At 43.2% G+C, this 57,671-nt stretch carries 47 protein-coding genes (1 of these 47 only partly in view); 19 read left to right on the top strand and 28 right to left on the bottom strand.

From position 1 onward, the window contains the following. Positions 1-800, top strand: partial view of an alanine/glycine:cation symporter family protein gene (locus FKN05_RS10760; protein ID WP_161427431.1) — the 3' portion only. It extends 574 nt beyond the left edge of the window; 800 of the gene's 1,374 nt are visible here — the last part of the coding sequence; the start codon falls outside the window, past its left edge; it ends in the stop codon at positions 798-800. A 39-nt stretch (positions 801-839) separates the two neighbouring features. On the opposite strand, the gene FKN05_RS10755 is transcribed toward FKN05_RS10760, so the two are convergent. Then, positions 840-1,475 carry a LysE family translocator gene (locus FKN05_RS10755; protein WP_099611207.1) on the bottom strand — a complete coding sequence of 212 codons (636 nt, stop codon included), beginning with the start codon at positions 1,473-1,475 and terminating at the stop codon, positions 840-842. A gap of 205 nt (positions 1,476-1,680) precedes the next feature. Beyond that, on the bottom strand, positions 1,681-2,997 hold the full coding sequence (locus FKN05_RS10750) for a methyl-accepting chemotaxis protein (protein WP_099611206.1): 1,317 nt from the start codon (positions 2,995-2,997) through the stop codon (positions 1,681-1,683). Positions 2,998-3,566: 569 nt separating this feature from the next. Here FKN05_RS10750 and FKN05_RS10745 point away from each other — a divergent pair. Next, on the top strand, positions 3,567-4,256 hold the full coding sequence (locus FKN05_RS10745; protein WP_170887477.1) for a DedA family protein: 690 nt from the start codon (positions 3,567-3,569) through the stop codon (positions 4,254-4,256). 230 nt (positions 4,257-4,486) lie between these two features. Here the strand turns inward: FKN05_RS10745 and FKN05_RS10740 are convergent, their stop codons facing one another. The 6 genes from FKN05_RS10740 to FKN05_RS10715 form a co-directional block, all read right to left on the bottom strand. Next, complete coding sequence (locus tag FKN05_RS10740) at positions 4,487-6,364, bottom strand: propionyl-CoA synthetase (RefSeq protein ID WP_161428030.1); 1,878 nt, start codon at positions 6,362-6,364, stop codon at positions 4,487-4,489. Between the two features lie 11 nt (positions 6,365-6,375). Further along, positions 6,376-7,572 carry a 2-methylaconitate cis-trans isomerase PrpF gene (gene prpF / locus FKN05_RS10735; protein ID WP_170887476.1) on the bottom strand — a complete coding sequence of 399 codons (1,197 nt, stop codon included), beginning with the start codon at positions 7,570-7,572 and terminating at the stop codon, positions 6,376-6,378. Positions 7,573-7,583: 11 nt separating this feature from the next. Beyond that, positions 7,584-10,166 (bottom strand): Fe/S-dependent 2-methylisocitrate dehydratase AcnD, encoded by a 2,583-nt coding sequence (gene acnD, locus FKN05_RS10730; RefSeq protein ID WP_170887561.1) that lies wholly within the window; start codon positions 10,164-10,166, stop codon positions 7,584-7,586. A gap of 59 nt (positions 10,167-10,225) precedes the next feature. Continuing rightward, on the bottom strand, positions 10,226-11,356 hold the full coding sequence (gene prpC / locus FKN05_RS10725; RefSeq protein WP_170887475.1) for a bifunctional 2-methylcitrate synthase/citrate synthase: 1,131 nt from the start codon (positions 11,354-11,356) through the stop codon (positions 10,226-10,228). 140 nt (positions 11,357-11,496) lie between these two features. After that, positions 11,497-12,396: a methylisocitrate lyase gene (gene prpB, locus FKN05_RS10720; RefSeq protein ID WP_161428033.1), complete on the bottom strand. Its 900-nt coding sequence runs from the start codon at positions 12,394-12,396 to the stop codon at positions 11,497-11,499. Positions 12,397-12,412: 16 nt separating this feature from the next. Further along, positions 12,413-13,102 carry a GntR family transcriptional regulator gene (locus tag FKN05_RS10715; RefSeq protein ID WP_170887474.1) on the bottom strand — a complete coding sequence of 230 codons (690 nt, stop codon included), beginning with the start codon at positions 13,100-13,102 and terminating at the stop codon, positions 12,413-12,415. Between the two features lie 396 nt (positions 13,103-13,498). On the opposite strand from FKN05_RS10715, the gene FKN05_RS10710 reads away from it, so the two are divergent. Both FKN05_RS10710 and nqrM read left to right on the top strand, forming a co-directional pair. After that, positions 13,499-13,966 (top strand): NifB/NifX family molybdenum-iron cluster-binding protein, encoded by a 468-nt coding sequence (locus tag FKN05_RS10710; protein ID WP_099611201.1) that lies wholly within the window; start codon positions 13,499-13,501, stop codon positions 13,964-13,966. A 14-nt stretch (positions 13,967-13,980) separates the two neighbouring features. Further along, positions 13,981-14,193, top strand: coding sequence for a (Na+)-NQR maturation NqrM (gene nqrM, locus FKN05_RS10705; RefSeq protein ID WP_099611200.1), 213 nt, complete (start codon positions 13,981-13,983; stop codon positions 14,191-14,193). Between the two features lie 51 nt (positions 14,194-14,244). Here the strand turns inward: nqrM and FKN05_RS10700 are convergent, their stop codons facing one another. The 3 genes from FKN05_RS10700 to FKN05_RS10690 are packed head-to-tail and all read right to left on the bottom strand — an operon-like array spanning position 14,245 to position 17,488. Next, complete coding sequence (locus FKN05_RS10700) at positions 14,245-14,721, bottom strand: response regulator (RefSeq protein WP_170887473.1); 477 nt, start codon at positions 14,719-14,721, stop codon at positions 14,245-14,247. Beyond that, on the bottom strand, positions 14,708-16,042 hold the full coding sequence (locus FKN05_RS10695) for an ATP-binding protein (protein ID WP_170887472.1): 1,335 nt from the start codon (positions 16,040-16,042) through the stop codon (positions 14,708-14,710). The genes FKN05_RS10700 and FKN05_RS10695 overlap by 14 nt, the downstream gene beginning before the upstream one ends. 24 nt (positions 16,043-16,066) lie before the next feature. Then, positions 16,067-17,488 carry an SLC13 family permease gene (locus FKN05_RS10690; RefSeq protein ID WP_099611199.1) on the bottom strand — a complete coding sequence of 474 codons (1,422 nt, stop codon included), beginning with the start codon at positions 17,486-17,488 and terminating at the stop codon, positions 16,067-16,069. A 452-nt stretch (positions 17,489-17,940) separates the two neighbouring features. On the opposite strand from FKN05_RS10690, the gene FKN05_RS10685 reads away from it, so the two are divergent. From FKN05_RS10685 to FKN05_RS10675, 3 genes are all read left to right on the top strand, one after another. Then, complete coding sequence (locus FKN05_RS10685; protein ID WP_099611198.1) at positions 17,941-19,572, top strand: methyl-accepting chemotaxis protein; 1,632 nt, start codon at positions 17,941-17,943, stop codon at positions 19,570-19,572. 168 nt (positions 19,573-19,740) lie between these two features. Beyond that, the gene (gene alr, locus FKN05_RS10680) at positions 19,741-20,964 is read left to right on the top strand and encodes an alanine racemase (protein WP_170887471.1); all 1,224 of its coding nucleotides are present in this window, start codon (positions 19,741-19,743) and stop codon (positions 20,962-20,964) included. Between the two features lie 437 nt (positions 20,965-21,401). Then, the gene (locus tag FKN05_RS10675; protein ID WP_099611196.1) at positions 21,402-22,268 is read left to right on the top strand and encodes an EamA family transporter; all 867 of its coding nucleotides are present in this window, start codon (positions 21,402-21,404) and stop codon (positions 22,266-22,268) included. Positions 22,269-22,365: 97 nt separating this feature from the next. Here the strand turns inward: FKN05_RS10675 and FKN05_RS10670 are convergent, their stop codons facing one another. The 7 genes from FKN05_RS10670 to FKN05_RS10640 form a co-directional block, all read right to left on the bottom strand. After that, positions 22,366-22,839: a DUF2947 domain-containing protein gene (locus tag FKN05_RS10670; RefSeq protein ID WP_161427813.1), complete on the bottom strand. Its 474-nt coding sequence runs from the start codon at positions 22,837-22,839 to the stop codon at positions 22,366-22,368. A 54-nt stretch (positions 22,840-22,893) separates the two neighbouring features. Further along, positions 22,894-23,475 (bottom strand): ribosomal protein S5-alanine N-acetyltransferase, encoded by a 582-nt coding sequence (gene rimJ / locus FKN05_RS10665; RefSeq protein WP_099611195.1) that lies wholly within the window; start codon positions 23,473-23,475, stop codon positions 22,894-22,896. Beyond that, the gene (tyrR, locus tag FKN05_RS10660) at positions 23,475-25,019 is read right to left on the bottom strand and encodes a transcriptional regulator TyrR (RefSeq protein WP_099611194.1); all 1,545 of its coding nucleotides are present in this window, start codon (positions 25,017-25,019) and stop codon (positions 23,475-23,477) included. Before tyrR ends, rimJ begins: the two co-directional genes overlap by 1 nt. Before the next feature lie 321 nt (positions 25,020-25,340). Continuing rightward, entirely contained in the window at positions 25,341-26,363 is a 1,023-nt protein-coding gene (locus FKN05_RS10655; RefSeq protein WP_170887470.1) for a YcjF family protein, read from the bottom strand. Next, positions 26,360-27,739: a YcjX family GTP-binding protein gene (locus FKN05_RS10650; protein WP_161427810.1), complete on the bottom strand. Its 1,380-nt coding sequence runs from the start codon at positions 27,737-27,739 to the stop codon at positions 26,360-26,362. The genes FKN05_RS10655 and FKN05_RS10650 overlap by 4 nt, the downstream gene beginning before the upstream one ends. A gap of 214 nt (positions 27,740-27,953) precedes the next feature. Next, positions 27,954-28,139 (bottom strand): hypothetical protein, encoded by a 186-nt coding sequence (locus tag FKN05_RS10645; RefSeq protein ID WP_099611191.1) that lies wholly within the window; start codon positions 28,137-28,139, stop codon positions 27,954-27,956. Positions 28,140-28,274: 135 nt separating this feature from the next. After that, positions 28,275-29,792 carry a fumarate hydratase gene (locus tag FKN05_RS10640; protein WP_170887469.1) on the bottom strand — a complete coding sequence of 506 codons (1,518 nt, stop codon included), beginning with the start codon at positions 29,790-29,792 and terminating at the stop codon, positions 28,275-28,277. Between the two features lie 237 nt (positions 29,793-30,029). Here FKN05_RS10640 and pabB point away from each other — a divergent pair, with 237 nt between their 5' ends. From pabB to FKN05_RS10620, 4 genes are all read left to right on the top strand, one after another. Beyond that, positions 30,030-31,439 (top strand): aminodeoxychorismate synthase component 1, encoded by a 1,410-nt coding sequence (gene pabB, locus FKN05_RS10635; protein WP_249339305.1) that lies wholly within the window; start codon positions 30,030-30,032, stop codon positions 31,437-31,439. A gap of 23 nt (positions 31,440-31,462) precedes the next feature. Beyond that, complete coding sequence (locus FKN05_RS10630) at positions 31,463-32,074, top strand: CoA pyrophosphatase (protein WP_170887468.1); 612 nt, start codon at positions 31,463-31,465, stop codon at positions 32,072-32,074. A 295-nt stretch (positions 32,075-32,369) separates the two neighbouring features. Then, the gene (locus FKN05_RS10625) at positions 32,370-33,623 is read left to right on the top strand and encodes an aromatic amino acid transport family protein (RefSeq protein WP_161428510.1); all 1,254 of its coding nucleotides are present in this window, start codon (positions 32,370-32,372) and stop codon (positions 33,621-33,623) included. A 216-nt stretch (positions 33,624-33,839) separates the two neighbouring features. Further along, positions 33,840-35,201 (top strand): L-serine ammonia-lyase, encoded by a 1,362-nt coding sequence (locus FKN05_RS10620; RefSeq protein ID WP_099611189.1) that lies wholly within the window; start codon positions 33,840-33,842, stop codon positions 35,199-35,201. Positions 35,202-35,264: 63 nt separating this feature from the next. Here the strand turns inward: FKN05_RS10620 and queD are convergent, their stop codons facing one another. Further along, positions 35,265-35,624 (bottom strand): 6-carboxytetrahydropterin synthase QueD, encoded by a 360-nt coding sequence (gene queD, locus FKN05_RS10615; protein WP_099611188.1) that lies wholly within the window; start codon positions 35,622-35,624, stop codon positions 35,265-35,267. A 207-nt stretch (positions 35,625-35,831) separates the two neighbouring features. Between queD and FKN05_RS10610 the strand changes: the two genes are divergently transcribed. From FKN05_RS10610 to FKN05_RS10590, 5 genes are all read left to right on the top strand, one after another. Continuing rightward, complete coding sequence (locus tag FKN05_RS10610) at positions 35,832-37,439, top strand: methyl-accepting chemotaxis protein (protein ID WP_099611187.1); 1,608 nt, start codon at positions 35,832-35,834, stop codon at positions 37,437-37,439. A gap of 163 nt (positions 37,440-37,602) precedes the next feature. Then, on the top strand, positions 37,603-39,003 hold the full coding sequence (gene asnS, locus FKN05_RS10605) for an asparagine--tRNA ligase (protein WP_099611186.1): 1,401 nt from the start codon (positions 37,603-37,605) through the stop codon (positions 39,001-39,003). Positions 39,004-39,144: 141 nt separating this feature from the next. Further along, entirely contained in the window at positions 39,145-40,335 is a 1,191-nt protein-coding gene (locus FKN05_RS10600) for an amino acid aminotransferase (RefSeq protein WP_170887467.1), read from the top strand. A gap of 231 nt (positions 40,336-40,566) precedes the next feature. After that, positions 40,567-42,456, top strand: a complete 1,890-nt coding sequence (locus FKN05_RS10595; RefSeq protein ID WP_099611184.1) for a DUF294 nucleotidyltransferase-like domain-containing protein — start codon at positions 40,567-40,569, stop codon at positions 42,454-42,456. Between the two features lie 8 nt (positions 42,457-42,464). After that, entirely contained in the window at positions 42,465-43,181 is a 717-nt protein-coding gene (locus FKN05_RS10590) for a 3'-5' exonuclease (RefSeq protein ID WP_099611183.1), read from the top strand. A gap of 42 nt (positions 43,182-43,223) precedes the next feature. Here FKN05_RS10590 and FKN05_RS10585 read toward each other — a convergent pair whose 3' ends face one another. Then, positions 43,224-45,107, bottom strand: coding sequence for a methyl-accepting chemotaxis protein (locus FKN05_RS10585; protein ID WP_161427456.1), 1,884 nt, complete (start codon positions 45,105-45,107; stop codon positions 43,224-43,226). A gap of 252 nt (positions 45,108-45,359) precedes the next feature. Beyond that, complete coding sequence (locus tag FKN05_RS10580) at positions 45,360-46,934, bottom strand: BCCT family transporter (protein ID WP_099611182.1); 1,575 nt, start codon at positions 46,932-46,934, stop codon at positions 45,360-45,362. Between the two features lie 388 nt (positions 46,935-47,322). Here FKN05_RS10580 and FKN05_RS10575 point away from each other — a divergent pair, with 388 nt between their 5' ends. Continuing rightward, on the top strand, positions 47,323-47,799 hold the full coding sequence (locus FKN05_RS10575; protein WP_170887466.1) for a MarR family transcriptional regulator: 477 nt from the start codon (positions 47,323-47,325) through the stop codon (positions 47,797-47,799). A gap of 82 nt (positions 47,800-47,881) precedes the next feature. Here the strand turns inward: FKN05_RS10575 and FKN05_RS10570 are convergent, their stop codons facing one another. Then, positions 47,882-48,271, bottom strand: a complete 390-nt coding sequence (locus FKN05_RS10570) for a MarR family transcriptional regulator (protein WP_099611180.1) — start codon at positions 48,269-48,271, stop codon at positions 47,882-47,884. Between the two features lie 212 nt (positions 48,272-48,483). Here FKN05_RS10570 and FKN05_RS10565 point away from each other — a divergent pair, with 212 nt between their 5' ends. Beyond that, entirely contained in the window at positions 48,484-49,149 is a 666-nt protein-coding gene (locus FKN05_RS10565; RefSeq protein ID WP_099611179.1) for a DUF2982 domain-containing protein, read from the top strand. Between the two features lie 7 nt (positions 49,150-49,156). Here FKN05_RS10565 and FKN05_RS10560 read toward each other — a convergent pair whose 3' ends face one another. The 6 genes from FKN05_RS10560 to gyrA all read right to left on the bottom strand — a co-directional run bounded on the left by FKN05_RS10560 (position 49,157) and on the right by gyrA (position 56,527). Further along, positions 49,157-49,813: an MBL fold metallo-hydrolase gene (locus FKN05_RS10560; RefSeq protein ID WP_099611178.1), complete on the bottom strand. Its 657-nt coding sequence runs from the start codon at positions 49,811-49,813 to the stop codon at positions 49,157-49,159. A 68-nt stretch (positions 49,814-49,881) separates the two neighbouring features. After that, entirely contained in the window at positions 49,882-50,433 is a 552-nt protein-coding gene (mepK, locus tag FKN05_RS10555; RefSeq protein WP_170887559.1) for a peptidoglycan L,D-endopeptidase MepK, read from the bottom strand. A 158-nt stretch (positions 50,434-50,591) separates the two neighbouring features. Further along, a complete protein-coding gene (locus tag FKN05_RS10550; protein ID WP_170887465.1) occupies positions 50,592-52,139 on the bottom strand; it encodes a L,D-transpeptidase family protein in 1,548 nt (515 codons plus the stop codon). A gap of 121 nt (positions 52,140-52,260) precedes the next feature. After that, positions 52,261-52,857 (bottom strand): GTP cyclohydrolase II, encoded by a 597-nt coding sequence (locus FKN05_RS10545; RefSeq protein ID WP_170887464.1) that lies wholly within the window; start codon positions 52,855-52,857, stop codon positions 52,261-52,263. A gap of 231 nt (positions 52,858-53,088) precedes the next feature. Then, entirely contained in the window at positions 53,089-53,268 is a 180-nt protein-coding gene (locus FKN05_RS10540; protein WP_099611175.1) for a hypothetical protein, read from the bottom strand. 562 nt (positions 53,269-53,830) lie between these two features. Further along, positions 53,831-56,527 (bottom strand): DNA topoisomerase (ATP-hydrolyzing) subunit A, encoded by a 2,697-nt coding sequence (gene gyrA / locus FKN05_RS10535; RefSeq protein WP_170887463.1) that lies wholly within the window; start codon positions 56,525-56,527, stop codon positions 53,831-53,833. A gap of 353 nt (positions 56,528-56,880) precedes the next feature. On the opposite strand from gyrA, the gene ubiG reads away from it, so the two are divergent. Continuing rightward, positions 56,881-57,591, top strand: a complete 711-nt coding sequence (gene ubiG, locus FKN05_RS10530) for a bifunctional 2-polyprenyl-6-hydroxyphenol methylase/3-demethylubiquinol 3-O-methyltransferase UbiG (RefSeq protein ID WP_099611173.1) — start codon at positions 56,881-56,883, stop codon at positions 57,589-57,591. Positions 57,592-57,671 lie beyond the last annotated feature (80 nt).

The following is a 57,671-nucleotide window of genomic DNA, read 5'->3' as shown; positions in this document are numbered from 1 at the left end:
TCCTAGTCACTTTTGTCACCATTGGTGGTATTCAATCGATCGCCAAAGTCGCTGGAAAAGTCGTTCCTGTGATGGCGCTTTTTTATATTGTGGCTTGTCTTAGTGTGATCATTAGTCATGCCGATCAACTCATTAGCGCTTTGCAATTAGTACTAGTGTCCGCCTTTACTCCAACCGCAGCAAGTGGTGGATTCTTAGGCGCAAGCATCATGCTTGCTATTCAATCTGGAATTGCTCGCGGGGTATTCTCTAACGAATCAGGGCTTGGTAGCGCTCCCATGGCCGCAGCTGCTGCCAAAACAGACTCTTGTGTTAGGCAGGGGCTCATTTCTATGACGGGAACCTTTTTCGATACCATCATTATTTGTACCATGACCGGCCTTGCTTTAATTTTAACCGGAGCATGGCAAAGCGACTTAGCCGGAGCTGCGATGACAACGAATGCGTTTGCTACTGGCCTTCAAGCACAAACCTTAGGGCCGCTATTAGTCTCTATTGGGTTAATCTTTTTTGCTTTTACCACTATTTTAGGTTGGAACTACTATGGCGAACGCTGTGTCGTATTTCTGTGGGGAACCAAAGCCATTTTGCCTTATAAGGTTATTTTTATTGCTTTGATCGCGTCAGGTGCTTTTTTACATTTAGACTTAATTTGGATTATCGCTGATATTGTCAATGGACTAATGGCGATTCCTAACCTAATTGGTTTGATCGCTCTACGCCAAGTTGTGCTCCAAGAAACCAAGCTTTATTTTGATGCTCAAATTCCGGCTATTAAACGAGTCAAGGCCAAAGCATAACGCTCAAAACCGCAGAGTAATCTGCGGTTTTTCAAATATCTATACGGATTCATCAGTGATTAGCTTAAGACCTAACCCCATTAACACCACTCCAGTGGTGCCTTCCATCCAGCGCATAAAAGTCCTATTTTTTAATAAATTTTTCGCTGAACTCAATGCCCCGGCCAACCCACATTGCCAACTCATTGCGATCATAAAGTGAATTCCAGCCATAAATAAAGATTGCAATAAAGGGGAGTGTTCTGGATTAATAAATTGTGGAAGAAAAGCAAGGTAAAATACGGCTGTTTTAGGGTTTAATACATTAGACAAAAACCCCTCCCGTAGTGAGCGGTTAATATTCAATTGGGTATGAGATAAACGGCTCACTTTTATCCCTTGTCCTGCAGTAGATAACGAACGCAAACTCACAAAACCTAACCAGATCAAATAACCCGCGCCCACCATTTTCATGATATGAAACAGTTCAGAGGATTGGGTTAAAATGGCTGAAATGCCAATGGCTGAGAAAGTTGCATGAACAAATAACCCAACACAAATACCGAGGCTTGTTACACAACCATCAGCCATTCCTGCACGAGAAGTATTACGGATCACTAAAGCGGTATCTAGCCCTGGGGTTAATGTGAGGATAGTAATAGCAATAAGAAAAGCTTCAAAATTTTGAATATACATCATGGCTCACCAAATAGTTTGGATGGGGCGAGCAAGCTCCTCACTCTGAAAAGAGCAAACACATTGACGTCCCTATCAATCATCTTTTCTTCTGTTGCACATAACAAAATTCAGTCGTCTCAAAATCAGTTTGGACGGCTGAATAGTTACAAGCACAGAAAGGTTATTTCAAGTTTATATAATCATAACTTGCTGTAACAAGCTATTAGAGTTTTTGACTAAATTGACTGATCGCACCCACAACTTTTTGTGCGCCATGTTGTACATCCTCCATCAATTGGCCTGCTTGAGTCGATAATGCCAAAGTATCACCCGCTTGTGCTTGACAAGCGACTATCAGTTCCACCGCTTTGGTTGTTTTCTGTAAGTTCTCTGCTACAACCGTCACGATTTCTTCCGTTGTACTGTTTGTTCTGGAGGCGAGTTGTCTGACTTCATCAGCCACCACCGCAAAACCACGCCCTTGTTCACCGGCTCTTGCGGCTTCAATCGCAGCATTAAGCGCCAACAAATTAGTTTGATCAGCAATCCCACTGATACTTTCAACCAGCTTACTTATTTCTTGAGAATGCTGATTAAGGGATTCAATATCGGCAGTCGCCTGCTTCATTTGCTTAACGAGATTATCCATTTTATCAATAATAGCGGTGACAACTTGTTGCCCCTCTAAGGTTTGTTGGCCGGTTTCTTCAGACACCGTATAGGCAATTTTTGCCGCTTCTGAAACCGCTAATTCTTGATTGACTTGATCCGTGATAACCGTGGCAAACTTCACGACTTTATATAGCTCACCGACATCGTTATGAATAGGATTGTAAGACGCTTCCAACCACACGACCTGACCGTAACTATCAACTCGTTTAAAACGCTCAGAAACATATTGCCCGCTGGCTAATTTTTTCCAAAAAGCGGAGTACGCTGAGGAGTTCGCTTCTTGTGCGTCACAAAAAATACGGTGATGTTTTCCCGCAATCTGCTCATTACTGCGGTATCCCATTGCACGGAGAAAGTTATCATTAGCACGAATGATATGTCCGTCCAAGGTAAATTCAATCACCGCCATTGAACGATTAAGTGCGTTCAACATATCTTCCTGTGCGCGAGATGTGGTAATGGTACGGGTAAGTTCTGTCGCCAAAACAATAAAATGTAACAACTGCCCTTGCGTATTAAGAATCGGCTGCAAAATAATGCGTAGCCAAGCTTCTTGTTCGTTTGGCTTTTCTATTTGAAATGCCCCATTCCAATGTTTTTTCTGTTCGAGGGCGACCTTCAAGTTGTTGAAGTGTGATGTATGTCTAGCCTTCCGAGGGACTAAATCAATAAGATTTATTCCTTCAATCGTCGAAAACACAATACCGAGTTCTTGTTCAAAATTTTCATTAACCGATATAATTTTACCTTGCGGGTTAAGCGTAATTCTCAGCATATCTCCATCAAGACTCTCTCGAACCTGTTCTAATGAATAGAGCTGATCCTTTAATTGCTGATTTTCTTTTTGGCATGATTTATTGAAAAACATACAGTCCCAACACATTCGATCCATTTAGAATGAATATTAGCATAAAATGATTGAATCACTATTGGTTATCAATGGTATCGATTAATTACTTTACAGCACAGGAAGGAGACCGCATACTTGCCGCGATATAACGTTCCTGATAATAACAAGTATGATTCAGCCACTTATTTTTACTGTATTGATATTGAGTACTTTATGTTCACTCGATATCACGATAACGCCGACGTCTATCGGTGCTGAGACGAAAATTCGTACCACTGTTTCACCCAAAACCGTTCATTCTTCCTATCACTCAATGTGATAAACTCCAGGCTCGAGCCACCTCATGCCACATGGGCCCAGTCGATATTTGATGATGATGTTACGATATTAAATCCAATAGCATCTGACTCAACGACGCTTATTCATCTGCTCATTACATTGGCTTATTTTTCAATACTCATCATTGGAACGCCACTATTTATCCGTAAATCTCTTCAGTTTTTAAACCTTTACTCTCGTTTTGCTCACACATAACCACTCAATCAACACCCTGAAAAATTTAATATTTACTGATTGAGGAACACAATATGAGTGCGTTATTGTCGATATTTTCTGCCTTATGGCATCAGGATCTGTTGGCGTTACAACAGGCCGATCTTTCTTTGCTTTACCTGTGTTTAGGACTACTAATTTTTGTCGAAAGTGCGTTTATTCCCGCCGCCGCTCTACCTTGTGATAGCGTGATGATTCTTTGTGGCAGCCTCGCCGCGTTAGGAATATTAAATCTCTATATGGTTATTGGTGTTCTTGTGCTGGCAGGTTGGTGGGGAAGTATCGCTGCTTTTTATCAAGGCTATCATCTTAAAGAATCGCGCATAGTCTCTGTTTGGCTCGAGAAAGTATCTGATAAGCAATGGCAAACCACCGATCGTCTTATCCAAAAATATGGTTTATTGGCGATGTTCTTTGCACGCTTTATTCCGGTGGTTCGTTCTTTATTACCGATGGTTATGGGATTGAGAAATACGATTCTTCCTACGCGTTTTTTACTCACTTCTCCATCAAGCGCATTGATATGGATCCTATGTCTGATTTTCTCGGGCTATGGTATTTCACTATTACCTGAGCATCTATCTAAAATCGTCAATCAGTTGTTAATGCTAGCTCCGCTGGCAACGCTATTTATTGCGCTATCAAGTATCGCGCTTGGGGGTTGGATACGGCGGCGAGCCAATCATAAACATAAAATAGCCAAGATAAAACGGATTAAAGAGTAGGCACTGTAAACGCGTTTTAATCGCAGCGAGAGGTTTGTAGCCTAGTGATTGTAAACAAAACACTGCTCAACAAAGAGTAAAACGCTGCTAGCCGCCCCCTTCGAGCAGCGTTTGTGGCTCTTTTCTACGGCGTTATCGGCTTCTCAAGTAGAGCCACTACATTTCAACCTTTGCCTTATATAAAGAAACCACAAACGGCTGCAAAAATCAGCTCGAAAGATCAACATCCCCTAATGATGAAGTATTTTTTCTAGTTCACTCAAACTGGTGGGATCATCAATGGTGGATGGAACGGTGTAACTTTCTCCATCAGCAATTTGCCGAATAATACGCCGTAAAATTTTACCGGAACGGGTTTTCGGTAAACGTTCCACCACTAAGGCATGTTTAAAGCAAGCCACTGCACCAATTTGACGACGAACCTGACGGATTAGCTCTTCCTCTAAGGTCGGCGCATCAATTTTAACACCATCTTTTAGCACAACGAAACCGAGTGGAAGCTGACCTTTTAATTCGTCATGCACTCCCACGACAGCACATTCCGCAATGGCGGGATGTGCGCCGAGAATTTCTTCCATTTCCCCGGTGGAAAGACGGTGCCCCGCTACATTAATCACGTCGTCAATGCGTCCCATAATAAACAGGTAACCGTCTTCATCCAGATATCCCCCATCACCTGAAACATAATAACCGGGAAATTGAGCTAAATAGCCGGATTCAAACCTATCATGATTTCGCCAAATCGTGGTTAAACAGCTTGGAGGTAGTGGACGCTTGAGGGCGACAAAACCTTGTTGATTAGCTGGCAATGACTCACCCAATTCATTCAGTATTTCTACCTGATATCCGGGAATCGCTTTCGTCGCAGATCCCGCTTTTACTGGTATGAATTCAAGCCCTAAGGTATTCCCCGCAATCGCCCAGCCCGTTTCCGTCTGCCACCAGTGATCAATCACAGGTTTATCGGTATGGCTTTCAACCCATTCAAGAGTCGGAGGATCTAATCGCTCGCCAGCCATAAAAATCGTACTTAGCTGTGATAAATCGTATTGCTTAAGCAGTTCGCCATTTGGATCTTCTTTTTTGATCGCCCGAAAAGCGGTTGGCGCAGAGAATAAGGTGTCAACTTTGTATTCTTGGCACACGCGCCAGAATGCGCCTGGGTCTGGTGTTCGTACCGGTTTCCCTTCATACAAAATCGTCGTGCATCCGTGAATAAGTGGTGCATAAATAATGTAAGAATGCCCAACCACCCATCCCACATCAGAGGCCGCCCAAAAGACCCCCTCTTGAGGTTGACGATAAATCGTATGCATCGAATATTTTAAAGCAACGGCATGTCCGCCATTATCCCGCACAACACCTTTCGGTTTTCCCGTCGTTCCCGAAGTATACAGAATGTAAAGCGGGTCGGTAGCCAACACCGGCACACACGCGCTAGGAATGGCATGTTGTAGCAAACTGCTCCAATCAACATCTCGCGCATGGTTAAGATCAGCAAGGCACTCTGGCCGTTGATAAACCACGACTTTTTCAGGTTTCCAGCGACTATCCATAATGGCTTTATCCACCATAGGCTTATAGGAAATCACTTTATTGACTTCGATGCCACAAGAAGCAGTGATGATCACTTTCGGTTCGGCATCTTCAATTCGAACGGCAAGCTCATTCGGCGCAAAACCGCCAAAAACGACAGAGTGGATAGCCCCTAGCCGAGCACAAGCCAACATAGCCATGGCGGCTTGAGGAATCATCGGCATATAGATGATCACTCGATCTCCTTTGGTTACTCCTTGATCGGCTAACATGCCAGCCACACGCGCGACACTGTCACGTAATGCATTATAGCTATAACGTTGCTTTTTCCCGGTAACGGGCGAGTCATAAATTAATGCCGTGTGATCACCACGCCCTTGCTGACAATGATAATCTAATGCAAGCCAACACGTATTCATCACTCCATCCGAAAACCAACGCTCAATCCCGTTGTCATCTATTGATAAGATTGTTTTCGGAAATTTGAACCAATCAATCTGCTGAGCTTGAGCTTTCCAGAACGTTTCCGGTTGCTCCTTTGCCGATAAATATTCCTTTAAATATGCCGACATCGTGCCTCTCCTTATTCGTTCTTTAGGCTTTCAGCTGGAACTCGAACCCACCCTTCCATCAAAATACGGGCACTGCGGCTCATGACCGCTTTTTCAACCCGCCATCCTTGTTCTGAATGGCAAGCCTTCGCTCCCACTTTTAATGTGCCCGATGGATGACCAAAAACCACTTGCGTTTTTTCTCCGCCGCCTGCAGCTTGATTGACAATGGTTCCCGGTACACAAGCAGCGGCAGCAATCGCAACCGCCGCCGTTCCCATCATGGCATGATGTAATTTCCCCATCGACAAGGCACGCACCAACACATCAACCTGCTGCGGAGTGACCGTTTTACCGCTAGCGGTGAGATAGTTTTTCGGTGGAGAAACAAAGGCAATTTTGGGCGTATGTTGCCGAACCTTTGCTTCCTCTAAGTCGGTGATTAATCCCATTTTTAGTGCACCGTAAGCTCGTAACGTTTCAAATCGAGCCAATGCGTGCGGATCGTTATTAATTTCATCTTGTAACTCACAACCGCGATAGCCGATAGCGCTCGCATCAACAAAGATGGTTGGAATACCGGCATTAATCAGCGTCACTTGCAAAGGCTCAAATCCCGGTATCACTAACGTATCGCGCAAGTTCCCTGTTGGAAACATCGATCCTTCACCTTCTGCGGGATCGAGAAAATCGACTTGGATCTCTGCCGCAGGAAACGTCACGCCATCAAGTTCAAACTCGCCGACTTCTTGTACTTCACCATTAATAATAGGAACGTGAACAACGATGCTCTTTTGAATATTAACTTGCCAAATGTTGACTTCAACAACCCCATGCTCAGGAATCCGTTGTGGATCAATCAATCCGACGTGAATGGCAAAGGGGCCAACCGCAGCAGAAAGGTTGCCGCAGTTACCACTCCAATCAACAAAAGGTTTGTCTATCGATACCTGACCAAAGAGGTAATCTACATCGTGCCCTTCTTTTTCGCTTTTGGAGACAATCACCGCTTTACTGGTACTGGACGTCGCCCCGCCCATTCCATCAATCTGTTTGCCATAGGCATCTGGGCTGCCGATGACTCTTAATAACAACTTATCGCGTGCCTCTCCGGGCACTTGTGCCGCAAGTGGGAGATCAGACAACTTAAAAAACACCCCTTTACTGGTTCCCCCTCGTAAGTAAGTGGCGGGAATTCTGAGCTGTGGCGCGATATTGACATCACTCATAACGGCACTCCTTATTGGGCCAGAAAATCTTGCGCAAAACGCTGTAAAACTCCACCGGCGTTATACACATGCACTTCATCAGCCGTGTCAAGGCGGCAGATGACCGGAACCAAGAACTGCTCACCAGTTTGACGAGTCACACGCAGCGTGAGATCTACGCCGGGTTGAATATCCCCTTCCACATCAAAAAGTTCACTCCCCTCAATGCCCAAGGTTAAACGGTTGGTTCCCTGCTTGAATTGCAAAGGTAACACACCCATGCCCACTAAATTGGTTCGATGAATTCGCTCAAAACCTTCGGCGACAATAGCTTCAACCCCCGCCAAACGAACCCCTTTGGCCGCCCAATCACGAGATGAACCTTGCCCATAATCCGCTCCTGCAATGATGATCAAAGGCTGTTTACGCTGCATATAGGTTTCAATGGCTTCCCACATTCGCATCACTTGACCTTCTGGTTCAAGGCGAGTGAGCGAACCTTGTACCACTTGTCCATTTTCCTTCACCATTTCATTTAATAGTTTTGGATTGGCAAACGTCGCCCGCTGGGCGGTTAAGTGGTCGCCACGATGGGTCGCATAAGAGTTAAAATCGTCTTCAGGAATTCCCATTTGAGTGAGATATTCCCCCGCTGCACTGGTGGCGAGAATGGCATTAGAAGGGGAAAGATGATCGGTGGTAATGTTGTCACCTAAAACGGCCAGTGGCCGCATGGCGTTGAGTGTTCGTTCTCCCGCGAGAGCGCCTTGCCAATAAGGCGGTCGACGAATGTATGTACTCATTGGCCGCCAGTCATACAGTGGACTGGTGTGATGTTCCGTGTCATCCAATTTAAACATCTGGATATACACTTGGTGAAATTGCTCGGGCTTAACGCAACTTTCCACAACCGTATCGATTTCTTCATCACTTGGCCAAATATCCTGCAAATAGATGGGGTTACCCTTGTTATCGAGACCCAATGCATCACGCTCAATATCAAACCGAATCGATCCTGCCAATGCATAAGCAACCACCAGCGGCGGTGAAGCAAGAAACGCCTGTTTCGCATAAGGATGAATACGGCCATCAAAATTGCGATTGCCTGATAACACCGCAGTAGCATAAAGATCGCGCTCGATAATTTCTTGTTGAATGTTGGGATCAAGCGCGCCACTCATACCATTGCAAGTAGTACACGCATAAGCAACAATGCCAAACCCCAGCTTTTCCAGCTCCGATAATAAATTGGCTTCTTCTAAATAAAGTTTGGCCACTTTTGAACCCGGGGCAAACGAACTTTTTACCCAAGGCTTACGCACCAGCCCCAGTTGGTTGGCTTTTTTTGCCAGAAGACCAGCGGCAACCACATTGCGAGGGTTGCTGGTATTCGTACAAGAGGTGATCGCAGCAATAATGACGGCACCGTCTGGCAGCTGACCCTCCTCTTGCGGTAAACCATGCTCAGCAATACCACGTTCGACCAACTGCGAGGTTGGTAAACGGCGATGAGGGTTAGAAGGGCCTGCCATATTACGTTCAACCAATGAAAGGTTAAATTCCAGTACTCGCTCATACTGCGCGGTTTCTAATGCATCAGCCCATAACCCTGTTTGTTTGGCATACCGCTCAACCAATGCCACTTGTTCAGGCTCTCGACCCGTTAGTTTCAAGTATTGAATCGTCTGATCATCAATGTAGAACATGCCCGCACTAGCGCCATATTCTGGTGTCATATTGGAAATCGTGGCACGATCACCAATCGTTAACGCTTTCGCACCTTCCCCAAAAAATTCAAGATAGCTCGACACCACTCGCTCATGGCGCAAAAATTCGGTGAGTGCCAACACAATATCTGTCGCAGTGATCCCCGGTTGACGTTTACCGGTTAATTTCACACCGACAATATCGGGTAAGCGCATCATAGAAGGGCGTCCAAGCATGACGGTTTCAGCCTCTAGCCCCCCCACGCCAATAGCAATCACGCCCAAAGCATCCACATGCGGTGTATGGCTATCGGTACCCACACACGTATCAGGATAAGCAACCCCCTCTTTGAGTTGAATCACTGGCGACATTTTTTCCAGATTGATCTGGTGCATAATGCCATTACCTGCCGGAATGACGTTGACATTCTTAAAGGCATTTTTACACCATTCGATAAAGTGGAAACGGTCTTCATTACGACGCTCTTCAATCGCTCGATTTTTCTCAAAAGCGTCAACCTCAAATCCGGCATGTTCGACCGCAAGTGAGTGGTCAACAATCAACTGCGTTTCTACTACAGGGTTCACATTGGCCGGATCGCCACCTTGATCTGCAATGGCGTCCCGTAGTCCGGCTAAATCCACCAAAGCGGTTTGCCCTAAAATGTCATGGCACACCACCCGAGCGGGATACCACGGAAAATCAAGATCACGCTTACGTTCGATCAACTGTTTGAGTGAATCAACCAAGATTTGTGGATCACAACGCCGCACCAAGTTTTCAGCAAGAACACGAGACGTATAAGGGAGCGTTTCATAGGCACCGGGAGTAATGGCATTAACGGCTTCACGGGCATCAAAATACTCAATTTGACTACCAGGTAATGTTTTTTTGTATTGATTATTCATCATCGTTATTTCCCAAAATCATCAAAGACGGGCTAGCAATAACCCGTCACTCCCGCACACTAACCACGCTGTTCAATAGGAATCCATTGCTGGTGATCTGGCCCGATATAATCGGCGCTCGGACGAATAATGCGGTTGTTAGCGCGCTGTTCATAGAGGTGTGCGGCCCATCCGGTTAAACGGCTCATAACAAAAATAGGCGTAAATAATTTGGTTGGGATTCCCATAAAATGGTAAGCCGAGGCATGAAAAAAATCGGCATTACAGAACAGCCCCTTCTCCCGCTTCATCACCGCTTCCACCCGCTCCGAAATAGCATAAAGATGCATATCTCCAACGTGTTCGGATAACGCTTTTGACCAGCGTTTAATCAACGCATTACGCGGGTCACTTTCTCGGTAAATTGCATGGCCAAAGCCCATGATCTTCTCTTTGTTTTCCAACATTTGTAGGAGCTCTTGCTCCGCTTCATCGGGTGTTGACCACGGCTCAATCATCGCCATGGCGGCTTCATTCGCCCCGCCATGGAGTGGCCCTCGCATGGTGCCTATCGCCCCAGTAATACAAGAGTGCAAATCTGATAACGTTGAAGCGCAAACACGAGCTGAAAAAGTCGAAGCATTAAACTCATGCTCAGCGTATAAGATCAGTGAGCAGTGCATAACTTGTTTGAATAAGTCACAGGGGGCCTCATCGGTCAGCATCTTTAAGAAATAGCCACCGAGGGAATCTTCACTCGTCTCTTCCGTATCAATGCGCACCCCATCATGACTGAATCGATACCAATAACAGATCATGGCAGGGAACAGTGCCAATAGGCGCTCTGTCGCCGCCAACTGTTGGGAAAAATCTTGTTCTGTCTCTAAATTGCCTAACATAGAGCATCCGGTACGCATCACATCCATGGGATGTGCTTGGGGCGGAATTTTCTCCAAAACGTCTTTTAACGCTTGGGGTAAGCCACGTAGACGAATAAGGCGTGTTTTATATTGATCCAATTCGCTTTGCGTGGGTAAATGCCCCACCAACAGCAAATGGGCAACTTCTTCAAATTGCGCATAATTAGCAAGATCCGTGATGTCATAACCACGGTAGGTTAAACCTGTTCCAGTCTTTCCGACCGTACATAGTGCCGTGCTTCCAGCGCTTTGACCACGCAGGCCCGCGCCACCTAATGAAGTAGAAGGCATGTTGAACTCCTTTTCTTGCTACACTTCAGATTCTTTGATGAACCAACCTCTTTGGGCTTCGCGTTTTGCTTGATAGTGCAGCGGTTTCACGTTATTGGATTAAGGGATTGAATGGTGAATCTCTTTTTAGAGCTTCTCGGTTAATGATTGTTGTCAGAAAACAGCTGATCGAGTTTTTCTTCATAACCGTGATAATTAAGATACTTATACAACTCACTGCGAGTTTGCATTGTCTCCAATAAAGCTTCTTGATTACCTTGCTCTAACAAATGCCGGTAGACCATCTCGGCTGCTTTATTCATGGCGCGAAACGCACTGAGTGGGTAGAGCACCATGTCCACATTCACCTTGGCCAGTTGCTCTGTGTTGTAAAGTGGCGTCTGACCAAACTCGGTAATATTGGCTAATATAGGCACACGCTTACCTGTCGCGGCATGTAGTGCAACAGAAAACTGATCATACTGTTTTAACTCGGTCATCGCTTCAGGGAAAATCATGTCAGCTCCTGCTTGTACATAAGCGATCGCTCGTTCAATTGCACTGTCCATCCCTTCGACTGCCAGAGCGTCAGTGCGTGCCATAATGACAAACTCTGGGTTATCACGCGCATCAACGGCAGTTTTGATTCGATCCACCATTTCTTGGACACTGACAATGGCTTTATTAGGGCGATGACCACAACGTTTTTGGGCGACTTGATCTTCGATATGTATCGCCGCAGCGCCAGCTTTTTCTATTAGCTTAATGGTGCGAGCAAGGTTAAAAGCTCCGCCAAAACCAGTATCAATGTCGACTAACAAAGGTAAGTCACACGCATTGGTAATGCGTTCAACATCGACTAACACATCATTGAGTGTAGTGATTCCAAGATCGGGTAAACCATATGAGGCATTAGCAACACCGCCACCTGATAGATAAATCGCTTGATGCCCTAATTTTTTTGCCATCATGGCGCAATATGGATTAATCGTACCAACAATTTGTAAAGGATGATGGGACTGAATAGCGAGCCTGAATTTGGCTCCCGGACTTAAGCTCATAAGATTCTCCTTAATTTTAGACTTCATGGTGGATTTGTTGTTCAATCAAACGACGACTGTAGGCAACGTGTCTACGCATCAGCATCTCGGCCAACTCTTCATCACGATTACGAATCGCCTGAAGAATAAATTTGTGTTCTTCTAATGCTTCCACTGGGCGAGAATGTGCTCGGGGCGATTGGTAACGATACATCCTTAACAGGTGATAAAGCTCATCACATAACAGTGCAATAAGCTGACTATTACGACTGGCTTGAATAATCCGATAATGGAAATCAAAATCCCCTTGCTGATGAAAATAAGAAGCGCCATCGACCTGATCAATATGTTTAGAATGTGTCGACAATAACGTTTCTAAACCTGCTAATTCCATATCGGTAATATGTCGCGCTGCTAAGCGAGCCGCCATGCCCTCCAATGCTTCACGTACTGCATAAAGATCAAGCAGCTTCTCACGAGAAAATTGAATCACCCGAGCGCCGACATGAGGGATCCGTTCAATAAGCCCTAACCCTTCTACCCGCATCAAAGCTTCACGTAATGGGCCTCTGCTAACTTGAAAATGCTTTGCTAACTCAGGCTCAGAGATTTTACTGCCCGGCACCATCTCGCCCGCCACAATCGCTTCAATTAGAAATTCAGTAAGGCTTTCTGATTTGGTGTACTCTTTATCACTCGTTAGGGAGCGGTTTAATTCACGATTCATCGTTGCTTTTCTTCTTTCTGACCAACAAGAACACACATACCATCCATTAACAACCATAACACCAACACAACATAAACAATCAAATTGTCGACAATCAAGCCAATTGTCGACAATTTAGACTAAGGTCGTATGATTGACAGCTCTCCGCGCGAGGGAAAAATCGCTCGAAGACATCATAGAACAGGGTAAATGATAAAAATAATACTTAAGATATGTGATATTGCTCATGATAAGAAAAATCTGAACACTCTCAAGATTGTTAACAAAATTGGTTATTTTCGTGTGACTCGCAAGTAAAAGAGAACGCCGTTCAGTATCAAAAAACAGAAACTTATTGGCATATGCCAATAATTAACGCACAATATTACTTATCGTATTTGATGAAGGAAATAAATCATGATTTATGCAATTCCCTGTCGAGATAATCAACTGAGTAACCATTTTTCTAAAGCACCTGCATTTATGCTGATAGACACTGAAAATCAGCAACGACAACTCGTCGAGATGCCCACGTTATTAGATGGTGGAGAAAAAAATTGCGGAAAAAAATCGGCACGGCTGAACCTATTACAGCAGCATAATGTTCAAGCTGTGGTTGTTAAAAATATCGGCCAAGCCATGTTGTCCACGCTATTTAGTAAAGGATTTAAAGTTTTTGCTTATCCGCCTCGCTGCCCAATTGAAGCGTTAGATTTTAGCCAACTACAAGAAATTACTGACATAAACTATGCACGTCCATCTCCCAATAAAGCATCGCATAGTTGCTGCCATGAAAAATCTACCTGTACCTCTTCCGCTTCAAGCACTAAACTAAACCCAAGAACGTTGGATAAATTACAACGTATTTTTAATATTCATCGATAGATGAGAGTGGCGTTATGATCTATTTAATCACTGTGGGATTTTTTTTACTGATGATAATCCTGATGAGCCTTGGTGTTATGGCTCGTCGTAAACCGATCCAAGGAAGTTGTGGTGGGCTGTCTAACGTTGGTGTGGATAAGGTCTGTAACTGCGAAACCACCTGCGCAGAACACCAAACAACCTTATATCAGATTCAAGAACCACAAGAAAAATCGCAACAAAAATAAACCAAACTATCAGCTCAGCGTGAGAGAGATATCCCACGCTGAAACCGCACCTTAAGAACGTAATCGATTTAAGACCACGGTTTGATCTAACTCTTGATGCCATTGGGTATAATCAAGCCCTTTGTCAAAAATAAACTCGGTCACTAATTGCTTCACATATGCGATCAACTCATCCCCATGCCAAGGTTTATCAAAATAACGCTGAATACCCGCCGTATTAATGGCATTGATGGTATCGCTATGTGTTGCTTGCCCGGTTAGCAATACTTTCTTAGTGTTAAGAAAGCGAGGATCTTGATGGATTTCCTTAAGTAACTCGACACCCGTTTTACCGGGCATCACATGGTCAGAAATCACCATTGCGATATATTCGCCTTCGGCATCTAGCTCATCCATCAACGCCAGCACTTCATCAGCCGATTCACAATCTTCAATCTGTAGCCAATGGGCTAATGGCTGTAAGTCTTGCAATACTGCGCTCAACACTTCTCTCTGGTCATCAACACAAATGATATTAAGCTTCTCCATATCCATCCTCGACTGGTAATTTGATCCTAAAAATCGTTTTCTCATGGTTGCTTTTAACAGCAATGCTTCCCCCATAGCTGGCGGTAATCCGCTTAACGATAGCTAAGCCTAAACCAAGGCCAAAGGATAACCCCTGCTTCTTGGTGGTAAAACTCGGTTGGAAAATTTTTCGCCGAGTGACTTCACTAATCTCTGGGCCATTATTCGCAATCGTAATGAGAATCCGTTGTTTGTTGTAACGTGTATGAATATCAATTTCAGGGTTTAGTGTCTCAGCCATTGCATCACAGGCATTTTTAATAATATTGACCCACACTTGTACCCATTCTGTCTGTGAACCTTTTAAAATAGGTAGTGTTCCTGGGCGCATCCGCACCGACACTCGGCGCAAATCACTTTGTAGTAAGGCCAACGCTCGATTGAGAGTTTCATTAAGATCCAAGGCTTCATCGAGATGGATCTCATTGCGTCCTAGCTGTTTGACTGATTTGACAATACCAACCACGTGTTTAGATGCGAGGCGTAAATCATGCAAATCACGCCCCATCTGCCAGTAACGTATCGCTAAATGCGGATTATTAAGCCAATGAGTTGATAGCGTTTCTTCTGGTACCGCTCGAGCAAGTTCTCTTGCTATATGAGGCGCGAGTTGATAACGACGCGCAAATTGAGCACCTCTTTTTCGAGCCTCAGCCGAAGATACTTTTTGCCCATAAAGCAAGCCAAAATCAAAAAACTGGCTGGCTTCAGGGTGCACTTCTTGCAATAACTCAATGAACAAAGATTCTAAACGTTCTGTTTTACTGCTCACCACCCCAATAGCATTATTGAGTTCATGAGAAATCCCTGCCGCTAATTGGCCTAATGTGGACATCTGCTCAGCGATATGCAACCGTTCCAGCGCTTTCTCCTTCGCAACCGCCTCTTGCATTGCCCGCCGCTGACGACGAGAAAGCTCAGCAACAATAACGGGCATAAACTGAGAGCTTAATGAGCCAAACAACGCTTCATCAACCACCGGTGTTTGCCTATCGATCCAGCCTAATTCGACCTCTGTTTGAGCGATCACCGTTGAAGACGCAATCCAATGTCCAGAGAAGAAACTATGTACACCAATAAAAGCTCCTGCAGAGGCCGAAAATACGGTGATGGGTTTCCCCTCTTTCTCACAAAACTGTCCGAGTAACTCGCCAGCTTTTACATAATAAAGTCGATCATTATAGCCATTTTGCTGCAGGACAATCGAACCACTTGGCAATATAACCCGACGCTGCTCACTGTCAAAATAGCGCTCGACCAAAATCTGTACTTGTGGATTCATACACCCTACCCGTGGCAAACGCCATTAACCAATATGACCTACCACATGCAATAACCAAATCATCACAAAGCTCATCAAAACCCCAACGACACCTAAAATAGCACCAGTACGAGCCATTTGGTGGCTTTGCACATTACCGGTAGCATGCGCCAAAGCATTCGGTGGCGTACTGATCGGTAGCGACATCCCCAGCGAAGCGGCAAAAGTCACAACCAGGATCAACGTTACTTCTCCCCCTAACGGTGCCAATGACGTCATTGATGCCCCTAATGCTGCCATAATTGGCATCAATAAGTTCGCGGTTGCCGTGTGTGACATAAAATTAGCCATCAGTAAACATAAGAATGCGGCCCCAAAGAGAACGATATAAGGTGAATATTGATCAAAGGGAATGCTATGTACCATTAAATGGGCTAATCCGGTTTTATCCAGTGCCAGACCTAAAGCAATACCACCAGATACCAACCACAAAACATCCCATGAAATCTTTTTCAGATCTTCTTTATTAATGATTCCGGTCACGGAGAAAATTGCGACTGGAATTAAAGCGACCGTATAGGAGTTCATGCCATGAACTGACCCCATCAACCACAGCAATATCGTCGCAGTAAAGGTAATATAAACAATGATAGCTCTTGGCGTTTTCAAGAACTTCCCTTTGATACTGAGTTCAATCGTTTTTTGCTCCGCTCGGTATAAAAAGCCAATTAGTAGCCAAGCTAACGCCATCAAAATAATGACAAACGGAACCCCAAAAACCATCCACTCACCAAACGTGATCAAGTTATCACCGACTAGATACTTCAACGCAATCGCATTTGGAGGGGTGCCAATCGGCGTTCCTATTCCACCAATATTCGCCGCAACAGGGATACATAAAGCAAATGCAACTCGACCAGGGTCTTTAGGGCCAAACACCGCAATGACCGGAGTGAGTATGGATAACATCATTGCTGTGGTCGCGGTATTGGACATAAACATTGAAAACACACCTGTGATCAACATCAGTCCTAACATAACAAATTTAGGATCCTGTCCAAATGGCTTAAGCAACACGCGCGCTAAATTGACATCCAAACGATATTTTGTTGCCGCCATAGCCAAGAAGAACCCTCCCAAGAACAGCATAATTATGGGGCTAGCAAAGGTAGCCATAATCTCATTATGTCGAAGTAAGCCGCCAAATTCTGGCTGTTCTTGCTGAAGTCTAAATAACCACAACCCCTTATCCGACAACATGAGAAGCTCTAACACAATGATAACGACCGATGTGGCGTAAATAGGAATCGGTTCAAACACCCATAACAGAGCCGCTAGTAAGAAAATCGCAATCACCCGTTGTTGAATGATGGTTAACCCCTCAAAGGGAAAAGCGGACAAAGGTAACCATAATATGAGTAGTGGAATGGCTATCGGGATTATAAATTTCAGATAAGGACGTATCATCTTCACTCTTCCTGAGAACGTTGCAAAGTACCAGTCGTGGTCGCTAGAATTCTTTTTTTATCGCCTGAAGATGTTTAGCATGCCATAAACTTGCACACCGGTTATCTCTTTCAAGCATAAGGTGATTATGCCAATGTGAAGAAAAAATACTTAGGTATAGATCAACGTATATCTATAACTTTCAATAACTAGTAACAAATTATCCCTTTAGATCTCAATTTTCTCGCATTTGTATACATTTTTTACGCTTAAATTTCGGGAAAAAATGAATTTATTGGCTACTCTTATATTTATCATCACTAATAATAAAATTCATGATAGCATGCGCGGTTTTCTAGGTAAGAATCAACACAAAGGATGCCCGATTGGTGTTTTACACCAAAATGGAAACGGTTCACGAAGGAGTTGTGTTTGGTATTAATCGAATCAACCCAAACTAAGGTAACTTATTCATGTTTCTAAAAAATCTATCCATCAGTAAAAAGCTAGCCAGTGGATTTGGCCTTATTGCACTGATTAACATTATTTTCGCTTGGTTCTTACATGTAGAACACAAAGAAATTCAAAATCAACTTGTTAATTTTACTGAAGATACCTTTCCTGCCTATGAATCCGTCGATGAGATAGAAGCAAACCTTTCTTATTGGCGTCGCACTCAATTTGCCTCGTTATTGACCGATGATAGCGCTGAAGTCACTCGACGCCTTAATCAAAGCCGCCAGCTACAACAAAAAATAGACATCGCCCTTAAAAAATATGGCGAAGATGTTTGGCCGGGTGAAGAAGAACGCCTTTTCAACCAGTTAATGACTCGATGGAACAACTATAGTCAAACCATGGTTAAGTTTAATCAGGCGTTAGCAGAAAAAAATTCATCGCAAGCACATCAATTACTCGATCAGTCTTTGGCTGAATTTCAAACCATAGAGTCACAGATCAAACAGTTATCTACCATACTGAAGCAGGCGATGGACGGAAATAAAGATTATATTATTTCCGCAGTAGCACGAATCAATACCAGCTCGAGTGTCATCAATGGGTTAATTATTGCTTTTATGGTGATAATTACTTACTTCCTCACGCGTATTATTTGCCAACCATTAAAACTCGTTGTCGATCAATCCAATGCCATTGCTAAGGGCGATCTATCAAAAACATTAAACCGCTCAGCGATCGGTAATGATGAGCTGGGAGAGCTGGCTGATGCGTCAATCGCTATGCAAAATAATTTACGTCAATTGATCGAAGAAACCATTTCAGCAGTGACACAATTAGGCAGTTCAGTCGAAGAAATGACCCAAATTTCGTCATTATCGGCTCAAGGTATGCAAGAGCAACAAGATCAAATTACCCAAGTTGCCACCGCAATGAGTGAAATGAAAGCCGCTGTGGCTGATGTTGCCGACAATACGGAAAATACCGCTCAAGAAATTGACATGACCAATCGAAGTGTCCAAGACGGGGCCAAAGATAACAAGCAGATGGTCAGCGCAATAGCTCAGGTGGCTGAGGTGATCACTCAAACCGGCCAAACTGTCGCAGAATTAGAACAGCAATCTAATCAAATTAATATGATCGTCGATGTGATTCGCGGCATTGCGGATCAAACCAATTTACTTGCCCTCAATGCCGCCATCGAAGCGGCCCGAGCTGGGGAATCTGGTCGCGGATTTGCCGTCGTGGCAGACGAAGTGCGCACATTAGCGGCCCGCACGCAAGATTCAACCGGTGAAATCACCTCTATCATTGAAAAACTACAAGCAATGGCTAAAGAAGCAAAAGAAGGAACGGATCGATCGTGTAACAGTATTGAACACTGTGTCGAACAGGGTAACCATTCACAGCAATTGATGCACTCTATTGAACAATCTATCGCTCAAGTCGCTGATATGGGGGCTCAAATTGCCAGCGCTTGTAGTCAACAAGATTCCGTTGCTGATGAACTCACCCGTAATATTGAAAATATTCACTTAGCGTCACAAGAAGTCGCTGAAGGGGCGAATCAGACCGCTCAAGCTTGTAACGAACTCGCTCAACTTTCTATTTCATTACAAAATGCAATGACTCGCTTCAAGCTACAATAGCCTATCCGCTTAAAATACTGAAATCGCCTAAATAAAAACCATATTTAGGCGATTGTATTTAAAAATAGATAAAGGACAGCATTAAATTTGCGTGAGCATAAAAAAACAAGCTATCATTTACGACACCCCGAAGTCATCTATCACCATTAATCATCGCTAGGAGACTCTATGCGTTTTAAAGCCACATTGCTTTCACTTGCTATCGCTACTTCTTTTACTCCAGTTATCGGGCATTCAGCACCACTCGCGTTAGCCGAATCTTTACCTTCTAAAGCTGAAATTGCTCAATCCAATGCTTGGTTGGAAATTAACCTCAGTCAATTTAAAGCAAATATTGAGCAATTTAAGTCGCATATTAAGCCCAGCAGTAAAATTTGCGCCGTAATGAAAGCAGATGCATATGGAAACGGGATTCGCGGTTTAATACCTACCATTATCGAACAAGAGATCCCTTGTGTCGCAATCACCAGTAATGCCGAAGCTCGTGCTGTGCGTGAAAGTGGTTTTACTGGGCAATTAATGCGCGTTCGCTCGGCGACTTTAGATGAAATCAAAGCCGTCGCAGACCTCAATGTTGAAGAGCTAATTGGAACAAAATCTCAAGCCGATGCCATCGCAACGTTAGGTCAACAATTATCTTCTCCAATCAAGGTTCACCTTGCTTTAAATGATGGAGGAATGGGGCGTAATGGGATCGACATGAGCAATGATATAGGCCGGAAAGAAGCTCGGGAGATTGTCAATGCAAAAGGACTAACAATTGTTGGTATAATGACGCACTTTCCTAACTATCACGCTGATGAAATTAAACAAAAATTGACGCGCTTTAATCAACATGCGAATTGGTTAGTTGAACAAAGCCCATTAACTCGTGAGCAGGTTGCATTTCATGTGGCCAATTCATACACCGCACTCAATGTTCCTGAAGCACAACTCGATATGGTTCGTCCCGGTGGCGTACTCTATGGGGATTTACCGACCAATCCAGAATATCCATCAATTATCTCATTTAAAACACGCATCGCCTCTCTTCACCATGTCCCTGCCGGTACAACCGTCGGTTATGATAGTACTCATACCACTCAAAGTGAGCGGATATTAGCAAACCTTCCTGTCGGTTATTCCGACGGTTATCCTCGAAAAATGGGTAACCAATCGCAAGTATTAGTCAATGGGCAGTGGGCAAATGTTGTTGGCGTGACTTCAATGAATACAACGATGATTGATGTGTCAGAGATCAAAGGTGTTCTACCCGGGCAAGAAGTTGTTTTATTCGGCGCACAAGGGAAAAAACGGATCACAGCAGATCAAATGGAAAAGAATAGTGATGTGATTTTTCCTGAACTATACACACTTTGGGGCACGTCGAATCCAAGACTTTATGTCAAGTAAGTCGATACTTGCTATACCCTCCCTTCCTACTTGAAGCTGCAGGGGGGGTGACTATGTTCGTTCACCCCAATCACATGACCCCTGTCTATGCCATGGGGATGATGAGAGCCATCCGTGGCTCTCATCAAAGGTTAGCCAGGCCAGTCGGTTAAGGCAGGTAACCGTATCGTGCTTAATCGAACCTAGCTAAATAAACAACTTGTTTTTAGCTAGGTTTTTTATTTTTAACTTAAAAACAACCGGGTCATTACATTGCGATTTATTTAAATTCATGCAGAATAGATCATCGTCTTATTTTTTCCCTAATTGTAGAAGTGATTCGATAAAATAAGATAAAAATTAAGATCATCCATTCGAACCGTTGTCAATTAAAGGAATAATATCTCGATACGGTTATCCCTTGTTTATGACACAATAATTTCAAATCAAAGAGACTTATGACTCAAAAATATCCAATACTCATCGCGGTGGGTTATCTCCTTATCGCTATGATGGCTATTCAATCTGGCTCATCGCTCGCGAAACAACTTTTTCCAATTGTTGGTCCGGGAGGCACAGTTGCTCTTAGAATTAGCCTTGCTGCACTGATCCTGCTTACTGTTTTTCGTCCTTGGCGAGTTTCACTGAGCCTCTCACAATGGCGATCCATGATCATTTATGGTGCGAGCTTAGGAGGAATGCAGATTTTATTCTATTTTGCGATTGAGCGTATTCCTCTCGGCATTGGGGTGGCACTGGAATTTTCTGGCCCCTTACTGCTCGCGCTCTTTTCTTCAAAACGTAAACTGGATATCGTTTGGGTTGCATTTGCGATTTGTGGCATGTTACTACTTTTACCAGACATGACCAGTTCAGACGCGTTAGATCCTATTGGTGTTTTACTCGCACTTAGTGCGGGCTGCTGTTGGGCTGGGTACATTTGGTTTGGTCAACGGGCGGGGCGAGTTGGATCAGGCGGTATGACCGTCGCCATTGGCATGACCGTCGCAGCGGTGATTATCTTCCCGATTGGGGTCATGACGGCAGAATCGAGTATTTTTACGTGGTCCATTTTACCCATGGCATTAACCATTGCCCTACTCTCTAGTGCACTCCCATACAGCCTAGAGATGCTAGCGTTAAAACGACTTTCTACCCAACATTTTAGTGTCATGATGAGTTTAGAGCCAGCCATTGCAGCTATGGCTGGGTTCCTTATTCTTCATGAACAGCTAGCTCTATCACAATGGTTAGCCATTAGCTTGATCATTAGCGCCTCTATGGGAAGTACATTAAGCGCTCAGCGGAAAAAGCACAGCACTTAAGGCGCAGACTTGCGCCTTAAGTCATGCAATAAATACCCGTGATGAGTCTTGCCGTAATGAGAATTGACAATGCAGCCATTTTATTGGCCCGAGTTATTTACGCTCTCTGGCCAAGTTTTGCGGTACCATCGGTGTGAAACCAAAGTGCTTCCGTACGACGACGCCCCAGTAATATTGGTCCATCATCGTAAAAAAGAAAGTTTTTCCAATGCCGTTTAAACAATGACCACTTCGTTTCAATGACATTATATTTCTCATAACAAAAGTAGACGGTGACATCATCTTGCCAATTTATATACGTTAAAATTGCTTGTGGCAGTGAGTCTTCATCACTTTCCCATTCACTGATCCAATCGACTTGCTCTATCCAATGGCCCGGTTTACTTGGCCAATCTTGAGAGCTAAACCGATCAGCATCAGGGCTTTGCGCACTGATATTTTCTTGCCAAAACTGGGCCGAACGCGTGGCAGTCATTGGCTTGATCTGAGCTAAGTCTTCCGCAGGTATCGGCATTGACTGATGAGTAAAAATCCATTTTCTTGGGTATTGTTCCAAAGGCAAATACGACATGAAATGTCCTTAGACGTTGGTCCAATCAACATTGATCGGAGAGTAAATAAAGAGTTATTTTGCTAAATTGGATGTCCAATGCGTATTAACTAATGAAGTGAGTACATGATCTTGCCATTGTCCATCAATCAACAGGTAATCTTTCGCCACGCCTTCACGAACAAACCCGAGTCGCTCCAAAACAGCGGCACTACGAACATTATGTGGCATATAGGCCGCCATAATTCGGTGCATATGTTGTTCTTCAAACAAATATTGGCATGCCATCGCCAATGCTCGAGTCATGATGTAACGCCCCTGAACATCTTCAGCTAATGAGTACCCAACATGACAGGCATAAAAAGGGAAACGGGTTAAATTACTAAATGAAATGGTCCCCAGCATGGTTTGATTTTTGGCATCCATAATCAGTAAATAATAACCCAACGCAAGCTTATGTAATTCATCCAACTTCATCAGCTTTTTCTGCCATCCACTGACCTGAAAAAACGCATCGTCTCGTTTGGGTTCCCATGGTTTGAGGTACTCACGGTTGACGGTAAAATATTGCACGATCATCAATGCATCTTCTCGTCTTGCGGTTCTTACAACAATTTCACCATCCGTTTGATAAACAGAATAAAATGGCACATTCATCAACGTTTCCTTATCCCATAATCACGTAATTTATTAGCAATTGAGGTATGAGAGACATTTAGCCGTTTAGCTAATTTCCGGCTAGAAGGAAAAGATTGGTATAGCTTGTCCAGTATTTGTGCTTCATACTCTTTCATGATTTCATCAAGTGAACCGTCTAGGTTGACACTAGCTAGGCCAGTTGCATTCGCTTCCCATGGGGGGAGATGAAAATAGTCAACCCGTAAAAGGTTATCGGGCATTTCGGTCAAAGCACGTAACACCATATTATCCAATTGACGCATATTCCCCGGCCAAGGATAATGGATCAGTTGCTCTAAAAGATCTTCAGCCAATTGAGGTTTAGCCATTGCTAATTTTTGCGTATGTTTGGCAATAAACAGCTCTAATAATGGCTGGATGTCACTCGGCCGCTCACGCAACGGAGGAATCCGCACGCTCAGCACGTTTAAGCGATAAAATAGGTCTTCTCGGAATTGTCCCGATTCGGCAAGCGTCGCAAGATGGTGACGAGTCGACGCAATAACGCGAACATCAACATGCATTTCATGCTCTTCACCAACCCGACGAAACGTGCCATCTTGTAAAAAACGCAGTAGTTTAATCTGCAGATGTGGGCTCATTTCACCAATTTCATCAAGAAATACAGTTCCACCGTTGGCTTGTTCAAAAATACCTTTGTGCCCCTGTTGATGGTTGAATGAACCGGGGGCATGCCCAAAAAGTTCTGTTTCAGCAGCATCATCTGGCATAGAAGCACAACTCAACACTAAGAAAGGCAAATTAGAACGATGTGAACGGTGATGACAAGCCCGGGCTAGCATCTCTTTCCCAGTTCCTGTTTCCCCTTCGATGAGAAGCGGCTGATCCAACATGGCTAATTTTTTCGCATGATTTATCAGTGATTTATGACGATTCGACACCCCTACAAAGTGTTCAAAACCTAAGTTATTATGCTCAGAAATGCTCATATCTTGTTGCAATGAAGCGAGCTGAGCACGTAAGATCATCATGCCGCTAGCCAATGTCGATTGCGCGGATTCATCACGAATATAAACTGGCATTAACTCCATCCGGTAGTCTAGACCGTCAATGACTAGCTCTTCTCGTATGCGAGCTTTGCTACCTTCGACCCAGCGCGAAAAGTTGAAGGCAGGCAGTAATTGGGTGATTGGTCGGCCAATCATTTCATGACGTTTTTTATTAAATAGAGTTAAAGCACTTTGATTCGCCATATCAATAGCGCCTTTTAAATCGATAGCTAATACCGCATCAGGGAGGTTATTAAGCAATGATATCAATTCCGTATTATGTCTCTCCATCGGCATAAACTGGATTTTACGGACATCTTTTACCCCTGCAATACGGCGAATTTCGGCCATAAGCTCACTAAAAGTATCAAAATCAATATCCGGGCAGTTCAGGTAAATAATGCCAACCACATCGATTTCGATCCCTCGAAGATCGATGTTTTTAGAGGCGAGAATATCAAGCAGCTCTCGGGTTAACCCAAGTCTGTCTTCACAAATGACTTCAAGGCGCACTGAATTGTATCCTAGTCAGAAAGTGTCACGAAAAGTTGACACTAGTGTCTATCAAGGCATAAAAAGGGTCAAGTAATTCTCAGTAAAATTATCAGAGAAGCCGATCTGAAAAATCGACGATACCCAAACAACTTGGCGTTGCTGGTAGGCAGCAAGTGAGTGACAAATTTATCTGGAACAAATTTGAACAGCCGTAGGCTGGCCTTTGGTGAGAGCCACAGATGGCTCTCATCATCTCCATGAGCATAGTTAGGCTATGTGATTGGGGTGAACGAACGTAGCCAACACCCCCTGCAGCTTCCAGTAGGAAGGGGATACTGGCTATTTAGTTACTAACTTCGTTATCTTTGCCATAATTTGTTGGCGAATTTCACGCAATTTTACCGCCCGCTCTGGTTGCCAAGGCAAAGGACGAAGCAAAGCCATGGCTTTTAACCCTAATCGAGCCGTCAATAACCCAACCCCAATCCCTTGTCCAATTCGCGCCGATATTTTTTTAGTTAAATCCATGGATAACATATCCATGCTGCTATCAATTGCCATTTCACTGGCTCCGGCTAACGCCATATTAATCAATACGGTTTTAAATAGCTGTAAGCGCGACCAGTAACCAAGCTCAATGCCATACACACTCGCGAGTTGCTCTATCATGGTCAAGTTACGCCAAGCAACAAACAACATATCAATTAACGCCAATGGACTGACGGCAACAAATACAGCCGCCTCGCTTGCATGGCGTGAAACAATCTGAGTAGCTTTTTTATCTTGCTCACTGATCACCATTGCATCGTAAAGCTGAATAATATCCGCATCACTATGGCTGCTATTGACGCTAGTTTGCCAGCGCTGATAAGCCACACTCTGCTGATTGATCTGTGCATGCTGAGCTAACATTTCACAAAATGGGCCCCCTTGACCAACAGCATCTTGCAAAATAAGATTTTCAGCCTGTTCTTGCACAGAAAAATGCTGACGAAGTTTACGTAGTTTCCAAAGTTCTTTCGCAATACTAGTTATGCCGAATCCTGCTAACCCAGTTAAAAAACCACTCCATGCTAAATTAAGCCAGTTAGCAGCTTGAAACGATGACCAGATAGAATCGATGGCTTGCCAGCCAATTAAACCCGAAAATAAAATAAACAAGCTAACGATCACCCTTTTTCTTCTGTGAGAAGGGCGAATGAGTTGTTCAAGTTTAACTTCTACCTCCCCTTCTTCTTCAACCATCACTTCAGGTATAAACCGCTCTTGCTCGGCAAAAGCAATTTTACGGGTTAGTGTTTCTGTCATTTCATCCTGTTTAAGGGACTGTTGAAAGACCTGCTTACTTTTTAAATCACTCATTTCAGCTTGTCTCCTAACAAAATTTCTAATGCTTTATCCATCCGGATATGCTGGCAAGGTTGATCGGCATCTGTCGACATGGGACGAAAATCAACAAAATCAAACTGATGTTGATGCCAATAATTCGGTTGAGGTAATTTTTTAGGCACTTCACCGGGGAAAAGTGTGATACTTTCTCCCGCCAAATTGGTACCTTGAATCGCCGCTGATTTTATCTGATTTGTTTCAATATAGCCGGAACAAGTCGCTCTAATTGAAGCCAGACTGATACAGCTCATAGTGATATTTTCATACGCAGCATACTGCCATGCCGGATGAATCATTTGTTGCAATAGTGAAACCATGTTGGGATGTTGATCTGGCGTAACATGATCTGCCTTAGTAGCCGCAAACAGAATTTTATCAATTTTAGGCGCAAATAAACGATGAAGCAGTCCGTTTCGACCATAACGAAAGCTGTGCATTATTTGCTCGATCGCTCCACGCATATCCATAAAAGATTCATACCCAGCATTCAACGGTGATAAGCAATCTACCAACACAATTTGTCGGTCAAAAGTAGAGAAATGATGCTTATAAAATGCCTTAACAACTTTATTTTTATACTCTTGGTAGCGGATATTAAGCAATTCTAACATGGAATTTTTAACCGGTATCTCTTCCTCTTCAGTGATCTGACAGGGAAAAAATTGCAAAACAGGAGCTCCAGCTAACTCTCCCGGTAAGACAAAACGCCCCGGCTGAACCCAATGTAACCCTTGCAGCTTACATTGATGGAGGTAATCGGTATATAACGAAGCAATATGCGCTAGCGTTTTTTCATCCGCTTCCTGATTCAGATCCAATGCCTCAAGTTCACGCAACCATGGTTTGGCTAATTCTGCTCGAATGCCGTGCAGCGCATTCATTTGCAGCTTAGACCATGTTATAAAATCCATATCTAATAACGGCAAGTCCAGTAACCATTCCCCCGGATAATCCACAATATCAAGATAGAGGGTACTAGTACCGCTTAATAATCGCTTGCTGCGTTTTTCTGAACGATATTTAATCGCTAAGCGTATTTCACTGACATCACGCGTCGGAACCGGCCACCTCGCAGGGGATTGCTGAAGTTGTTCCATCGCCTCATCATAACTAAAACGAGGAACCATTAAGTTACTTTGTGGTACACGCTTAGCACCAATAATACGTTTGTCTCTCACCGCTGAAAATAGAGGTAGTTGCTCATGGGTAGAAATGTGCAGTAATTGGTTAACTAACGAACTAATAAATGCCGTTTTACCCGCTCGAGACAGCCCCGTTACGGCCAAGCGCACATGGGAATCCAATCCTCGATGGATCAGATCACTGACTTCTTGAGCAATGTGCTTCATGAATAACTCCCACCTTGTTCCGATATTTGCTTGTTAGAAACGATCATTAGAGACGATAAAAAGATAACTAAACAAAGATAAGTAAACTTAGTAAAAAAACTACCGCACCTTAAGCCCAACAAGAGCGATATTGCGGGTAACAATCGCTCGAAAACGTTGAATACTCGAAAACGGTTACTACGAGATAAAAACGATGAAACTGTCACCAACAAAATTAATCGTCTTCAATTAATTTATAAATCACAAACAAGCTCACCTGTAATAAAACAAATAGCACACTAGAAATAATGACGTATTTATTATCAAACAGACCAACTCCGTGAAGAATGAGGTCATACATTAGAAAAACGCCAATGATAATCGCTATCAACATTTGCAAAAAACGGATAAATCGCGGCATGTTCTTCTCCTGAAAATTCAATGAGTTGTTTTAGGGTTAACAGCCCCTAGTATATACTCAACAGGCCTTAGTACACAAAAGGTGCAGCTATTGCTACACCTTTTGTTGTTCTTACGCTTTAAAAGTAACTAAACATTACTGAGCCGTTTGCGCAATTTTGACTCGCCAAGTATCTGGGCCAATCTGATGTGCATTTGCTCCTGTTGAATCGACGGCCACAGTGACAGGCATGTCTTCAACTTCAAATTCATAGATTGCTTCCATACCCAAATCTTCAAACGCAACGACACGGGCCTTCTTAATGGCTTTCGCTACTAAGTAAGCAGCCCCACCTACCGCCATCAGATATACGGCTTTATTTTTCTTAATAGACTCAACCGTTGCAGGCCCACGCTCTGCTTTACCAATCATGCCCATCACACCGACATCTTCTAACATCATGTCGGTAAACTTATCCATTCGAGTCGAGGTTGTCGGGCCTGCGGGTCCAACAACTTCATCACCGACGGCATCAACCGGGCCTACGTAGTAGATAAATTTCCCTTTTAGATCGACCCCTTCTGGTAAGCTCTCGCCATTTTGCAACATGGTTTGAATGCGCTTATGAGCCGCATCCCGGCCAGTAAGAATTTTACCTGACAGCAGCACGGTTTCTCCCGTTCTCCATGTTTCGATCTCTTGTTGTGTGACAGTATCCAAGTTCACTCGACGGGTATTTTCCCCCGCTTCCCAAGTAATTTCTGGCCAATCTTCTAACTTAGGAGGGGTTAATTCTGCCGGGCCTGAGCCATCTAGCGTAAAGTGTACATGGCGAGTCGCCGCACAGTTAGGGATCAAGCAAACGGGTTTTGAAGCCGCATGAGTTGGCGCGGTTTTAATTTTTACATCAACAACGGTTGTTAAACCACCTAGCCCTTGTGCACCAATGCCCAGCTTATTTACTCGGTTAAAGATGTCTAACCGAAGCTCTTCTTCAGCATTTTGTGGGCCACGCTTAATTAACTCTTGGATATCAATGTGTTCCATCAAAGATTCTTTGGCTAAAACGGCTGCTTTTTCTGCCGTTCCTCCAATACCAATCCCTAACATTCCGGGAGGGCACCAACCCGCCCCCATGGCAGGTAATGTTTTTTCTACCCATTCAGCAATATCATCCGACGGGTTTAGCATTGCCATTTTCGTTTTATTTTCACTACCGCCACCTTTCGCGGCGATTTGAATATCAACCTTGTTACCCGGCACCATATTAATGTGTACAACGGCTGGTGTATTATCTTTGGTATTGATTCGCTTACCCGCAGGATCCATCAATACCGATGCTCGTAGTGGATTTTCTGGATTAGTATAAGCCTGACGAACGCCTTCATCGATCATTTGTTGCACTGTCATATCGGTCGCGTCCCACTGAACGTCCATGCCAATATTGACAAAACAAGTAACAATGCCAGTATCCTGACAGATAGGGCGGTGTCCTTCTGCTGACATGCGTGAGTTAATCAAAATTTGGGCAATCGCATCTTTTGCCGCTTGGCTCTCTTCGCGATGGTAGGCTTGTTCTAATGCTTGAATAAAATCAAGGGGATGGTAATAAGAAATGTATTGAAGAGCATCAGCAACACTGCTGATCACATCTTGCTTGCGTATAACCGTCATTGCATGCCTCGTTATCATTATGCTTCCATGGGCCGACGCTTTGAGAATGTGTCTGAACGTCAGTAATGCCAAAGGCGAAAAACGACTGAATTAAACACATTGATCAAATAGCAGCTTTTAGCGTTTTATATTGATGCCTAACCTCAAGAGAAAAAACCTATGCGGTCAACTGCTTGAGGTTACGCTTTTATATGATACTCTTGCTTTCCTCAACACGCTATGCAGCGAAGCCTCCCTTTGTCACAAATTACACAAATGAACGCAGAAGAAGAAAAATCAATACAGATTCAATCCATCAACTATCAAAAAAACCTCGCCCATCAGCTTTTTTCTCAGATTGAGCATCTACCGTGGGCCATGCTGTTACGCTCACCATCAAAACAGCATACAGATAGCCGGTTTGATATTGTGGTGGCTAACCCGATTGTGACTTTAACAACCTTTGCCGATAAGACCGAAATCTGTGAACCACAAAGAGTGACAACGTCACTCAAAGACCCTTTTGAGCTTATAGCACAACTGCAAGCCACCTATTTGCCTCATGTTGATAACCAGCTTGATCTGCCCTTTATCGGGGGAGCGCTAGGCTACTTTAGTTATGATCTAGGGCGACAAATTGAACCATTACCCTCCCGTGCAATCCATGACTTATCGATGCCAGACATGGCGATTGGCCTGTATGAGTGGGCAATCGTCATCGATCATCAGCAAAAAATGGCTTACTGGGTGGGTCTTAACCTGACCAAAGCACAAACTTGGCTACAATCACAATCACAATCACAATCACAATCACAATCACAATCACAATCACGGCCATTTCAACTGACTACGGCTTGGCATTCAAACATGTCCGCAGAACACTACCAGCAAAAATTCGCCCAAGTACAACACTATTTACGATCGGGTGATTGTTATCAAATCAACCTTGCTCAACGTTTTAAAGCTGGTTACCAAGGTAGTGAATGGCTCGCTTACCAAAAATTAGAACAGAGCAATCAGGCTCCTTTTTCTGCCTTCATACGGCTAGAAGAAGGCGCGATTCTCAGCGTTTCACCGGAACGCTTTATACTCATTGATCAAGGTGAGATTGAAACCAAACCGATTAAGGGAACTCGCCCACGGAGTGATAACCCACAGCAAGATAGGATGAATGCGATAGAACTGGCTGAAGCAGAGAAAGATCAAGCCGAAAATTTAATGATCGTTGACCTACTACGTAATGATATTGGCCGTGTGGCCAAACCTGGTAGCGTTCATGTCCCTAAGCTCTTTGCCATCGAAAGTTTTCCGGCCGTTCACCATTTAGTCAGTACCATTCGCGCTCAGTTGGATACACATTATCAACAAACCGATTTGTTACGCGCCAGTTTTCCCGGCGGCTCAATTACAGGAGCCCCCAAGGTTCGAGCGATGCAGATTATTGAGGAGTTAGAACCACATCGCCGTAGTGCTTATTGCGGCTCCATTGGCTATATCAGCCGTCATGGACGCATGGATACCAGCATTAGTATTCGTACCTTGCTCGCGCATCAACAACAATTGTATGCGTGGGCTGGGGGCGGAATTGTCGCAGACAGTGACTGTGGCGCTGAATATCAGGAAACGTTAGATAAACTCTGTTGTATCCTGCCTATTCTTGCACAGTAAAATAGGATAAAAATCGACAACCGATGGACACCGCTAACTTGACTAGAGATCAACTATTACAACGTTTTCTTTTAACCATACCCAGTGACTATCATGCGCAATCACTCCACCGTGCCGCTCATTTATCGCCTGATTCATTACAAAAAGCGTCCGTCTTGGTTGGATTTGTTGAACGTAAGCACGGATTAAATGTTATTTTCACAAAACGAGCTGCTCACCTTAAACATCATCCGGGGCAGGTTAGCTTTCCTGGCGGAAAATATGAAGAAAGTGATGGATCGCTTTATCAAACCGCTAAGCGTGAAACTCAAGAAGAAATTGGTGTCTCAATGTGTGACATAGAAATCTTAGGTAAACTACCCGATTTAGTCACCGTCAGCCGTTTTGTGGTCACGCCTATTGTGGGATTGATTGATGCCAGTTATAACGCTCGCATCGATCCTAATGAAGTTGATGAAATTTTTGAAATTCCAGCCTGTTACTTACTTGATCAACGTAAACTCTATAGTGGTACTTTTCAAATACAAAATACCTGGCATAGAGTATTTGCGCTGCCATATAAACATCATTTTATATGGGGTATGACCGCTCAAATCATTCAAGCGCTACAAAAACACATTAATCTTCCCCATTAATCGCGATTTATCGGCTTTTATTGTATGGCTTTTTTATCTACTTTTATCTTGTCATCGCCACAAATAAACGCTCGTCATAAGATAAACTTAGTCAAATGCGACTTCGAATAAATCTATCTAATCAATTCATTAACATTTTTTACATGTAGCACAGTTTTTTCGTGATCGTGAGTTAGTTTTTGACATCTCATTCAATAACACAGGTAATACATGATTTAGATCTATTTTTTATTGTAAAAAAAAACGCAAAATTGCATCCGATTTATTTCCTGTTCCCAAAATGAGTAAATTACCCATGAACACAACCACAAAGGTTTTATCGACCACACAATCTTCTGGTAAATGGACCTATAAAGATTTTGTATGGTCACTGTCACTTTTTGGCACTGCCGTCGGCGCGGGTGTCCTTTTTTTACCAATTAAAGCTGGTGCGGGTGGATTTTGGCCATTAGTTATTTTAGCCCTACTCGCTGCTCCTATGACTTGGTTTGCCCATAAAGGATTAGCTCGTTTCGTCCTTTCTGCCAGCAAACCTGACTCTGATATTACAGATACCGTTGAAGAACACTTTGGTAAAACTGGCGCTAACCTTATCACTTTTGCTTACTTTTTTGCCATTTACCCTATTGTTCTCATCTATGGTGTCGGCATTACCAATACCGTAGACTCTTTTTTAGTCCATCAAATCGGTATGGCTTCAATTCCGCGTTGGCTACTCTCTGGTGCACTCATTGCAACCATGACTGCAGGAGTGGTATTTGGTAAAGAGCTGATGCTAAAAGCAACATCGGCCATGGTTTATCCGCTGGTTTTTATTTTACTCGCACTTTCCTTCTTTCTGATTCCAGACTGGAATACCTCTATGATGGAAACCTCACCAGATTGGTCGGCAATGCCGGTCATTGTGTGGCTTGCTATTCCTATCATCGTTTTTTCTTTTAACCATAGTCCGATCATTAGCCAATTCACTAAGGTACAACGTCTTGAGCATGGTGATAATGCTGTCGCAAAAACAGATATGATTACCGCCGGATCAGCTATGATGCTAATGGGCTTCGTGATGTTTTTTGTTTTCTCGGTAGTACTGTCTCTGACGCCCGAGCAACTTCATATGGCGCAAGAACAAAACATCAGTGTATTGTCTTATCTTGCTAATGTGCATGAATCACCATTGATTTCTTATCTAGGTCCAATTGTCGCCTTCGCTGCAATTACGTCGAGTTACTTTGGCCACTTCTTAGGCGCTCATGAAGGTTTAGTCGGATTAGTCAAATCACGTAGCCAACTCTCCATTAGCAAAATTGAAAAGATCTCATTAGTCTTTATCGTTCTCACAACTTGGATCATTGCTATTATTAACCCAAGTATTTTAGGCATGATCGAAACGATGGGCGCTCCAATGATCGCCGCAATTTTGTTTATACTGCCGGTTTTTGCCATGAAAAATGTTCCTGCAATGGCAAAATATAAGACATCGGCACCGGTACAAATTTTTACAGTTATTTGTGGTTTTGCTGCTATTAGTTCTGTAATCTACGGCGCTCTTTAATCTATGCATCAATGTATTCTTCTAGGTGACTTGGCGTTGCAGGTAGGCAGCAAGTGAGAAAAGCCCCATGAATAGCGTTCAACGATATGGCTGGGATAAGCAAACGTCATCGGCATAGCGACTTCAAGTAAGAAGGATATATGAGCTTAAAACATAAAATATAATTGATAAATAGGCCTCCCTTTATAAGGGGGGCCTGATTTTGAGGCAATCAATATGATTAGTGTATTTGATATCTATAAAATTGGTGTCGGTCCGTCAAGCTCACACACGGTCGGCCCAATGAAAGCGGGAAAACAATTTATTGATGACCTGCGCGCGATGGGAAAATTGCGCGACATCACTAAAATTACCGTTGATGTTTATGGATCATTATCACTGACAGGGAAAGGTCACCACACAGATATTGCTATTATTATGGGCTTGGCAGGAAACACTCCTGAAAAAGTCGATATTGATGCAATTCCCAGCTTCATTGCTCGTGTTGAAGAAACCGAACGCCTTCCAGTCGGCATGCACTGTCATACCGTCGCCTTCCCCCGTGACGGCGGAATGAATTTTCATAAAACCAATTTATCACTCCACGAAAATGGCATGCAAATCCATGCTTGGATCGACGAACAAGTCGTTTATACCAAAACTTACTATTCGATCGGTGGCGGCTTTATTGTCGATGAAGAAAACTTTGGTAAAACCATTGACTCGCCGATCCAAGTTCCCTACCCATTTAGCAGTGCCGAACAGTTGGTCAATCAATGTAGAGAGCATGGATTATCTATTAGCACCTTGGTGATGGCCAATGAGAAAGCTATTCATTCGGATGAAGAAGTTCGCCGCTATTTTGCCAATATCTGGCGCACGATGCGTGAATGTATGGAGCGAGGTATGAGTACCGAAGGTATTTTACCGGGTCCTTTACGTGTACCACGCCGTGCCGCAGCATTACGCCAACAATTATTAACCTCAGAAAAAACCACTAACGACCCGATGGCCGTAGTCGACTGGGTAAATATGTATGCCTTTGCCGTCAATGAAGAAAATGCCGCGGGTGGTCGTGTCGTAACAGCACCGACTAACGGAGCTTGTGGTATTATTCCGGCAGTACTCGCCTATTACGATAAGTTCATTCAAACCGTCACAGAAAAAGATTATATCCGCTATTTTGCTACCTCGGGTGCTATTGGTGGGCTCTATAAACAAAATGCCTCAATTTCTGGAGCAGAAGTAGGCTGTCAGGGCGAAGTCGGTGTCGCCTGTTCCATGGCGGCTGCGGGATTAGCCGAACTATTAGGTGGCAGTCCAGAACAGGTGTGTATGGCTGCAGAAATCGCAATGGAACACAACCTAGGCTTAACCTGTGATCCTGTCGCAGGTCAGGTACAAGTGCCTTGTATTGAACGAAACGGAATCGCGGCAGTTAAAGCCATTAACTCAACCCGTATGGCTATGCGTCGCTCTTCCGCACCGCGAGTTTCTTTAGATAAAGTGATCGAAACCATGTTTGAAACCGGAAAAGACATGAATGCGAAATATCGTGAAACCTCTCAAGGTGGGTTAGCCGTGAAAGTCATCTGCTAATTTCGACACAAAACTCTGAGTATACTAAGCCTGATGCTCTGACATCAGGCTTTTTATTTTGCCCTACCCGGTATACACACACCCAGCGGTGCAAGTCTCTTTAATTTCGACTTTACTGAGTAAAGGCAGGCTGGGTTTCAATTGTTGCCAAATCCACTTTGCTAACACTTCACTGGTTGGATTCTCTAACCCGTCAATATCATTTAAATAATAGTGATCTAGACGCTGGTAAATCGGTTTGAATGCCGCTTTGATTTCTGCAAAGTCAATTAACCACCCAGTGTGAGGATCAACCTCTCCCGCCACATAAAGTCGAACTAAGAAGGAGTGCCCATGCAAACGGCCACATTTATGCCCTTCAGGTACATACGGTAAACGGTGGGCCGCCTCAAACATAAACTCTTTATAAATTTCGGTTTTCATCTCACTACTCGGGATTTTTAAAAAGAGCCGCAATACTACGTAATCAACGGGAGTGAGACAAGAGCATATAGAATACGTTTACTACATCACATATCCAATCATCAGATGTCGCCTAGAGTCACAGTCCATCGAACCTCGCATTGGCGATACTTACCATTAACGATATAGTCACAATGTCAGTCTCATTTTAATAACAACACTATTCTTATGACAATAACAACAAAATTACTCCTGACCTTACTATCAGTTTTTGCACTGGTACTAACCGGCTCAACGCTCTACCAATACTTACAGCAACGCGATCTGATCCATTCAGTTCTTAGCGAACAACTGCACGATAAAGCCAGTAACTATTTTGATAGTCTCAACATGATGATGCTTACTGGCACAATGGCTCAGAAAGAAACACTACGACAAAAAGCATTAGCTCAAGAAGGTATTGAACAGGTGCGAATCCTACGCTCAGCATCAGTGGATCAATTCTATGGTCCAGGAGGTGAAGAGCAACAACCTGTCGATGATATTGATCAACGTGCTCTTAAGGGTGAAACCGTTATTGAACCCTTTCAAGCTGACTGGGGAACTGGACTGGTGGTGGCGTTGCCGATGAAATCGAGCGCTGATTATCGGGGAACAAACTGTATCGCCTGCCATATTGCACCAGAAGGCGAAGTCTTGGGTGTCATTCGTCTTGAATATAATCTTAACCATTTAAATAACATGGTCAGGCACCGGACTTGGATTGGGGTCGCTATCATGGCGAGTATCGCGTTACTCGGATTTCTCCTCACCTTGACGTTAATTCGAAACATCATCATCAGCCCGATTCAACAAACTTCACGCTTTATGCGCTTAGTCAGCGAAAGTAAAAACCTCTCTCAAAGACTCACCAATCAACGCAATGATGAACTAGGGTGGCTTGCAAACTCAATCAATTCGTTGCTGGAAACCGTATCAAACAGTTTGCAGCAAGTTCAACAAACCTCTCACTCTCTGGCTCATAGTGCCAAACAACTGACTCGCGTTGCCAAAACGACCGATCAAGCCGCAAACGATCAGCAGCAAGAAACCGCTGACGTACAGCTTAATATTGAACAGATGCAAACCAAGCAAACGGAAGTCGAAACAGCAACCTTAGATGCCTCTTCTCTGGTCACTCATACAACCGATGTTGCTCAACAAAGTGCCCAACAAGCTCATACCGCCAGTGAACAGCTCAAGCAATTAGTAGGCAACATCGAGTCAGTCAAAGAAAAAATATCACATCTAAATCAACAAACCCTACAAGTGTCAACCATATTAGATACGATACAAGCTATTGCCGATCAAACTAACTTACTCGCGCTGAATGCCGCCATCGAAGCAGCCCGAGCCGGTGAACAAGGACGAGGCTTTGCCGTTGTGGCCGATGAGGTTCGCCATCTTGCCTCACGAACCACTGAAGCAACGAGTAATATTGAAAACATTATTGACGAATTCAAACACGAAAGTCTCTCATCTTTACAATCCGTCGATTTAGTTTGTAGCGACGCGCATCAGCGTTCTAATGATGTGGAAACCCTTTCAATAGCAATGGGTCAAGTCGTAACAGAAATGCAGCAAGTATTAACTCACGCTAATCGTATTCAAGAACAAACACAGCAAACCACTGCGGTCAGTCATGAAGTACAAGGAAAAGTAGATACGATTACATCACATGCCAATGATACCTCTCAATCAGCAAGCCAAACGCGAGAAATAAGCGTGGATCTTGCTCAATTATCGCAGCAGTTAGAATTATTGCTCAACCAATTCACGCTTTCGAACAAGAATTGAGCAATGAAATGATATTAATGGTTGATGCAGAAAAATTGACAGGTAATATGTGCCATTGAATCTGTAAAATTTAATCCAACCCAATGTTTAGCCTATTTTTTAGTAAAAAGACTGTGAATGAACATTGGGTTGAATTTTTACCTCAATGGAGACTATATCAAACATGACTTACGCGCCTGTAAAAGACGTATTAAGCGGTAAGCTTGCAGTAGACAGTGAAGTCACTGTTCGCGGCTGGATCCGTACACGTCGCGATTCCAAAGCTGGAATCTCTTTTCTTGCCATATATGACGGCTCTTGTTTCAACCCGATTCAGGCCGTGGTTCCGAATAATCTCGATAATTATCAAGATGAAGTTTTAAAACTGACTACTGGATGTTCTGTTGAAATTACCGGTACAGTGGTTGAATCTCCAGCCAGCGGCCAAGACTTTGAATTAGCCGCTACACAGGTTAATGTCGTAGGTTGGGTTGAAGATGCTGAAACCTATCCAATGGCCAAAACGCGTCATTCTATTGAATACTTACGAGAAGTCGCCCACTTACGTCCTCGTACCAACGTCATCGGGGCGGTAGCCCGAGTTCGTAACTGTTTGGCTCAAGCGATTCATCGCTTCTACCATGAACAAGGTTATTACTGGGTTTCCGCACCGTTAATTACCGCATCTGATGCTGAAGGTGCGGGTGAGATGTTCCGCGTATCTACTCTCGACCTAGCCAACTTGCCCCGTAAAGATAACGGCGATATTGACTTTAACGAAGACTTCTTCGGCAAAGAGACCTTTCTCACCGTTTCGGGTCAGTTAAACGCTGAAGCTTACGCTTGCGCATTGAGCAAAGTATACACCTTTGGCCCGACTTTCCGCGCGGAAAACTCAAACACTAGCCGTCACTTAGCAGAATTTTGGATGGTCGAGCCGGAAATTGCTTTTGCTGACCTAAACGATGTCGCTAAGCTAGCTGAAGACATGCTGAAGTATGTGTTCAACGCTGTATTAACCGAACGTCGTGACGATCTTGAATTTTTTGCTTCACGTATTGATAAAGAAGCCATCACACGTTTAGAGCAATTTGTACAATCAGACTTTGCACAAGTTGACTATACCGATGCCATTTCGATTCTGCTTGATTCTGGTCGCAAATTTGAATTTGACGTTGAATGGGGTATTGACCTTTCTTCTGAGCATGAGCGCTATCTGGCCGAAGAACACTTTAAAGCACCTGTCATTGTGAAAAACTATCCCAAAGACATTAAAGCTTTCTATATGCGCATGAATGAAGATGGTAAAACTGTGGCCGCAATGGATGTATTAGCACCAGGAATTGGTGAAATTATCGGTGGTTCGCAACGTGAAGAGCGCTTAGATGTACTTGATGCACGTATGATTGAGATGGGTATCGACCCCGAACATATGGGTTGGTATCGTGATTTACGCCGTTATGGCACTGTACCTCATGCTGGGTTTGGCCTTGGTTTTGAGCGTCTTGTCTCTTATGTGACAGGCATGGGTAACGTGAGAGATGTGATTCCATTCCCTCGTACACCACGCAGTGCCAACTTCTAAACCGCTTTCACAATCAAAAAACCTTCGCTAAGCGAAGGTTTTTTTTCAGTTTCCATTGGACTATGGTTGTCAGTATGCAGCCAGAAAGGTATAAAGAACTGAAAACAATCTTCTCACTTTAACTTTACATGGATGAATATTATGTTTGAAAAAGTTGTGGCGGCCCCGGCGGACCCTATTCTTGGTTTAACTGAAGAGTTTAAAAGCGATGCTCGAAAAGAAAAAATCAACTTAGGTGTGGGCATCTACAAAAACGAAGCGGGACAAACCCCTGTTCTTGCAACCGTAAAAAAAGCAGAAGCGGCGCTCCTTGAATCAGAAAAGACCAAGTCTTATTTGACCATTGAGGGAACCGCTGAATATGCCCTTGCGGTGCAAAAGCTATTGTTTGGCGATACCTCTATTATCGTAAACAATCAGTTAGCAAAAACAGCGCAAGCACCGGGGGGGACTGGAGCACTACGCGTTGCCGGTGAGTTTATTAAACGCCAATTAGGTGATGTAAAAATTTGGATCAGCAACCCAACATGGGCTAACCATCATGGGGTGTTTAATGCCGCTGGACTCGAGACCGTTCAATATGCTTATTATAACGCCGCATCGAAAGATAAAGACTTTGCTGCGATGGTATCAGATCTTGAGCAAGCAAATGCGGGTGACGTGGTGCTACTTCATGGATGCTGCCATAACCCAACCGGTATTGACCCAACATTAGAAGAATGGGAAATATTAGCAAAGCTAGTTGCCGATAAAGGTTTATTACCACTATTTGACTTTGCCTATCAAGGCTTTGCCAAAGGTGTAGAAGAAGATGCAGCTGGGCTACGTATTTTTGCTCAATATAACCAAGAGATTTTAGTCGCCAGTTCTTTCTCGAAAAACTTTGGCTTATACAACGAACGAGTGGGTGCATTCACCTTAGTGGCAAACTCAACCGCTGTGGCAGAAACGGCATTTTCTCAAGTGAAGGCTATTATCCGTTCAATTTACTCCAACCCGCCAGCACATGGTGCAGCAGTCGTTACTTATATTCTCAACCATCCAGAACTTCGTGCAGAATGGGAAGCAGAAGTTGCTGAAATGCGCGTACGTATCCAAGAGATGCGCGAGTTATTTGTGACGACATTGAAAAATATCGGGGTAGCCGCTGATTTTAGTTTCATCGAACGTCAAAATGGCATGTTCTCATTTTCTGGATTGAGCAAAGAACAAGTTCAACGTTTAAAAGAAGACTTTGCTATCTATATCGTGGGTTCAGGCCGTATCAGCGTTGCCGGAATGACGAAATCGAACATGTCACCACTGTGTAACGGTATTAAAGCGGTATTATAAGCATTAATAACCTCTTACTTAAGAGTTGGGTACACCCAACTCTTTTTCTTCGCTCTTCATTGCTCACATTTGGTACAATACCTCATCACCAATATTGAGAATATTCAGCGAGATAAACTAAAATCCTTTGGTAGGATTTTACATGAAAAAACACTCGCCTTCTTCTGATTCAACTTTAGCTAAGGTTGATTAAACCCTACATTTTCTCTGAGAAACCACAGGAGTTACTTCATGGAAGCCGAATTACTAGAAATAAAAAACTTCCTCACCCAATACCCTCCTTTTAATGAGCTTCCAGAACATATCTTGCAAGATATTGCTCATCATGTAGAAATTGCTTACTTTCGCCAAGACACGCCAATCATTCATGCAGGTGATCATATTCAAGATCTATACATGATAAGAAGTGGTGTTGTTGAAATTTATCGACGCAAAGGCGAACTGTATAACCGAATCACCGAAGGTGGCTTGTTTGGCCAGATGGGGCTATTAACCAACAACAAAGTCAGCTTTCCGGTGACGGCAATTGAAGATACATTGATCTATTGTATTCCTGAAGCTATATTTCAGAAACTTTATGATGAATATGATACCTTTGCCGATTATGTTGAAGTCCAAGATAGTGCACGCCTACGTCAAGCCATTTCCAACACAGCCGAACAAAATGATTTAACCACCGCCAAGGTTAAGCGATTACTCACCCGTGAAGCACCTTTTGTGTATAACGATGCGTCGATTCAAGATGCAGCAGTCAAAATGTCAGAAGAAAACGTCTCATCGCTACTGATCATTGACCCCAATATTATGCAAGATAATGAAGATGACAGTAGCCCAGTCGTTGGCATCATCACAGACCGTGACTTATGCCGACGTGTGATTGCGACCGATCTCGATCATAGTCAGCCCGTCACTGAAGTCATGACCAGCGAGGTTATTTCACTCGATCACAACGCCTATGTCTATGAAGCCATGCTCACTATGCTACGCTATAACGTGCATCACCTTCCGGTTCTAAAAGAAAATAACCCTATCGGCATCATAGAAATTACCGATATTGTCCGCTATGAATCGCAAAATTCCTTATTACTCGTGAGTAGTATTTTCCAACAAAATAGCGCCGATGATTTAGCTCAGCTCTCTAAACAAGTGAAAGACGCTTTTGTTCGTTTAGTCAATGAAGATGCAAATTCTCATATGGTCGGCACCGCAATGTCAACCATTGGACGGAGTTTCAAGCAACGTATCATTGAGTTAGCAGAAGAAGAGCTTGGCCCCGCACCGATCCCCTACTGCTTTTTAGCATTAGGCTCCATGGGACGTGATGAGCAGTTGATCGTCACCGATCAAGACAATGCGATTATTCTTGATGACAGCTATGATGAAACGATACACGGCGACTATTTTGCCAAACTCGCTACCTTGGTTTGTGATACCTTGGATAAATGTGGCTATAGCTATTGTACTGGCGATATTATGGCGACCAACCCAATGTGGCGAATGACACGCCAGCAGTGGGAAACATGTTTTGCCGATTGGATTGATAACCCAAACCCGAAAGCGCTATTGAATGCATCCATCTTTTTTGATTTAGATGGTGTTTATGGGCGATTAAAATGGGCAGAACAACTCAATGGATTTATTGTTCGTCGAGCAAGACGCAATAACCGCTTTCTCGCCTGTTTAGCTCGCAATGCGCTGAATCGCACGCCTCCACTTGGTTTTTTTAAGAATTTTGTAATGGAAAAAGATGGTCGCCATAACAATTCAATCAACTTAAAACGCCGCGGAACCGCACCACTAGCAGATTTAATTCGTGTTCACGCGCTTGCGGTTGGTTCTCGCTCAAAGAACTCTTTTGAGCGGTTAGATGATGTCATTGATGCAGGGATCTTGCCTAAAGGTCGAGGGCTAGATTTGCGAGATGCACTGGAATTTATTTCGATGGTTCGCATTCGCCACCAAGCCCTAGATGTGGAAAATGATATTCAGCCAGATAACAATATTGAACCTGAAAATCTTTCTGAATTTGAACGTCGAAATTTAAAAGATGCTTTTCAAATCTTAAGCAATGCCCAAAATTTCCTCAAATATCGCTATCAGGCCAGTAGTAACTTTAAGTAAGGGTGATCATGAAACGACTTTTTCAAACGCCGAGCATTGATTGGCCTTATAAATATCGAGCCAAACAAGCGGTTGTTCATTCGCCATTGTTAAAACACTTCTATCAAGCAGAAATTACCAGTGGTAATACTGAGCTTGGCGAGATGGAATTTGTTGCGATGGACTTTGAAACCACGGGCCTCAATGCCGATAAAGATGAAATTATTACGATTGGTTTAGTGCCTTTTACTCTGCAGCGAATTTATCTCAATAGAGCAAAACATTGGACCGTTCGACCTCGCCAGAAATTAGATGAAGAGTCTGTCATTATTCACGGTATCACCCATAGCGATATTATGGGTGCGCCCGACTTAAGTGAGATCATTGATGACTTACTTGAGCAATTAACAGGCAAAGTGATCGTGGTTCATTTCCATAAAATTGAACGTGAGTTTTTAGATCAGGCCTTTAAACGCCGAATCAATGAAGGTATCGAGTTTCCTATTATTGATACGATGGAAATTGAGGCTCAAATCCAGAAAAAAATAACCGCAGGCCTTTGGAACCGATTAAAAGGGAAAAAAAAGGCATCGCTACGATTAGGGCAAACCCGGGAGCGCTATGGGCTACCGAGTTATCACCCACATCATGCCTTAACCGATGCTATTGCAACGGCTGAATTAATGCAGGCACAAATCGCCCATCACTATTCTCTTCAGCACCCGGTGCGATTGTTCTGGTTATAATCAGAGGAGCCTTGGCTCCTCCGATTTAGTTAACACTGCTATTTATAATTTAAAACGGCGAATTTCTTCATCTAATTGATAAGAAAGTTGGGACAACTCTGCCGCTTGCGAAGCCGCTTCATGAGCTTCTTGCGCTAAATCATTAGAAGCATCACGAATTCCCACCGTATTACGCGTGATTTCAGACGTAACAGAGGCTTGCTCTTCTGCTGCAGAAGCTATTTGAGTCGCCATATCACTAATATTTTCAACTGCTTGATGGATCTGCATCAAGCTGGCTGCGGCCGAGTTCGCATCATCAACACTGGTATCCGCCAAGCGACGGCTATCATTCATAATGCTCACCGCTTTACCGGTTGTACTTTGCAACATTTCAATCATATTTTGAATTTCTTGCGTTGATGCATGCGTTCGCTGACTTAACACCCGAACTTCATCCGCTACAACGGCAAAACCTCGCCCTTGCTCCCCTGCTCGCGCAGCTTCAATCGCCGCATTCAGTGCCAACAAGTTAGTCTGTTCTGCAATGCCTTGAATCGTTGAAAGTATGGTGCTGATCTGGTTACCGTGCTCTTCTAATTCTTGAATAACATCGGTTGCAACCTGAACTTCTTGTGCTAGAGAATGAATCGAATTCTGAGTTTGTGATACTTGCGTTGCACCATGCGAGCAAGCATCAACCGCTTCCGATGAGTTTTGGGCGGTATTTTCAGAATTATTAGCAATTTCTTGCGTTGCTGCGGCCATTTCATTGATCGCGGTGGCCACCATATTGACTTCATCTTGCTGCATTCGAATACGGGCACTTCGTTCTTCCGCATGGGCAGCGGTCATTTGAGACTGAGCAGACAATGACTGAGAAATCTGGCTTAACTGACTGACCATATGGTGCATATTGCCGACAAAAATATTAAAGTTTTTCGCTAAGCGTCCAACTTCATCATCACTGCGTGGTTCTAACCGTTGTGTTAGATCCCCTTCTCCAATCGCGATTTCTTCCAACGCTTTTGAAACACGAAGTAAATCACGGAATAAAAAGCTAACCAACCAAGACACGATCAACACAACAATGATCGTAATAATCAAGGCAGTCGCGAATAAACCGGTGAGTAATTGACGATGAGCAGCAAACTCGGTGGCTTTATCCATCTGCACCGCAAACATCCAAGGAGTATTAGGCACCGGAGTAAAGTAAAACAGAGTTTCTTGACCATTGATCGTCAATTCAAGCAACTGATGACGAACTGCCGCTTGTTCTAGGGCCGTCATATTGAGGGTTTTATTTAACGAAGCAACCGGTTTGAGCAGTAATGCCTTGTTAGGATGAGCCAGAAAATTACCATCTTGCGTATCGATCAACATGGTATAAGCTTTATCGCCTGCATCCATACTCAAAACGTCGGTAATGAGTTGATCAATTAAAACGTCAGCGCCCACAACACCAACAAATTGTCCGTTATCACGAACCGGTTCAGCAATGGTGACCAGTAAAGCTTTAGTGATCGCATCTTGATAAGCAGTGGTGATAATCTGCCTGCCTGCAGAAACGGCATCTTTATACCACGGTCGGGCTCTTGGATCATAGTCAGCACGATTTCGCTCAGGATGAGAACGATACATCTGACCATCCGACGTGCCTAAAAAAATATCATCAAACCCACCAGCGTTACGAGCTTGTTGTAAAAATGGAACAACATCCGGCTCAGAGCTATATTGATTAAAAGCTGTCGAAATGTTTTTTCGAATAGAAATCCAATCAGAAATTCCTTTCGCAGCGGTCGATGAAAGGGCTTCGGCACGAGCCACAATACCACGGTGAGTCTGTTGTTTCAGTTGATCGGCAGATAGCCAGGTTAACGCCGTAGCCATCACAAGCACTGCTGAAAGGCTTGAACCTATAAGTTTTTGTTTTAGAGTTAGTTTCATTGTCATTAATCATCGATAGAAGAAAATTTCAGGCAAAATAGTAACCATATTTATCATGCGTTGCACGAATTATGTCACTATGATTCACGCTATCGACTCTTTACTTTTTGCATATATTCATGCCAGATTATCGGAAAAAATAAAGGCACTAAGTATTGCAACTTAGTGCCTTTATTCATCATCTTAGCAAGTTCAGTGGGAAATTAGGTATAAAAGTACCCATCCATCACTTTATGATTCACTCAACCAATGTTACTTTTTCTGCTCAGTACGCATTCCCATAATCAAACTCACGCACATCAGCAAGAGAATAAAGGTAAATGGCAAGGCAGTAGAAATAGCCCCAGCTTGTAACGCCTGTACCGCTTCGGTACCACCAATCCACAATAAGGCAATCGCAATCGCCCCTTCCATGATCGCCCAGAATATGCGCTGTAGAACAGGTGCATCCATTTTGCCGCCAGCGGTAATACTATCAATCACTAACGATCCTGAGTCAGATGAAGTAATAAAGAAGACCAATACTAACACTACCGCAATAATCGATAATAATGTTCCCATAGGTAACCCATCAAACATTTGGAACATAGCCAGTGATACATCAGTTAACCCTTTATGGCCAAGCTCTCCAACATTATTAATCACCTCATCGATAGCTAAACCACCAAAGACCGACATCCAAATTACCGTCACTGCTGTCGGTACCAGTAATACTGCGGTGATAAATTCCCGGACAGTACGACCCTTAGAGACACGAGCAATAAACATTCCAACAAATGGAGACCAAGAGATCCACCAAGCCCAGTAAAAGACCGTCCAACCTTGGAACCATGCTTCATCAGCTCGCCCATGAGGGTTACTGAGTGGAATGATATTTTCAATATAAGCCATGAATGTGGTAGGAATGGAAGCGAAGGTTACCGCATAACCAATGATGGCCACTAACACTAACAACGCAAAGGCAATTACCATGTTAATGTTGGATATCACTTTGACACCACCATCAATGCCTCTAACCACGGATACCGTCGCTAAAAGCGTGACCCCAATGATCACCACAATTTGTAAACCAATACCCGCATCGAGACCAAAGACATGATGAATCCCACTAGCCGCTTGCTGTGCACCGAGACCCAATGAGGTTGCTAACCCAAACAAGGTTGCTAAAACGGCTAAAATGTCAACAACATGTCCAGCCCATCCCCAAGCTCTGTCACCAAGAATTGGATAGAAAATAGATCGGACAGAAAGTGGCAATCCTTTGTTATAACAGAAAAAAGCTAAAGAAAGCCCCACCACAGCATAAATCGCCCAAGGGTGAAGTCCCCAATGGTACATGGTTGCGCCTAGCGCTAACTTTGCTGCTTCCGGAGTATTCGCTTCAACACCAAGTGGTGTTTCATACCAACCTGTAAAGTAGGCCACAGGCTCAGCAACACTCCAGAACATGAGGCCAATCCCCATCCCTGCTGCAAACAGCATAGCTAACCAAGAAATAAAGGTGTGATCAGCAACCGCTCCTTCACCACCTAAACGAATTTTGCCAAAAGGGGAGAAGATTAATCCTAAGCAAAATAGAACAAATAGATTACCTGACCAAATAAATAGCCAATCAAACGTCCCTATAATTTGCCACTTTACCCCATCAAGGACATTTTTGGCGGTATCAGCATCGCTAAATAGCGTTGCGACTAAAAAGAGTACAATCAGACCAGCACTAATACCAAACACCGGATTGTGGACGTCAAACCCCCACTTCTGAACATTGTCTTGTCCAACGGTGTAATCGGTACTATCGATGCTGTATTTATCGATTCCTCGTGTCATTTTTCCTCTCTTTTATTGATTCTAAATAGAACTCAATAACCATGACAACGAAATAGATTTCCGCAAGACTTCGACATAGGCAAGGAAAATATATTTCGTGCTCATAACTATAGAGCATAACAACGGGTCAATATGGTACACAAAATCAGATATATATCTAGTAAAACAGCAAAAAATCATGGTAAAAAGGCCGAAAAGCCCAGATTCAGCCGAAAAAATAACCAAAAAGTCAATAAAATTCATTTGACAACAAAAGATTAATACTCTTCACATTATTGCTATACATGCTCAAGAACGAGGATAAAAAAGAACGTATTCTATACTTTCAAATTAATGATAACTAAGGTATGTTCCGAGCTAATTTCTCCAGATGTTGTAGGTAAGTATTGTGGAAAAGCATGAAGAAGTCTTAGTGGCCATTCGCCAAATTATCCGAGCCATCGATTTACACTCGAAAAAGTTAAGTAAACATGCTGGATTAACCGGCCCGCAGTTGATTTTAATGCGCTCGATTGAGACATTAGGAGAAGTAACCATCCGCCAGCTTTCAAAGCACACCAATATGAGCCAAGCAACGGCAACCACGATATTAGATCGCCTTGAACGAAATCATTATGTGCAACGGGTCAGAAGTAATACAGATAAGCGTAAAGTCCATGCCTATTTAACTGATGAAGGGAAAGCGTTATTAGCCAAAGCACCACAGCCGCTACAAGACAGCTTTGTTGCTCAATTTAGGCAGTTAGATGACTGGGAGCAGAGCTTATTGCTTTCCTCTGTGCAGCGCTTATCCTCGATGATGAATGCTGAAAACATGGATGTTGCTCCCATGCTAGAAATTGGTAGTATCACTAAAACAGAATAATCACTTTTAAACACCTGACACCGTTTAGGCATGATAAATAACAAAGCCCCGAACAATTCGGGGCTTTGTTATTGGTGACCGATTAAATCGCTTTATAGATAACTTTATTACCGGCTAGCTGCTCTTTGGTGACCAAGTTCTCTTCTAGTAACTTTTTCAAAGCGCCCGTTGCCCAAGAAGCAGCTTTGGTTTCTTCTTGTCCCGCCGCCAAACCAATGGCTTTAGGATTAATACCTGCTGCATTCGCTGCAACAATGTCTAATACTTGCTGCTGCTTTGGAGTTAATGCTCTTTCTACTGGAGACTGAGCTGAAACCTTATCAACCTTTGATTGTGGTTGTGCTTTTTTTTCAACAGCAGGTTTCGCTGCTACAGGCTTGGCCGTTTTGGGTACATCAGCAATATTTGCCACCATCGCTTTGATACGTTTTTGCAGTTTCGCCTGTACGTTACGCTTATGAGCAAGTCTCATCGAGTATCTCTCCATTTCACTGTTGGACACAGTGGTGAAAATTTAAAGCGCGTTTTATAGCAAAATTTACGAGTTATTTGTAGGGCATTGGTCAACTTCATACTGAAAAGCCGACATTTTGCTGACAAGCGACTAAAATATCAGCAGATAAAAAGCAAATTGAATAAAAGAAATTGACAACCAATTCATTAATATTTGCCGATGAGGATTGTATGCCGACTCTACACTTATCAAATTATCCTTTTTATTCTGCAACAGCAATGAAACGTATATTCGCACTGCCGCTCGTAATTCTCCTTTTCTTACTGATCTTGTTCGTTGACTGGCCGTTAAGCGGTCTATTATCTTGTGGATTATTACTCTTTACTGGCGTCGGATATGGATTGCTGTGTAAAAGCTGGGTTGGATTTACCCTAACGGCAACGCATTTCCAGCAACACTTTTATCATGGCGGTTGGGTTGTTCAGTGGAATAATATCCAACATATTGGCATTTGTAGCTATCAGCAAGAAGGATGGCATCAACCTTTGCCTTGGATTGGCCTGCACTTAAAAAACTATTCTCCTTTTTTAGAGGCAATTTGCCCTCGAATAGCAAGAGAAATGCTGTTAAGTCAACGCGCCCTACTCTATTTAGGGGCTAAACAGCAAAGTCAAACAATCCTTTTTGAAGACATCGTATTAGATTCAACCCCATATCAAGATGAAAAGGGGCACATCTATACTGGATTAATGGCGATGCTTGCCAATCGTATGCGTTATCAGCGGGAATATTATGGTTTTGATGTGTATATCGCAGAAGCGGATCTTGATCGTAGTGCTAGCGAATTTGTCGGTTTGACCCGGCGCTATCTCGCCGCTGCCGAGTCAAATGAGTAGCTAAAAATCAATAGAGCGGCATTTCATCAGCCACAAATGGGTTATTGACTCGCTCATGACCAAATGTTGAGATAGAACCATGACCTGGAATGAAAGTCACATCATTGCCAAGTGGCCATAATTTATGCTTGATAGAATCAATCAATGTATTGAAATCGCCTTTGGGAAAGTCGGTTCGCCCCACACTACCATTAAAGAGCACATCACCGACAAAGGCTAACCGTGCTTGTTCACTAAATAATACGATATGACCGGGCGTATGCCCAGGGGTATGTAATACGGTTAAAATTTGTTGACCAAAACTAATAGTATCCCCTTCTTCTAGCCATTGAGTGGGTTCAAATGCTTCAGTCAATGGAAAACCAAACATCTGGCTTTGCCCCTCTAACCCTTGCAACCAAAAGTTATCCGCTTTATGCGGGCCAAGAACCTCAATCCCACCTAATAGCTTCGCTAATGGCTGAGTTCCTCCGACGTGATCCAAATGGCCATGTGTTAATACTAAGTTGACCACACGAACACCGAGTTCATCAATCAACATATTAAGTTGTTTAACATCACCACCAGGGTCAATCACAATGCCTTGCATCGTTTCATCGCACCAAACAATAGAGCAATTTTGCGCAAAAGCTGTTACAGGAACAATTTGATATTTAAGAGACATGAGGCAAACCTGTTCAATAACCATAAAATATGGCAGAAACTATGACATTGTCACTGTCATTTGACAAGTCACGCTCCTCGCCATTGGCGAACCAATCCAGTATCAATATGAATAAAATGACTTTTTGGATAATAGCCTACACCACCCGCTTGCAATTTTAGCGCGGCAGTATGTACCAAAGATAATTCGACACCTTCTAATCGAAAATCGATCGCTTGTCCCAGCATGTGTAAACTTTTTTTGGCAACCCCTCCACGACTATGATTTCGGAGCATTTTATTCGTCGCCGGAGAGCGATAACCAGAAATAATCTCAACCTTTGCTGCGGTTCCAAGCAGAGCCTGGATGCGAGAGAGTTGATCAAACAGTTGCTTATCCATTGGATAGACTTCATTACGACGGAAATCTCGACAAAGGTGATTTAGCCGCTGCAATTCAGAGCGAACATATCGATGACCGTTAAAATAACAAGATTCAAGACTCTCGCCAGTGTGCGGATTATTCAGCATCAGCACTCTGGGCTCTTGAGGTAAAGAGGCATGAACAAATGAAGGAAATACCGCAGCAGAAGCGGCCCCCAACCCCGTTAATTGCAGGAAACGACGACGAGACAAATGCAAAATAAGACCTTCATTATTGATAAAGCGAGGGCGAAAATTAACTAACTCTGCCGCTAAAATCAAACCTTTCATGGCTAAAGTTAACATAAATCAGGTCAATAACTGCTCTTACTTATTGACAATAAAGATATTATTTTTATGTCATTTTTTAGTCAGTATTATTGAGTTAAGACGCGATCTAAATGATAAATATCATCACGAAAGTGCAGTTGTCCGGCATCATACCACGTAGTTTGGTAAATAATTTGAACGAGAATACGCTGTTTTAAAGCGATGGCATAGTTAGGCTCACGACTTTGGGTCATATCTGTTTGGTCATCGAGCCCTTGCGTTTTAAGTAATGTGTTAGCAAACAGATCGGCATTTTCAACACGGATACATCCAGAACTAAACGCTCGAGAACTATAATCAAATAAATGCTTGCTTGGTGTATCATGCAAAAAGATCGCGCGCCGATTTGGTGTATTAAACTTATAACGCCCCAACGCATTTCGATATCCCGCTTGCTGACGCAATCGATAAGGAAACGATTCTGGTTGTATATTTTCCCAATCAATTAAAGCAGGATCCATCGTTTGCTGCGATCCCCAACGCGGTAATATTTCCATATGCTGCCGGGTTAAATATTGGCTATCTCTCTTAGCCATCGGTAGAATATCTTCTACCATAATTTTATATGGCACATTCCAAGTTGGGTTGACTATTAATGAATCTAACCCTACCGTCATGATTGGGGTTGGGCGAGTGACACGACCAACCACCACTTTAGACTGAAATACCGTTTCTCCAGAATACCAATATTTAAGTTCAAAATTAGGCAGATTAACCACAATAGCCGTGGTGGAACTCGGCCATAAACGCATGCGTTCAGCGTTTAAAGCAATTAATCCTAAACGAGCATCCACAGATAAATTCAGCCATTTTAGTGTATTGGGGCCTATAATCCCGTCTGATACTAAGCCATGCAGTTTCTGAAACTGTTTAATCGGTTTCACTAAAGAGTTATCGTACCAAGAGACATCATCACGTATAGTGGTTATATCAATGTTCACTAATGCTAAACGTTGAATTAAAGTTTGCCGATCTTCAAGTTTATCCCCCACTCTTTTTAACCCGCGTTGTTGATAATCGCTCAGTAATACTTCAGTTAGTGGTCGTAAAAAACGATAAGCATAAATCAACTGCTGATAAGTGGGATCTTGCGGAGTATAACGAAAAATCAGGTGATCCAATGTTTTTGAACCAACAGCAATATGTAAAGCTAAGAGAGCCGCCTCACTTGGAAGTGGTAAAGCACGCTCGAGCTTATTACCATTCAAAAACCAATCCATTCCTTCTTTTTCTGCTCGCTCTGCGTAACTTAGATACATAAGTAGCGTATCCGTAGCTAACAAATCATATTCAAGCCAAGCCTCGTGCTGCCTCTTATCAATCAACAGCGCTAAGCGGTGAGAAAAAAGTGGACTGATTTTAGCTCGATGGATCAACTCCAACTGTTCTTCAAATTGGGTACGAAGCAGCATATCGGTCCATATTCGTTGATCATTATGATGATGATATAGCTGCGCTAGCGTTTGAGGATAATAAAAGGAAAGTGTGCGGTTTTCATCAGTGGTTAACCACCCCAGTTGCGTAAAATAAGGCGTTGCAGCGAGGGGAAAGCTAAAAAGAAGTAATAGTCCAACCGTCAGGAAACGATGTTTCATCACAACCCACCCTACAGAATTAGCATTGAACTAAGTATGGCAAAAGAACCACATTTAACCAAACTGTCCGGAGGACTATATTAAAGATAAAAACCTCATATAAATGAGGTTGTAAGCATGATTATAGCTTTAAGCTGTGTTTACCATGAGCAACCTTCGCTTGTAAGTATTTTTCATTTCCATGCTTAATGTGAGCTGCAGTATTCACAACCTCAACAATTTCAATCTCATGCTCTTTTAGCTCACGAACTTTTTTCGGATTATTGGTCACTAAGCGGATCCTCGTTACCCCCAATGCTTTGAGCATTTGTGCGGCCTCGGTAAAATCACGAAGATCATCACTAAAACCAAGGTGATTATTAGCTTGGTAAGTATCCATGCCTTGGCTTTGTAATCGATAAGCATCAATTTTGTTATATAGTCCAATACCGCGCCCTTCTTGGCGCAAATAAAGAATAATACCGCCGTGCTCACCCATTTTATTGATGGTTTCTTCTAATTGTTCGCCACAGTCACATCGCGACGAATGAAACACATCACCAGTTAGGCATTCGGAATGCATTCGCACTAAAGGAATTGGTTGGGTTTTATCCGCGGATTGGAAGATGACCGCGACATGTTCTTTCTCTGTTTTTAGCCCTTGGAATGAAAGTATTTCTGCATCAATGTTACTTTTCAAACCGACTTTTAAATCAACTCTGGCTCTTACTTGTGCCATATCTGCACTCACTTGAATTTTTCTGGCTGCATGCTGGAATGGTATGCATCTTTCTATGTTATTGTGACTTTACTATGGGGATGACTCTCCTCTTTTTCAACGAAAAGATCACAACTTCAACATTTGTTATAATATAACAATTTCAAAAAACGGCAACAAAAAACCCAGCTTTCTTTACCGTTCAGCTGGGTTTTTTATCGATCAATCTAGCATAAAAAGCGCATACGTATATTAATGGCTTTGTGATTTTTTCCATACCGTTAGTTCAACCCAAATCTCTTCTAATTGCTTTAATTCTTCCGGCGTTAACAGAGATAAAGTCGTTTTTTCTTGAGGCAAAGAATGAGACTGGAATGCACCAATCTGCGCATAAAAATCTTTTTTTAATTGCGTAATGACGGCGTAATCCACAAAGAGCCCCTATGCTAATCGTTTAAAAGTTATTCAATTAATACAAATACTATCACTTTCCAACAATAAGAGAAAAGTATTTTTTTATTTTGGAATAATTATCACAATAATACGGGAGAAGAATAAATAATGTTTAATCATCATTATTATCGGTGTCTTTATAAATAATCGGGATCTTTTTTATGATCTTGTAGATAAAAAGATCAAGAGATAACGATCTAAATATATTGTTCCAACAGCGTGTACTTCGCTATAAATACCCCGTTAACCTTTTATTATGGATCGAGCGATAGCCAGCAGCTTTAGATATAAAAAAAACCGAGCTTATTATCACTCGGTTTTTATTGTTTATATACCCTTCCTACTTGAATCTGTAAGGATGTTGACTACGTTCTTTCACCCCAATCACATAGCCTGTCTATGCTCATGGGGATGATGAGAGCCATCCGTGACTCTCATCAAAGGTCAGCCTGCGGCGGTTCAAATTTGTTCCAGACAAATTTATCACTCACTTGCCGCCAACCTGCAACTCCAAGTTGTTTGAGTATAATGTAAATACTATTTATTCTTCTAAATCCGTCTCGCCATCGTGAGCTGGTGAATCCTTCGCATCAACGATTATATCTTCTGCTTCTGGTACGGAAGGTAAATCCGCTTCATCCACTTCTTCGATACGTTGTAAACCAACCACTTTTTCATCTTCGGAAGTACGAATCAAAGTAACGCCTTGCGTATTACGGCCAACTTGGCTCACTTCAGCGACGCGGGTACGCACCAAAGTGCCTGCGTTGGTGATCATCATGAATTCATCGCCTTCTTCAGCTTGAACTGCACCCACAACGCTACCATTACGTTCAGACACTTTGATAGAAACCACGCCTTGAGTACCACGACCTTTAGTCGGATATTCAGACAAGCTGGTACGCTTACCATAACCATTTTCGGTCACGGTGAGCACATCACCTGCTGTTTTCGGTACAATCAACGAAACCACTTGGTCGCCATCAGCTAATTTCATACCACGGACACCCGAAGCGGTACGCCCCATAGGACGGACACCTTTGAACTTAATTTCTGGCTGACCATTTTCATCAAGCACCGGTTGACCATTCTCATCAAATAGCGGTATTTCTTCAGCTTCTTTAAAGCGAACCACCTTACCAAATTTTGAGAACAGCATGATTTCATTATTACCATCGGTGATATCAACGCCAATTAATGAATCATCATCACGTAGATTGACGGCAATCAAACCATTAGCCCGAACATTAGCAAATTGGTCTAATGACGTTTTCTTCACCGTACCATCCCCGGTGGCCATAAAGATAAATTTATCTTCACTGAATTCCGTTACCGGTAGGATAGCCGTTATACGCTCATTTTCTTCAAGTGGCAGTAAGTTAACAATCGGCTTACCGCGAGCAGTGCGGCTAGCCAATGGTAATTGATACACTTTTAGGCGATAAGTCTTACCACGAGTGGAGAAGCACAAAATATTATCATGCGTGTTAGCAACTAAAAGACGTTCAATGTAATCTTCATCTTTCATGCGAGTTGCGCTCTTACCTTTACCGCCTCGGCGTTGCGCTTCGTAATCACTAAGTAATTGATACTTCACATAACCTTCATGAGAAAGCGTCACCACCACATCTTCACGTGCGATCAGCTCTTCCATATCAATATCATGCGTTGCTGCAGTAATTTCGGTACGACGAGCATCACCAAAGTTTGCTTTCGCTAGTTGTAATTCTTCACGAATCACTTCCATTAATCGTTCGGTATCAGAAAGAATACGAATCAACTCTGCGATTTCATCTAACAGCGCTTTATATTCATCAAGGATTTTCTCGTGTTCTAATCCGGTTAAACGGTGTAGACGCAAATCTAGAATCGCCTGAGCTTGCTGCTCAGTTAAGAAATACTGACCATCACGAATACCGTATTGAGGCTCAAGCCATTCAGGACGAGCGGCATCAGTTCCCGCACGTTCCAACATCGCGGCAACATGGCCAAGCTCCCAACCTCTTGAAATTAAACCCGATTTTGCTTCAGCAGGGGTTGGCGCTTTTCGAATTAAATCAATAATGTCGTCAATATTAGCTAATGCAAGTGCCAGACCTTCAAGAATATGCGCACGTTCACGCGCTTTACGTAATTCAAAAATAGTCCGGCGAGTGACCACTTCACGGCGGTGGTTAACAAAACATTTCAACATTTCTTTTAGGTTGAAAAGTTTGGGTTGACCATTATCCAGTGCCACCATGTTAATACCAAAGGTGGTTTGCAGTTGAGTGTTGGCGTACAGGTTATTCAGTACCACTTCACCCACCGCATCGCGGCGACATTCAATCACAATACGCATTCCGTCTTTATCAGACTCATCACGCAATGCACTAATGCCTTCGACCTTTTTCTCCTTGACTAAATCAGCAATTTTTTCAATCAAACGCGCTTTGTTCACTTGGTACGGAATTTCGGTGACAATAATGGTTTCTTTACCATGTTTATCCGCTTCGATGTCCGCTTTTGAACGCATGTAAACTTTACCGCGCCCAGTTTTGTAAGCATCAACGATGCCTTTACGGCCGCTGATTAATGCTGCTGTTGGGAAATCTGGCCCAGGAATATACTCCATAAGCTCATCAATCGTGATATCTTCATTATTGATGTAGGCCAAACAGCCATCAATCACTTCGCCCAAGTTGTGCGGAGGAATATTGGTGGCCATACCAACCGCAATCCCTGATGAACCATTAACCAATAGGTTAGGAATTTTAGTCGGTAACACCGCAGGAATTTGCTCGGTACCGTCATAGTTAGGCACAAAATCCACGGTTTCTTTATCTAGATCCGCAAGAAGTTCATGAGCCATTTTTGCCATACGAACTTCGGTATAACGCATGGCCGCCGCTGAGTCACCGTCAATCGAACCAAAGTTACCTTGGCCATCGACTAACATATAGCGGAGTGAGAATGGCTGTGCCATCCGCACAATTGTATCGTAAACCGCACTATCACCATGTGGGTGATATTTACCGATTACGTCCCCTACCACACGGGCAGATTTTTTATATGGTTTATTCCAATCATTACCCAGCACATTCATCGCAAACAAAACACGACGGTGAACTGGTTTTAGGCCATCACGCACATCAGGAAGAGCACGACCCACGATAACGGACATCGCGTAGTCTAAGTAAGAACCTCGAAGCTCATCTTCGATGTTTACGGGCGTGATCTCTTTAGCTAGATCGCTCATAGAGCCATTATCCCTCTACAGTTTGATCGGTATATCCAGACCACATTCAATGTTGCTCTCAAAACAGAGCTAGACATCACCGATCTGTCGCCCGGATCATATTGATACTTATAAGGTTGGAAAATATAACACAAGTTGACTGGGTTCGGCATCACTTTCCCCACGCTTTTATCAGGTTGTGACGCTTGTTGGGTCTAAAATGCTGAGAAATTACACACTCATTCCATATCCGACTGATAAGTGGTTGGTTTTTGTTCAACATTTAATGAATCATCGATAACGTGTGGTATGAATAGCGAAGCTAGTTATAATACCATCCTATCTCTCGATGTATAACACAGGCAATGATAAGCATGACTCAAGTAAAAAATGTTGATCCCAGCGAAATTAAAAAATTTGAAGAGATGGCTTCACGTTGGTGGGATTTACACGGAGAGTTTAAGCCTTTACACCAAATAAACCCATTGCGACTTAATTATGTTTTACAAAAAGCCAATGGTTTATTTGGCAAAACCGTACTCGATGTCGGATGCGGAGGCGGTATTCTAGCGGAGAGTATGGCCAAAGAAGGGGCGATCGTGACGGGGTTAGATATGGGTAAAGAACCACTTGAAGTGGCCCGTTTACACGCGTTAGAAACGGGAACCGATCTGACTTATATTCAGAGTACAATTGAAGATCATGCCCAACAATTTCCTCAGCATTATGATGTCGTGACCTGTATGGAAATGCTGGAACATGTGCCTGACCCGCTTTCTGTCGTACGTGCCTGTGCTCTGCTTGTCAAACCGGGGGGACACGTCTTCTTTTCCACTCTTAATCGCAATATTCAGTCTTACTTATTTGCCATTGTGGGTGCCGAACAGTTACTCAAAATTGTCCCGCGTGGTACTCATGATCATGCGAAATTCATTCGCCCCTCAGAACTGCTTAAAATGGTCGATCAAACGACCTTGCAAGAACAAGGCATAACCGGCCTATTGTATAATCCGCTCACCGATACTTATCGATTGGGTAAACATGTCGGTGTTAATTACATCGTTCATACTCAACATCTAAAATAATCTGATGATTGTATCGTAGAAAATAGCACCGCTCAGATAAAAACAAGAGACTTAGGTGGTCAACATTCGAGTCTCTTATC

It is taken from the genome of Vibrio sp. 1-1(7) (assembly GCF_013048485.1).
GTDB classification, from domain to species: Bacteria; Pseudomonadota; Gammaproteobacteria; order Enterobacterales; family Vibrionaceae; genus Vibrio; species Vibrio fujianensis.
This window is presented reverse-complemented; position numbering and strand designations above follow the sequence as displayed.

Bases quoted from the DNA above. Each gene is read 5' to 3' on its own strand.
- FKN05_RS10625 (WP_161428510.1), top strand. From the start codon at position 32,370: ATGAACACAACCACAAAGGTTTTATCGACCACACAATCTTCTGGTAAA.
- rimJ (WP_099611195.1), bottom strand. From the start codon at position 23,475: ATGAATGTGCCATTTTATTCTGTTTATCAAACGGATGGTGAAATTGTT.
- FKN05_RS10580 (WP_099611182.1), bottom strand. From the start codon at position 46,934: ATGACACGAGGAATCGATAAATACAGCATCGATAGTACCGATTACACC.
- FKN05_RS10670 (WP_161427813.1), bottom strand. From the start codon at position 22,839: ATGTCGTATTTGCCTTTGGAACAATACCCAAGAAAATGGATTTTTACT.
- nqrM (WP_099611200.1), top strand. From the start codon at position 13,981: ATGATCTATTTAATCACTGTGGGATTTTTTTTACTGATGATAATCCTG.
- queD (WP_099611188.1), bottom strand. From the start codon at position 35,624: ATGAAAACCGAAATTTATAAAGAGTTTATGTTTGAGGCGGCCCACCGT.
- FKN05_RS10645 (WP_099611191.1), bottom strand. From the start codon at position 28,139: ATGCCGCGATTTATCCGTTTTTTGCAAATGTTGATAGCGATTATCATT.
- FKN05_RS10655 (WP_170887470.1), bottom strand. From the start codon at position 26,363: ATGAGTGATTTAAAAAGTAAGCAGGTCTTTCAACAGTCCCTTAAACAG.
- FKN05_RS10685 (WP_099611198.1), top strand. From the start codon at position 17,941: ATGTTTCTAAAAAATCTATCCATCAGTAAAAAGCTAGCCAGTGGATTT.
- FKN05_RS10745 (WP_170887477.1), top strand. From the start codon at position 3,567: ATGAGTGCGTTATTGTCGATATTTTCTGCCTTATGGCATCAGGATCTG.
- FKN05_RS10740 (WP_161428030.1), bottom strand. From the start codon at position 6,364: ATGTCGGCATATTTAAAGGAATATTTATCGGCAAAGGAGCAACCGGAA.
- FKN05_RS10595 (WP_099611184.1), top strand. From the start codon at position 40,567: ATGGAAGCCGAATTACTAGAAATAAAAAACTTCCTCACCCAATACCCT.
- FKN05_RS10650 (WP_161427810.1), bottom strand. From the start codon at position 27,739: ATGAAGCACATTGCTCAAGAAGTCAGTGATCTGATCCATCGAGGATTG.
- FKN05_RS10560 (WP_099611178.1), bottom strand. From the start codon at position 49,813: ATGTCTCTTAAATATCAAATTGTTCCTGTAACAGCTTTTGCGCAAAAT.
- FKN05_RS10750 (WP_099611206.1), bottom strand. From the start codon at position 2,997: ATGTTTTTCAATAAATCATGCCAAAAAGAAAATCAGCAATTAAAGGAT.
- FKN05_RS10585 (WP_161427456.1), bottom strand. From the start codon at position 45,107: ATGAAACTAACTCTAAAACAAAAACTTATAGGTTCAAGCCTTTCAGCA.
- prpC (WP_170887475.1), bottom strand. From the start codon at position 11,356: ATGCCTTCTACTTCATTAGGTGGCGCGGGCCTGCGTGGTCAAAGCGCT.
- acnD (WP_170887561.1), bottom strand. From the start codon at position 10,166: ATGAATAATCAATACAAAAAAACATTACCTGGTAGTCAAATTGAGTAT.
- FKN05_RS10600 (WP_170887467.1), top strand. From the start codon at position 39,145: ATGTTTGAAAAAGTTGTGGCGGCCCCGGCGGACCCTATTCTTGGTTTA.
- FKN05_RS10570 (WP_099611180.1), bottom strand. From the start codon at position 48,271: ATGAGACTTGCTCATAAGCGTAACGTACAGGCGAAACTGCAAAAACGT.
- asnS (WP_099611186.1), top strand. From the start codon at position 37,603: ATGACTTACGCGCCTGTAAAAGACGTATTAAGCGGTAAGCTTGCAGTA.
- prpF (WP_170887476.1), bottom strand. From the start codon at position 7,572: ATGAGTGATGTCAATATCGCGCCACAGCTCAGAATTCCCGCCACTTAC.
- prpB (WP_161428033.1), bottom strand. From the start codon at position 12,396: ATGAGCTTAAGTCCGGGAGCCAAATTCAGGCTCGCTATTCAGTCCCAT.
- FKN05_RS10695 (WP_170887472.1), bottom strand. From the start codon at position 16,042: ATGAATCCACAAGTACAGATTTTGGTCGAGCGCTATTTTGACAGTGAG.
- FKN05_RS10610 (WP_099611187.1), top strand. From the start codon at position 35,832: ATGACAATAACAACAAAATTACTCCTGACCTTACTATCAGTTTTTGCA.
- FKN05_RS10550 (WP_170887465.1), bottom strand. From the start codon at position 52,139: ATGAAACATCGTTTCCTGACGGTTGGACTATTACTTCTTTTTAGCTTT.
- FKN05_RS10715 (WP_170887474.1), bottom strand. From the start codon at position 13,102: ATGAATCGTGAATTAAACCGCTCCCTAACGAGTGATAAAGAGTACACC.
- alr (WP_170887471.1), top strand. From the start codon at position 19,741: ATGCGTTTTAAAGCCACATTGCTTTCACTTGCTATCGCTACTTCTTTT.
- gyrA (WP_170887463.1), bottom strand. From the start codon at position 56,527: ATGAGCGATCTAGCTAAAGAGATCACGCCCGTAAACATCGAAGATGAG.
- FKN05_RS10565 (WP_099611179.1), top strand. From the start codon at position 48,484: ATGCCGACTCTACACTTATCAAATTATCCTTTTTATTCTGCAACAGCA.
- FKN05_RS10640 (WP_170887469.1), bottom strand. From the start codon at position 29,792: ATGACGGTTATACGCAAGCAAGATGTGATCAGCAGTGTTGCTGATGCT.
- FKN05_RS10675 (WP_099611196.1), top strand. From the start codon at position 21,402: ATGACTCAAAAATATCCAATACTCATCGCGGTGGGTTATCTCCTTATC.
- FKN05_RS10755 (WP_099611207.1), bottom strand. From the start codon at position 1,475: ATGTATATTCAAAATTTTGAAGCTTTTCTTATTGCTATTACTATCCTC.
- FKN05_RS10690 (WP_099611199.1), bottom strand. From the start codon at position 17,488: ATGATACGTCCTTATCTGAAATTTATAATCCCGATAGCCATTCCACTA.
- FKN05_RS10630 (WP_170887468.1), top strand. From the start codon at position 31,463: ATGGACACCGCTAACTTGACTAGAGATCAACTATTACAACGTTTTCTT.
- FKN05_RS10700 (WP_170887473.1), bottom strand. From the start codon at position 14,721: ATGGAGAAGCTTAATATCATTTGTGTTGATGACCAGAGAGAAGTGTTG.
- FKN05_RS10710 (WP_099611201.1), top strand. From the start codon at position 13,499: ATGATTTATGCAATTCCCTGTCGAGATAATCAACTGAGTAACCATTTT.
- ubiG (WP_099611173.1), top strand. From the start codon at position 56,881: ATGACTCAAGTAAAAAATGTTGATCCCAGCGAAATTAAAAAATTTGAA.
- FKN05_RS10620 (WP_099611189.1), top strand. From the start codon at position 33,840: ATGATTAGTGTATTTGATATCTATAAAATTGGTGTCGGTCCGTCAAGC.
- FKN05_RS10545 (WP_170887464.1), bottom strand. From the start codon at position 52,857: ATGGCACAAGTAAGAGCCAGAGTTGATTTAAAAGTCGGTTTGAAAAGT.
- FKN05_RS10590 (WP_099611183.1), top strand. From the start codon at position 42,465: ATGAAACGACTTTTTCAAACGCCGAGCATTGATTGGCCTTATAAATAT.